At 42.3% G+C, this 50,346-nt stretch carries 36 protein-coding genes; 18 read left to right on the top strand and 18 right to left on the bottom strand.

Annotation, left to right across the window (positions count from 1 at the left end):
- Window positions 1–119 precede the first annotated feature (119 nt).
- The 3 genes from eboC to RRG12_RS15160 all read right to left on the bottom strand — a co-directional run bounded on the left by eboC (window position 120) and on the right by RRG12_RS15160 (window position 3,082).
- Window positions 120–1,052, bottom strand: coding sequence for a UbiA-like protein EboC (gene eboC / locus RRG12_RS15170; RefSeq protein ID WP_420759867.1), 933 nt, complete (start codon window positions 1,050–1,052; stop codon window positions 120–122).
- 111 nt (window positions 1,053–1,163) lie between these two features.
- Complete coding sequence (locus RRG12_RS15165; protein WP_420759866.1) at window positions 1,164–2,072, bottom strand: TatD family hydrolase; 909 nt, start codon at window positions 2,070–2,072, stop codon at window positions 1,164–1,166.
- Window positions 2,073–2,200: 128 nt separating this feature from the next.
- Window positions 2,201–3,082, bottom strand: coding sequence for an EboA family metabolite traffic protein (locus RRG12_RS15160; protein WP_420759865.1), 882 nt, complete (start codon window positions 3,080–3,082; stop codon window positions 2,201–2,203).
- Window positions 3,083–3,618: 536 nt separating this feature from the next.
- On the opposite strand from RRG12_RS15160, the gene RRG12_RS15155 reads away from it, so the two are divergent.
- Window positions 3,619–4,821, top strand: coding sequence for a 3-dehydroquinate synthase (locus RRG12_RS15155; RefSeq protein ID WP_420759864.1), 1,203 nt, complete (start codon window positions 3,619–3,621; stop codon window positions 4,819–4,821).
- A gap of 194 nt (window positions 4,822–5,015) precedes the next feature.
- Here the strand turns inward: RRG12_RS15155 and RRG12_RS15150 are convergent, their stop codons facing one another.
- The 4 genes from RRG12_RS15150 to RRG12_RS15135 all read right to left on the bottom strand — a co-directional run bounded on the left by RRG12_RS15150 (window position 5,016) and on the right by RRG12_RS15135 (window position 7,287).
- A complete protein-coding gene (locus RRG12_RS15150; RefSeq protein WP_420759863.1) occupies window positions 5,016–5,639 on the bottom strand; it encodes a hypothetical protein in 624 nt (207 codons plus the stop codon).
- A gap of 258 nt (window positions 5,640–5,897) precedes the next feature.
- Window positions 5,898–6,203, bottom strand: a complete 306-nt coding sequence (locus RRG12_RS15145; protein ID WP_420759862.1) for a HigA family addiction module antitoxin — start codon at window positions 6,201–6,203, stop codon at window positions 5,898–5,900.
- 13 nt (window positions 6,204–6,216) lie between these two features.
- Window positions 6,217–6,510 (bottom strand): type II toxin-antitoxin system RelE/ParE family toxin, encoded by a 294-nt coding sequence (locus RRG12_RS15140; protein WP_335002878.1) that lies wholly within the window; start codon window positions 6,508–6,510, stop codon window positions 6,217–6,219.
- A 78-nt stretch (window positions 6,511–6,588) separates the two neighbouring features.
- On the bottom strand, window positions 6,589–7,287 hold the full coding sequence (locus RRG12_RS15135) for a YdcF family protein (RefSeq protein ID WP_420759861.1): 699 nt from the start codon (window positions 7,285–7,287) through the stop codon (window positions 6,589–6,591).
- Window positions 7,288–7,598: 311 nt separating this feature from the next.
- Between RRG12_RS15135 and ctpB the strand changes: the two genes are divergently transcribed.
- Both ctpB and RRG12_RS15125 read left to right on the top strand, forming a co-directional pair.
- The gene (gene ctpB / locus RRG12_RS15130; protein ID WP_069070680.1) at window positions 7,599–8,939 is read left to right on the top strand and encodes a carboxyl-terminal processing protease CtpB; all 1,341 of its coding nucleotides are present in this window, start codon (window positions 7,599–7,601) and stop codon (window positions 8,937–8,939) included.
- 254 nt (window positions 8,940–9,193) lie between these two features.
- The gene (locus tag RRG12_RS15125) at window positions 9,194–10,183 is read left to right on the top strand and encodes a glycosyltransferase (protein ID WP_420759860.1); all 990 of its coding nucleotides are present in this window, start codon (window positions 9,194–9,196) and stop codon (window positions 10,181–10,183) included.
- A 163-nt stretch (window positions 10,184–10,346) separates the two neighbouring features.
- Here RRG12_RS15125 and RRG12_RS15120 read toward each other — a convergent pair whose 3' ends face one another.
- On the bottom strand, window positions 10,347–16,289 hold the full coding sequence (locus RRG12_RS15120) for a calcium-binding protein (RefSeq protein ID WP_420759859.1): 5,943 nt from the start codon (window positions 16,287–16,289) through the stop codon (window positions 10,347–10,349).
- Between the two features lie 695 nt (window positions 16,290–16,984).
- Here RRG12_RS15120 and RRG12_RS15115 point away from each other — a divergent pair.
- Entirely contained in the window at window positions 16,985–20,641 is a 3,657-nt protein-coding gene (locus RRG12_RS15115) for an NB-ARC domain-containing protein (protein WP_420759858.1), read from the top strand.
- On the opposite strand, the gene RRG12_RS15110 is transcribed toward RRG12_RS15115, so the two are convergent.
- Window positions 20,624–21,199, bottom strand: coding sequence for a Uma2 family endonuclease (locus RRG12_RS15110; RefSeq protein WP_420759857.1), 576 nt, complete (start codon window positions 21,197–21,199; stop codon window positions 20,624–20,626). The genes RRG12_RS15115 and RRG12_RS15110 overlap by 18 nt on opposite strands.
- A gap of 285 nt (window positions 21,200–21,484) precedes the next feature.
- On the opposite strand from RRG12_RS15110, the gene RRG12_RS15105 reads away from it, so the two are divergent.
- Window positions 21,485–22,180: a response regulator gene (locus RRG12_RS15105; protein WP_420759856.1), complete on the top strand. Its 696-nt coding sequence runs from the start codon at window positions 21,485–21,487 to the stop codon at window positions 22,178–22,180.
- A 583-nt stretch (window positions 22,181–22,763) separates the two neighbouring features.
- Here RRG12_RS15105 and RRG12_RS15100 read toward each other — a convergent pair.
- Complete coding sequence (locus RRG12_RS15100; RefSeq protein ID WP_069070488.1) at window positions 22,764–23,048, bottom strand: Npun_R1517 family heterocyst differentiation transcriptional regulator; 285 nt, start codon at window positions 23,046–23,048, stop codon at window positions 22,764–22,766.
- Window positions 23,049–23,915: 867 nt separating this feature from the next.
- On the opposite strand from RRG12_RS15100, the gene RRG12_RS15095 reads away from it, so the two are divergent.
- The 4 genes from RRG12_RS15095 (at window position 23,916) to RRG12_RS15080 (ending at window position 30,546) form a co-directional block, all read left to right on the top strand.
- Complete coding sequence (locus RRG12_RS15095) at window positions 23,916–24,275, top strand: NAD(P)H-quinone oxidoreductase subunit M (protein WP_069070487.1); 360 nt, start codon at window positions 23,916–23,918, stop codon at window positions 24,273–24,275.
- Between the two features lie 743 nt (window positions 24,276–25,018).
- Entirely contained in the window at window positions 25,019–27,295 is a 2,277-nt protein-coding gene (locus tag RRG12_RS15090; protein WP_420759855.1) for a protein phosphatase 2C domain-containing protein, read from the top strand.
- Between the two features lie 427 nt (window positions 27,296–27,722).
- Complete coding sequence (locus tag RRG12_RS15085) at window positions 27,723–29,300, top strand: CHAT domain-containing protein (protein ID WP_069070485.1); 1,578 nt, start codon at window positions 27,723–27,725, stop codon at window positions 29,298–29,300.
- A gap of 598 nt (window positions 29,301–29,898) precedes the next feature.
- Window positions 29,899–30,546 (top strand): hypothetical protein, encoded by a 648-nt coding sequence (locus tag RRG12_RS15080; RefSeq protein WP_420759854.1) that lies wholly within the window; start codon window positions 29,899–29,901, stop codon window positions 30,544–30,546.
- Between the two features lie 342 nt (window positions 30,547–30,888).
- Here the strand turns inward: RRG12_RS15080 and RRG12_RS15075 are convergent, their stop codons facing one another.
- Window positions 30,889–32,271, bottom strand: coding sequence for a PrsW family glutamic-type intramembrane protease (locus RRG12_RS15075; RefSeq protein ID WP_069070482.1), 1,383 nt, complete (start codon window positions 32,269–32,271; stop codon window positions 30,889–30,891).
- A 578-nt stretch (window positions 32,272–32,849) separates the two neighbouring features.
- On the bottom strand, window positions 32,850–33,452 hold the full coding sequence (locus tag RRG12_RS15070; RefSeq protein WP_069070481.1) for a DJ-1/PfpI family protein: 603 nt from the start codon (window positions 33,450–33,452) through the stop codon (window positions 32,850–32,852).
- Between the two features lie 436 nt (window positions 33,453–33,888).
- Here RRG12_RS15070 and RRG12_RS15065 point away from each other — a divergent pair, with 436 nt between their 5' ends.
- The 5 genes from RRG12_RS15065 (at window position 33,889) to RRG12_RS15045 (ending at window position 37,717) form a co-directional block, all read left to right on the top strand.
- Window positions 33,889–35,238, top strand: a complete 1,350-nt coding sequence (locus RRG12_RS15065) for a PAS domain-containing sensor histidine kinase (protein WP_069070480.1) — start codon at window positions 33,889–33,891, stop codon at window positions 35,236–35,238.
- Window positions 35,239–35,486: 248 nt separating this feature from the next.
- Entirely contained in the window at window positions 35,487–35,924 is a 438-nt protein-coding gene (locus tag RRG12_RS15060; protein ID WP_420759853.1) for an RrF2 family transcriptional regulator, read from the top strand.
- A 94-nt stretch (window positions 35,925–36,018) separates the two neighbouring features.
- A complete protein-coding gene (locus RRG12_RS15055; RefSeq protein WP_420759852.1) occupies window positions 36,019–36,408 on the top strand; it encodes a pentapeptide repeat-containing protein in 390 nt (129 codons plus the stop codon).
- A gap of 96 nt (window positions 36,409–36,504) precedes the next feature.
- Window positions 36,505–36,990, top strand: coding sequence for a DUF2243 domain-containing protein (locus RRG12_RS15050; protein WP_420759851.1), 486 nt, complete (start codon window positions 36,505–36,507; stop codon window positions 36,988–36,990).
- A 118-nt stretch (window positions 36,991–37,108) separates the two neighbouring features.
- Window positions 37,109–37,717, top strand: coding sequence for a DUF4129 domain-containing protein (locus RRG12_RS15045; RefSeq protein WP_420759850.1), 609 nt, complete (start codon window positions 37,109–37,111; stop codon window positions 37,715–37,717).
- 129 nt (window positions 37,718–37,846) lie between these two features.
- On the opposite strand, the gene RRG12_RS15040 is transcribed toward RRG12_RS15045, so the two are convergent.
- Entirely contained in the window at window positions 37,847–39,127 is a 1,281-nt protein-coding gene (locus RRG12_RS15040) for an aspartate aminotransferase family protein (protein WP_420759849.1), read from the bottom strand.
- Between the two features lie 221 nt (window positions 39,128–39,348).
- Window positions 39,349–41,136, bottom strand: a complete 1,788-nt coding sequence (locus tag RRG12_RS15035) for an ABC transporter substrate-binding protein (RefSeq protein ID WP_420759848.1) — start codon at window positions 41,134–41,136, stop codon at window positions 39,349–39,351.
- A 458-nt stretch (window positions 41,137–41,594) separates the two neighbouring features.
- Between RRG12_RS15035 and RRG12_RS15030 the strand changes: the two genes are divergently transcribed.
- Window positions 41,595–42,611: a potassium channel family protein gene (locus RRG12_RS15030; RefSeq protein ID WP_420759847.1), complete on the top strand. Its 1,017-nt coding sequence runs from the start codon at window positions 41,595–41,597 to the stop codon at window positions 42,609–42,611.
- Window positions 42,612–42,668: 57 nt separating this feature from the next.
- Here the strand turns inward: RRG12_RS15030 and RRG12_RS15025 are convergent, their stop codons facing one another.
- From RRG12_RS15025 to rsmH, 4 genes are all read right to left on the bottom strand, one after another.
- Window positions 42,669–43,616 carry a heme-dependent oxidative N-demethylase family protein gene (locus RRG12_RS15025; protein ID WP_420759871.1) on the bottom strand — a complete coding sequence of 316 codons (948 nt, stop codon included), beginning with the start codon at window positions 43,614–43,616 and terminating at the stop codon, window positions 42,669–42,671.
- 173 nt (window positions 43,617–43,789) lie between these two features.
- Window positions 43,790–44,344 carry a methylmalonic aciduria and homocystinuria type D protein gene (locus RRG12_RS15020; protein WP_420759846.1) on the bottom strand — a complete coding sequence of 185 codons (555 nt, stop codon included), beginning with the start codon at window positions 44,342–44,344 and terminating at the stop codon, window positions 43,790–43,792.
- Between the two features lie 455 nt (window positions 44,345–44,799).
- Window positions 44,800–45,006, bottom strand: a complete 207-nt coding sequence (locus tag RRG12_RS15015; RefSeq protein WP_069071067.1) for a glycogen debranching protein — start codon at window positions 45,004–45,006, stop codon at window positions 44,800–44,802.
- 517 nt (window positions 45,007–45,523) lie between these two features.
- Window positions 45,524–46,420: a 16S rRNA (cytosine(1402)-N(4))-methyltransferase RsmH gene (gene rsmH, locus RRG12_RS15010; RefSeq protein ID WP_420759845.1), complete on the bottom strand. Its 897-nt coding sequence runs from the start codon at window positions 46,418–46,420 to the stop codon at window positions 45,524–45,526.
- Between the two features lie 621 nt (window positions 46,421–47,041).
- On the opposite strand from rsmH, the gene RRG12_RS15005 reads away from it, so the two are divergent.
- The 3 genes from RRG12_RS15005 (at window position 47,042) to RRG12_RS14995 (ending at window position 50,257) form a co-directional block, all read left to right on the top strand.
- A complete protein-coding gene (locus RRG12_RS15005; RefSeq protein WP_069071062.1) occupies window positions 47,042–48,226 on the top strand; it encodes an NAD(P)H-quinone oxidoreductase subunit H in 1,185 nt (394 codons plus the stop codon).
- Window positions 48,227–48,838: 612 nt separating this feature from the next.
- On the top strand, window positions 48,839–48,970 hold the full coding sequence (locus tag RRG12_RS15000) for a hypothetical protein (protein ID WP_420759844.1): 132 nt from the start codon (window positions 48,839–48,841) through the stop codon (window positions 48,968–48,970).
- Between the two features lie 750 nt (window positions 48,971–49,720).
- Window positions 49,721–50,257, top strand: coding sequence for a GAF domain-containing protein (locus tag RRG12_RS14995; RefSeq protein ID WP_420759843.1), 537 nt, complete (start codon window positions 49,721–49,723; stop codon window positions 50,255–50,257).
- Window positions 50,258–50,346 lie beyond the last annotated feature (89 nt).

Below are 50,346 nucleotides of genomic sequence, written 5' to 3'. Positions count from 1 at the left end.
AGACAGGGATTTACAATCCCTGGCGGACGTGAGGTTTCGCGTTAAGTTGACACCAACCAATGCACATTTATACGCCCCTACAGCCGATTAATGGTATTACTGGGTGTGTACATTCAACTTCAAGTAACAGCAAATACTTTTGCTAACTTCATCGAAATTGGTAGCAAGATTAGAACTAATAAACCGTAATACAACCCAGCAAAACCAGATGCAACGGTTGCATCTAATACTATTAGAGATAAAACGCCTATTTTCACGGCATTGCGGATGTTTTCGGCTATCGGTTCCCGCGCAGCTTTGATAAAGTTAGGTAAGATTCTGATAGCTAATAAAATAGCAAATGGTAGTGCTGCGATCGCAGTGTACCCTTCTAATAATCCTAAAGCTAAAACTGCCGTCAAAACTATTGCAATTAGCAGTAATGCGAGTACTCCTGTAATCTTCTTACCTCCATGAACTTCACCCTGACTAATTGCGGTGATCGCAGCAATGTAAAGAACAGGAATTAGCGCTAAATACCAACGTTCCCAAACTATTGCGGGTACTGCACTTACACCTAATAATAAGTTACTGCCACGACACAAACCCATATTTAAAGGGCCAAAAAAAGGATGATGTTTGGCAAGTGAATCATATAAAAGGGATGAAAGAGTGATAAATATAGCGATCGCAGCACTCAACCAGGATACTTGAAAAGCAGCTATAATCCCGATCGCAAAAAGTATACTCCCCAATAAAGTAGCATTTTGACGAGATACGCGTCCACTAGGAATTGCTCTATTCGGTCGCTCTTTTGCATCTAAGTCTGCATCGAAAACATCATTAAAAACTATACCACCGCCATATAAGCCAGTGGTAGCCAATAACAACCAAGCTAATGGAATTAGTATGGAAAAACTTGCTTCTCCATTCATTAATTGAACAAAAATAATCCCAGAACCAGAAGCAGCAAAACCTAGAAGAATATCCGCCCAAGCAGTAACAATATTAGCAGGACGCATCAATTCAAGATAACCCCGCCAGCTTTGAAAGTTTAAGCTTGCAACATTCACTTATCTGCCTCCGTACCTAATTATTTCTCAAAATAAACCGCATACTATACAGATGAATCAAATATTTATGCAATTCCTCATCCCCACTCCCCACTCCCTACTCCCAATTTATTACTCAATCAACACAAAATCTGAAACTGATTTGATTCCTGGTTCTTGTCCCCGCAGCACAGAATTACCACTGAACAACTGACGCTGATCAACAGATTGGGGATTGAGCCAGTCTGAAGCTTTCATCTGCCCAGTTTGACTGTAAGCCGCTAGGGCATTTTCATAACAAACTGCTTGCACATGTTCTTCAGGAATACCCCTATCTAACATCAACTGAGCCGTTTTCGGGACTGCCAAAGGATCGCTGATACCCCAATCAGCACTACTATCTACAATGATGCGATCGCGCCCATACTTGCGGACAACCTCTACCATCCTGGCATTACCCATCTTCGTCTGTGGGTAAATCGTAAAAGCTGCCCAAAAACCCCGTCCTAATACTTCTTCAACAGTTTCTTCGTTGTTGTGATCGATAACTACTTGTGAGGGATCTAAGCCATATTCAATACAGCGATCCATACTCTTACTAGCACCTTCCTTTTTATTGCGGTGAGGAGTATGAATTAGTACTAACATATCGAGTTCTTTAGCTAATGCCAACTGTTGACAAAAGTACTTATCTTCTGCTTCTGTCATATCGTCATAACCAATTTCACCAATGGCAACAACACCTTCTTTACAGGCGTAAAGTGGTAGCAGATCCATAACTTCTGTTGCTAATGCTTCATTGTTAGCTTCTTTCGGATTTAGTCCAATTGTGCAGTAGTGTTGGATGCCAAACTGACTAGCACGAAACCTTTCCCAGCCCACAAGACTACTGAAGTAGTCTTTAAATGAGCCAGAATTGGTTCGAGGTTGTCCTAACCAAAAAGCTGGTTCAATAACGGCGACAATACCATATTCCCGCATTACTAAGTAATCGTAAGTAGTACGGGAACACATGTGAATGTGAGGATCGATAAACATCATGGTTTTAATTATTGGGAATTGGGATTAGGGGAGAGGAGACAGGTGAGAGGTTATAGGGAATAATCTGTACCCTGTAACCTGTAACCTATTCCCTTCTTCACTCCCTTCTATTTGTAAACAAAAAGGCGTTAGCGTGGCTCGCCGCAGGTATCGCGGCTAAAACTGCTCCAAGTCAGATTGCCTTGTTGAATGGATGACTGTAAATCTGGGTAACGAGAAAGTAATGCTTGTGCTTCGGGTACAGGAGACTCAGCACAAGCTAAGGCTGCTGCTTCTTGCTCGTGTACATCCCCATTAGCTAGTACTTTTTCCAAATCTGTGATGATGGTGCTATCGGCAAACCGTCCTACAGGTCGCCAAAGTTCTGGCGTAACTGAGCGTTTGGCTGCCCAACGTTCATGGGCATAGGCTGCCAACATCTTCGCCAATTCTGGGTTAGCACGCCGATCCAGACCCCAAATTAGATGCAACGGACTGCCAACAAACACAGCCTTCAGCACCATCTGATTCCAAGCAGCATTGTCTAAATAATCTGCTGGATAAGGGTTACGTAATGCGATCGCTTGGAACACATTACTCATGTTACTGCGAATTCCCTCAGCAGTACGGTGGCGATGTAACTCTGGATGTGGTATGAGCGGCAAACTTTGATAAAGGGCAACTAACTCTCCCATATCGGCAGTGGAGAAGACTTGATCAAGCGATCGCACATAGCCCTCAACATCATCGTGGGGCAAAGCTAAAAGCAAGAGTGTGCGACCTGCTTGATCTACACTCCAATGACCAGGATGCCAACCGGGAATGACATCCTGTGCTGCTTCCAAGTCCTGGAATGTTAGCTGCAAATCCTCTTTACCTAGATAACGCGGCACAGCACTAAAAGCTGTAAAAAACACTCGTTCAGCAGCGCCGCTAGCAATCTGTGCCTGTTTCTGTTCCAGCCAAGCCAAACCTTTCTCCGAAACAGACTTTAACAGCCAGTTATGCAGTAACTTGTTTACTTTACTCATGATAAATTCAGGACAAGTTGCCCAACTTTTTTTGTGACAACCAAGTATAAAATCTACCACTAAACTTGATATTTTGGGATGAAGCAGTTAGAGAATATACTGATGAGATCATAACTTCACTGAATCTATAAAAATCTCCGAATTTTAAAGAAGCTACTGTAAAGATACCATTTTGATTAGATAAATTCTCAGATTATCTAACGGAAAAAACGTAGAATTCTATGTAATAATGATCTCCAGTGCCAACCTCATATATCAAGTCTAGGCATCAAAAAAATTGTAACCTAATATTATTTTGAACTTTATCTACTAAGTAAATATGCTTCAAATGCATGTTTTATTTATTAGTTAAAATTTTCTATTGGATAGTTTTATCTGGAAATATTCAATAAATTATTTGTATTTATTTACTGTTAGCTTCCATTAAATCAGCCACCATCTCAAACGTGTGAAACCCTTGCAAACAATTAATTACGAATTACGCGCAGCGGTACTAGTGCATCATTTACAGTTACTTAAAAAGCAATAATATTCAAATGGCTATTCAACAAAAGACTGCTCTTAATCTGCAACCAATTAACCAATCTGTCCGTGTGACCTTCAATTATGATGTTCACTTTACTAGAGGTCTATTTCAGCTAGATAATCCTTTACTCGCACAAGTGATCGCCGCAGATGGGGAGGCAACACCAAAGCGAGTCCTAGCAGTGGTAGATGGAGGATTTTTACAGTACCAGGATGGATTGCTCAAAAAATTATCAGCCTATGCCCAGCATTATGAAGATGTACTAACACTGAGCGGTAAACCAATAGTAGTTACCGGTGGAGAAGCAGTTAAGAATGATTCTAGATTTATAGAGCAAATTCATCAACAGATCAATGAATCTGGATTGTGCCGTCACTCCTACGTCTTAGCAATTGGAGGTGGAGCCGTCCTAGACATGGCAGGATACGCAGCAACAACGGCTCATCGAGGAATCCGACTGCTACGAGTACCGACAACAGTATTAGGTCAAAACGATTCGGGTGTCGGGGTAAAAAATGGAATCAATGCCTTCGGCAAGAAAAACTTTTTGGGTACATTCATGCCACCTTATGCTGTCTTGAATGACTTTGATTTTCTCACTAGCCTTGATGATCGAGATTGGCGATCGGGTATTGCAGAAGCAGTGAAAGTAGCGCTGATTAAAGATGCAGACTTCTTCGACTTCATTATGACTAATGCCGATAAATTGGCTAATCGGGACATGAACATAATGGAAAGGCTGATCTATCGTTGTTCACAGTTGCACTTAGAGCATATTGCTGGTGGCGGCGATCCCTTTGAAATGGGTTCATCGCGTCCTTTAGATTTTGGACACTGGGCGGCTCACAAACTAGAGCATTTAACTAATTACAGCTTACGTCACGGTGAAGCTGTAGCGATCGGCATTGCTTTAGATACGACCTATTCATATTTAACAGGTCAATTATTGCAATCTGAGTGGCAAAGGGTTTTAAATACGCTCAAAAAACTAGGCTTTACTTTGTACGTATCAGCACTGACAGAGCAGCTAGATCAACAAGACCATCCGCATTGTATATTTAGGGGGCTTACCGAGTTCCGTGAACACTTGGGAGGAAAATTGACAATCACTCTTCTACAAGGAATCGGAGAGGGAATAGAAGTTAACCAGGTGGATTTGTCTTTGTATAAAGATGCTATTTTGATGCTGCAAGATTGGGAAATATTGCATTAATTATCCCTTGGATGCAATCAGGAGAATACCTGGCAATCATCGAAGCTAGTCGCCCCGTACCTACATGAAAAAATTAGTCCGGTGCTTGTAAAGTTAAAGCCGATAAATGTTACGGATATTATGGCGATCGCGTCATTTACAAGCATCAAACTTTTTACACAATGCCTTTTAACAAGAATAAGGAAGCTTAATAACTAGTTATTGAAAGAATTTTTGACTAGTAAAAAATCTTTAGCATTTTCTATATTTGGATCTATTTCATTATAAAGATTATGATCTTCAAAATAACTATATCCATTTATGGCTCTATATTCATCAATACCCAGTAATAGCGCTAGTTCATAAGCAGCTTCTTGTCCAAGAAACTCAATATCTCTATTTTTATTAGATATTAAGATATGAGAGATTGATTGTAAGGTAGTACTTGGTAGACAGTATTTTAATAATTTATCTGGATCACCTTTAAATCTTTCTATTACAGCATCATTTACATAATCAAAACCAAATTCAGATGCTTCAGGATCGTCATAAAACTCATCTACTAATTTTCCTGTATCGTATACTAAATATATAAAATGTAAGCCAGAAAAGACTATAAAAGCGAATGCTACAGTTAAAAGACTTGCAGATAAATTTTGAGAAAAGTTACTAATCTCAGTATATTTAAATTCATAATCAGACATCTGATCGTAAACCGTAATCCAACCATTTTTTGGAGGAGATACGTAAGCTTTTGTTCTAGTTAGATTTTTAACAATATTTATGACATTCTCCATTGAACTAGAACGGATTTGATAGTTGACAAACTTCTCACCCATATTTTTATCCTTGCTTTTTATAAAGTAAATATAGGACTCATATTTGATTTCTGAAAAAACTCAGTACAACTAAGAAGCCTTCTCTTCTTTCCTGTTGCCTATTGCCTATTGCCTGCTTACGCAAATTCGTTCAGCAATCAAAGCGGATTCCTATATGACAAATTTTTTGGAGGATAGGGTTTGTAGTAAGCACTTTATGGCTTAGAAAAGAAGGACTAAAGTCCTAACTACGAACTTGCTTAATTTGCTAGGCGATCGCTACTTCGTGATTCGGAATTGCAAAATACTTTTTAGTTCCTCTTCTTCTTCCTTGAGAACGTAGTAAAGTTCCCAGTTTTGTTGGAAATTTAACCAAAACTCTGAGCTATTTCCAAAAAATTTTGATAACCTGATTGCCGTACTAGGTGTAATACCTCGCTTTTGATTTACAAGCTCATTTATTCGCTGATAAGGAACGTGAAGTGCATCTGCAAGTTCTCTTTGAGTTATTCCCATTGGCTCTAGAAAATCTTTAAGTAATATTTCACCTGGATGTGATGGGGGTCTATACTTTGGAACTCTCATTTGTTGTTATCTCCTAATGGTAATCGACTATTTCAACTTCTGATGCACCCTGGAGTGTCCATATAAAGCAAATTCGATATTGGTCATTAATCCGAATACTATGCTGACCTTTACGCTCACCTTTTAGTACTTCTAACCTGTTACCCGGTGGAACTTTAATGTCATCTAGAGATAACGCTGCATTAAGTTGATCTAATTTTCTACGTGCGACTTCCCAACAGTATATAGGACATTGCTTTCGAGCTTCCTTTGAGTCATTACCATCAAAAATATCTTCGGTTCCTTGATCCTTAAATGATACTATCATAATTAGCATGATGACACGGTTATCATGCTATCAAAAAACGGAGTAGCATTATAGTCCTCTGGTAGATCCCCATCTCCCTTATCTCCCCAACCCACCTTGGTGTTCACAATGAAAACCTCGATTCTCCCAAGCTGGCATATCTACTTGGGTAAGTCTTGTCACATTTGAGCATTGCGGTTGAATAATTTGACTTAAAATCGCCCAAAATAAGCTGCGTGTTACATCTAATCCAGTTTTGGCCCAAGATTCATTATTGCCAGGGACACCCACCTCTTGAACAATTTCTGGCTCTACCCAAATACCATGAGCGCCTAAGAGAATCTGTGCTATCCATTTAGCTCTGGGTAAGTGACTTTGCGAGGTAATCAACATGACTTTATGCACTCCCCAACGCCGCAGAATTGGAATACCATAATAAAAATTTTCAAAAGTAGAATTCGCGCACTTTTCTAACCAAACGTTTTGTAAACTTGCTAATTCCGCCTGAAAAATTAACAATATACAAGGATCTGGGGAACCATGAGAAATTAAAATTGGGATTTGCGGGTATTGTTTTGCTTGTTGGGCAACATAAGCTTCTCGGCGAATACTGCCACCAAGCACAAAGTAGGCATCTACTGGCTGCGAAGAAGCAAAAACTAAGGTTATAGTAGTAAAAATCAGCCAAGCACCCAGGACAACATACAATACACCAGTTAGTTTTTGTAACAATTGCCACAAATTAACCGATTTTTTTTTAATAGAAATTAATGATTTGATGGTAAATTTGCGTTTCATGACTTAAGTAAGAAAAGCTGATTTAATGACTGTCTAACAGTGCTGCAATTCAGTGAACAAAGTGCTATCTTATAAAAGTAATCTAGAATGCAAACATGACGCTAACCAAAGTGTCACATAGTAAGTTTTGCCTTCCGGAGAAGGCAAACAAACTGAGAAATGATTGTTAATAACTAATGCAGTATTTCGGCATCATTCAACGATAAAAATGATGAAGGAACATAGTTGATTTTGGGGTATAAAAACTTAAAATTTTCTGGAAAGCCTGATTGCTAAACTGTCAACAACACAATTATTCCAGCTAATTATACATGAACCAATCTGCGAAAAGTTACTCACCGCTCCAAGTAGCCTTGATTGGTGGAGCGATCGCCACTACTGCTACGATGTCAGTGTTCGGCCCCGCTTGGACTCGTGCTGTCCGTGCCTCTCTAACCCTACAAGACAGCCCAAAAGCGATAGTTGACCAAGTTTGGCAACTGGTAAATCATGAATATGTTGATGGTAAATTTAATCAACAAAATTGGCAAGCAACCAGACAAAGCCTGTTGAGCAAAGAATACTCTTCTCGTGAAGAAGCTTATGCTGCCATCCGTGTAGCTTTGCAAACCTTGGGAGATCCTTACACTCGGTTCATGGACCCCCAACAGTTTGAAGCCCTCACTAGCCAAACATCTGGGGAAGTCTCTGGGATTGGCATTCGGATGGAATTGAACGAAAAAACTCAGCGGCTAACTGTTGTCGAAGCTATAGAAAATTCTCCCGCGCTGAAATCTGGGATCAAAGCGGGCGATGAAATTTTAGCCATTGATGGCAAACCCACTCTTAAAATGAAAGTGGATGACGCTTCCAAGCTGATTCGCGGCAAAGCCGGTACTCCCATCAATCTCCGGTTGGGACGAAAAGGGCAAAATGCCTTTAATTTAAAACTGACCAGAGCAAATATTGAAGTGCCAACGGTACGTTATACCCTCAAACAAGAAGGGAATCGTCGCGTTGGCTATATCCGTTTGCGGGAATTTAGCGCCCACGCCGCAGAACAAATGCAACGAGCCATCCGCGATTTGAACGGTAAGAAAGCTGATTCTTATGTCTTGGATTTGCGGGGAAATCCTGGCGGTTTGTTGCAGGCGAGCATTGAAATTGCTCGGATGTGGTACGATGACGGCGGAATTGTCAAGACAGTAGACCGTGTGGGAGGTAGTGAGGAAACTAAAGCCAATCGCACTGCTCTCACAAATCGTCCTTTGGCGGTCTTGGTAGATGGTAATTCAGCGAGTGCTAGTGAAATTCTCACAGGGGCACTCAAGGATAATAAACGCGCGGTAGTCGTTGGTGGTCAAACCTTTGGCAAGGCCTTAGTGCAGTCAGTTCATGAACTCGCAGATGGTTCAGGCTTGGCTGTCACCATTGCCCATTACTACACCCCTGCGGGAACGGATATTAACCATAAAGGGATTACACCAGATATCAAGCTAGACTTGACAGAGGCTCAAGAGCGGCAGTTGGCTTCTAATCCAGATTTAATTGGAACTAAGAGTGATCCACAATATGCCCGTGCGATCGCAATTTTATCAAATAACAACTTCGCCCAGCCGCCGGCAAATCAACCCACTCGACCCATGAGCCGCGCTGGTGACTTGAAATTTTAGTATTCCCAAATCAAGATTTTTGGAGTTAGAAAAGCAAAATTCAGGAGTCAGAAATCAGAACTCAGACTGAATTTGAGTCCAAGCGATAGGTGAATAAATACGTTTAAACACACAGCTAAATCTCAGATTTAATGGTCGAGACGAAAGTGGTAAGTTCCAATCCCTCACTAATTAATTCTGACTCCTTCTCATTGTTCCAGGATTTTTTGTTTGGGAATACTAGGTAGTAATCCCATCTCCAAAATCTCAGATTTATGAATCATCAGCCAGTTGATGCAACCACCGCCACCAGCTTTTTACCAATGGTGTCGGTGGTTGTTCCTATTTATAACGGTGAGGCGGATTTACCAGAGTTAATCAATTGTCTGTTGTCTCAAACCTACCCAAAAGATCGGGTAGAGTACTTGTTGGTGGACAATAATAGTAGCGATCGCACTCTCACCAACCTCAAAACATCTGCCGAAAATTGCCCAATTACAATTCGCCCCTTGAGCGAAAACCAAATTCAAAGCTCCTACGCTGCTCGTAATACTGGGATTCGCGCCGCTACGGGTGAAATTATAGTTTTTACCGATGCAGATTGTCGTCCCCAACCGCAATGGTTGAATGCATTAATTCAGCCTTTTGTCAACAAAGAAGTGGTGATTGTCGCTGGTGAAATCTTGGCACTACCAGGCACAACTCTGCTAGAACAACACGCAGAGCGTCAAGAAACTTTGTCGCAAAAGCATACCCTTAAGCATTCCTTTCGTCCCTATGGTCAAACGGCTAACTTGGCGATTCGACGCATTGCCTTAGAAAAAGCGGGATTATTTCGTCCCTATCTTACCACTGGTGGCGATGCCGATATTTGCTGGCGGATTTTGGGGGAAAATATTGGGCGTTTGGAATTTGCTCCAAATGCGATCGTTCAGCACCGCCACCGCGCTACACTTCAAGAACTGCAAAGTCAATGGCGGCGCTATGGACGCTCAAATCGCTATCTGCACGAACTGCATGGTGTAGATTTAATGCGAGATATGACACCCAAAGAATACGGCTATCGTTTGGCACGTTGGTTACTCAAAGAAATACCAAGAGATATTAAAAAGGCGTTGGCGCAGCCCGCCGCAGGCATTGCGGGTCAAGCCACCCTAGTGGATTTATTAAATACTCCCATTGGTTTGTTCACAGCTAGGGCGCGTACTGCTGGGCAAAGAGACGCCAAGCTGCCAGATAATGCCAAGATAATTGATCGACTATGAATCAATACGCTTGGGTTGCACTTTACTGAACCCAAGCGTATTGGAACAGACACTAATTATAGCCGTAGCCACATAGGTTAAGACATTTTGAAAACCCCAAGGCTAGGAATAGTAATACTTTTACCTCCTGCCTCCTGCCTCCTGCCTTCTGCCTCCTGCTATATCATCCTAGATTTGTGAAATCCCACAGACTAAGGGTATTGGCTTCTACTCCAATGAGTGTGGCTAGAACTTCACCATCCTGTTTACTGATTAGAGTATCGCTGGTATTAGTACCAATGCCTTGAGTAATGGTGATCTGTTCAAAGGTCAGACCATTCAATAATCCCAGATAATCGCTACCCACTGTAAAGTTGAAAATGGTGTCAATTCCACTCTCGCTAGCCAGCACGAACATATCACGACCGCTGCCGCCGTACAATGTATCTTCACCCGTTCCACCATTCAGGATGTTGTCGCCGCCTGTAAGATAGTCGTTGCCACCTCTGTTGTAGATCGGCTCCAAGAGATAATTATCTCCGTCCGGCTGCGGGATATCGGCATAGAGCAGATCGTTGCCAGCACCACCCTCTAGTGAGTTGTTACCAGCACCACCGTAGAGTCGGTCATCACCGTCATTACCAAAGAGATAATCATCTCCATCCTCCCCTTGTAGGATATCGGCATCGTCGCCACCCTGAAGATTGTCATTACCACTGCCTCCAGCAAGAGTGTCGTTACCTTCTTGACCAAAGAGTTGGTCGTCACCATCGCCGCCGATGAGTTGGTCATCGCCCAATCCACCTTCTAGATAATCATTATCAGCACCACCATCAAGAATGTCGTTGCCGCCACCACCGTAGAGTTGGTCATTGCCTAATCCAGTTAAGAGTTGGTCATTACCTAACCCACCATCTAGGTAGTCATCGCCAGTACCTCCATCAAGAATGTCGTTCCCTTCTTGACCAGAGAGCAGATCGTTGCCATCGCCTCCTAAGAGATTGTCATCTCCGATTCCACCATATAAGTTGTCATTATCAGCACCGCCGTTGAGGGTGTCGCTACCATCTTGACCGTAGAGGAAATCATTACCGTTACCCCCAGTCAGTTGGTCATTGCCATTTCCACCTTCAAGGTAATCATTGCCAACACTGCCATCAAGGGTGTCATCGCCATCCCGACCATATAGTTGGTCATTGCCGTCGCCACCATCTAATTGATCAGCGCCAGAACCGCCATCTAAGTAGTCATTGCCAGTTTGCCCTAGGAGCTTATCAGCATCATCGCCCCCATAGAGGAAGTCTTCGCCGATGCCGCCATCGAGGTAGTCACGCCCTTGCTGCCCGAAGAGTTGGTCATCACCCGTACCCCCTTCAAGGCGGTCATCATCATTGCCGCCATCAAGATAGTCCTGACCTGCTTGACCGTAAAGGCGATCGCTACCATCTCTGCCATAGAGATAGTCATCTTCTAAGCCACCATCCAGGAAGTCAGCGCCAGCACCACCATCCAGGATATCGTAGCCTTGCTGACCGTAGAGGCGATCGTTGCCTTCATTACCATTGAGTTCGTCATTGTCTAACCCACCATCAAGGTAGTCATCGCCAGTGTTGCCGTTAAGTAAATCATCACCTTGTTGACCGTAAAGGCGATCGCTACCTTCGTTGCCATTGAGTAGGTCATCGTCCGCCCCACCATCGAGGTAGTCATCACCTGCTTGCCCTAAAAGGGTATCTATACCAGTACCTCCGTAGAGAGCGTCATTTCCCGCTCCACCATCGAGGTTGTCATCACCAGCTTGACCGTAAAGTTGATCGTTACCGTCGTCGCCATCAAGTAGGTCGTTATTGTCACCCCCATCCAGCAGGTCATTACCTAACCAGCCACTTAAGTTGTCTTCACCGACTTGACCGTAGAGGCGATCGTTACCGTTATCGCCAGAAAGTTGATCATCTCCGTCCCCTCCATCCAGCAGGTCATTACCTAACCCGCCATCTAGGGTGTCTTTATCGGATTGACCATAAAGTTGATCGTCCCCGTCTCCTCCAGTGAGGAAGTCTTCGCCGATGCCACCATCGAGGAGGTCATCGCCTGTGCCACCTTCGAGATAGTCATCGCCTTCCTGACCATAAAGTTGGTCATTGCCATTGCCACCATCGAGGTAGTCATTGCCTGTACCACCTTCGAGATAATCATTGCCAGCATCGCCATTTAAGGTGTCGCTGCCATCTTGACCGTAGAGTTGATCGTTGCTGTCTCCTCCATTGAGGTTGTCATTACCAGCTTCACCTTTGAGGAGGTCTTCATCGGCTTGACCATATAGTTTGTCGTTGCCATCTCCACCGTAAAGGCGATCGCTTCCTGTGCCGCCATCGAGCCAGTCGTCGCCAGCTTCACCGTAAATTAGGTCATTGCCACCCAACCCGCTGATGATATTGTTTCCAGCATCACCGGTCAGCAAATCTTCAAATTCTGAACCTTCTAGGTTTTCGATGGCTTGGAGGCGATCGCCTTTAGCATCTCCAGCCCAACCAGTACCCGTTGTGAGACTAACAGATACACGCGTCGCAGAGGTGAAATAGGAAGCCGTATCATTACCTTCGCCACCATTGAGGCGATCGGCATCAGTACCCCCAACTAGGAAATCGTCACCGTTTTCGCCAGAGAGAGTGTCTTTACCACCTTTGCCAAAAATGATGTCGTTGCCATTTCTGGCGTTAACAACGTCATTACCATCTCCAGCGTGGATAATATTGGCTTTGGCATCGCCGATGACTTCATCATTGAAAACAGAACCGATGACATTTTCAACATTAAAGATTTGGTCAGTACCGCCAAAGCCATCTTTAGCGTAGTTTTGCTCTAAGTTAACTATGACTTGGCTAGGATCACGGCGATAGCTGACGGTATCAATGCGATCGCCTCCGTCAAGGGAGTCATTGCCAGCATTGCCAACTAACAGGTCATTCCCGACTAAGCCGGAGATGCGGTTATTTAGGCTGTTGCCAATTAGAACATCATCAAATCCAGAGCCGATGATATTTTCTAGATTTCGTAGGGTATCTATAGTGCCAAAGCCATCTTTAGCTGTGCCTGCTGCGATCGTAAAGCTTGGTTCTGTGTCGGTAGGTATGAGGCTGGTAGTAACTATGGTTGTGTGGAAAGTTCCGCCGGAATTTCCGTAGTTCTGTGCTTCATCAATATTTACAACTACACTACTGGGGGAGTTGTCGTAGCTGACGGTATCGACTTCAGTGCCACCGTCAAGGTAGTCATTGCCTGCTTCTCCCAGCAGTAGGTCATTGCCAGCATCACCAGACAGATAATCATAGTCAGCACCGCCATATAGAGTGTCAGCTTCAGTACCACCGTATATAGTATCAACACCAGCACCGCCTTTGAGAATATCGTTCCCGTCTTCACCTAAGAGTTGGTCATTGCCCTCACCGCCACTGAGAGTGTCATTGCCAATACCCCCGTAGAGTTGGTCAATGCCAACACCACCTGCTAATTCATCATTGCCAGTACCGCCTTTGAGGATGTCATTCCCGTCTTCACCGAAGAGTTGGTCATTCCCTGTGCCGCCTTCGAGAGTATCAGTACCTGCACCACCGTAAAGTTGGTCGATGCCATCACCACCCGTTAGTTCGTCATCGCCAGCATCACCATAGAGGAAGTCATTGCCTTTTTCACCGGAGAGTATGTCATTCCCCGCACCGCCACTGAGAGTGTCATTGTCTATACCCCCATAAAGTTTGTCGCTGCCAGCACCACCTTCTAGTTTGTCATTGCCAGCATCACCTTTGAGAAGGTCATTCCCGTCTTCACCGAAGAGTTTGTCATTCTGCAAGCCGCCGTCAAGGGTGTCATTGCCTGCACCACCATTTAGTAAATCATTGTCAGCGTCTCCAAAAAGTTGATCGGCTCCTTCTCCACCATTCAAGGTATCATTTTGATCGCCACCCCTTAACTCATCGTTTCCATTTCCACCATCTAGAGTATCGTTACCGATATTACCAAAAAGTCGATCTTCTCCAATTCCACCTATTAAAGTGTCATTTCCAGCATATCCATCTAGTTGATCATTTCCTTCATCACCATAGATAAGATCATCATCTTCTAAACCAAGAAGATTGTCATTATCAGATCCACCTCTCAAAGTATCTTTACCTAAACCACCTACTAAAAGGTCATTGCCTCCCATACCTTTTAACTCGTCATTACCATCATCACCGTAAAGCTTGTCGTCATTAGCTCCACCATCTAGATAATCATTACCTTTAGCACCAACGAGCAGATCCTCACCTTTACTGCCCACAAGAGTATCATTACCTTCATCGCCGTATAATCGGTCTTTACCATCTCCACCATCTAGATAATCATTACCATTTCTACCTGTAAGTTGATCGTTATCTTCATCTCCGTAGAGCTTATCGCTCTGATTATTTCCATAAAGAACATCATTTCCTATGCCACCGTGAAGTTCGGCAATAATATCTACTTGAATATTGATAGAATCATTGTTTGTTCCAGCATTAGCAATAATTTTTTTGATGCCAGAACGAGACTCTTCTGCACCAAAAGCTTTGACTTTTCCTGATTCAACTACAAAAAACTCATCAGTCTTATCTTTTTCGATGTTTCGGAACTTAGCATCATTACCCACATTAAGTATGAGATTTTGTCCCTCAACTCTTGATAAATTAGGTGGTTCAGTTTGAGAACTAGAACTATTATTGCCAAAATCGAAAATATTGACTGTAGCTATAGTCTTTTCTTTTCTCTCATATACCTCGTCAATATCTCCACTAAATAGTCCTGATACAACTTTAACTGGATTTGGACTAATATACTCTACATACAAACCAGCACCAGCATATATCTTACCTTTAATAGAGCTTGAGACATTTTCCAAATCTTCTAATCTAACTTTTTTAGGATTTTTTCCATTAGAAGAAATATTGAAGTCAATATTGCCTTCAATAAATAATTTACCACCTGCTTCCGCAGCTTTTATTTGACCAAAACCAACAGCAACACCAGCTTGTCCAAAAATGTTAGTGGTAGCTGTGAAGAGAGCTTTACTACCGTCTATATAAAGACCTTTAAGGGGATCACTTGTTTTAATTCCCTCAGTATCAAATCCAAATGTAAGTCCTGGACTACTAAAACTGGCTTTAGCTCCAAACTTTATATTGGCACTGATCGGAGGAGTTGGTATTATAGGTATAGAAGGAAGAGGCACATCATAAGAAATACCAGCCGTAAGCTTGGGCAGTGTAAGTCGCAGAATATCTACATTATTATCCTTACCTAGAAGTAAGTTAAATACTTCATTGGAATTGTCAAAAAGCGGGAAAGCAAAACCAGTATTCTTTGCATTGCTAATAAAATCTTTTAGGCCATTATTGCTAAGATAATCAAGTGTAGTCTCAGAATTAGGGCTTAAATTTAGTGTATTTCCACTACCATTAATACCAAAACTACCTATTGGAATTAAACCAATTTTGGAAGCAATTTTTTCTGCATTCTCAATTTTATTGAAAAGATTGCTAAAGTCACTAACCTTCGTTAGCAGACCAAAGTCCTTACTATTACCAAAATTATTAATCAAAGCCTTTAAAGTTATAGGTACTCCAGCAGGCTCAAGAATTTTAAGAGGTTCTATTTCCTTATTTAAAGCTTCATTAATTATCTTGAAAGGCTTAAGTACACTATCAATTTTACTCAAAATAGGCTTAGTAAAATCCTGTACAAAAGAATTTGCATCTAGTGCGACTTTAAAATTAAGACTAGGATCAGTATTATTGGTATTCTCAAGGGAAAAATCTGAAGTAGTAACTGTAAATTGTGGTAAACCTTTACCAAAATTTGTTTTTAGAGAGAACTCATCCAAATTTAGTTGTCCGTTTACAATCCAAGTCTTTTCGCCTAGTTGATCATCAAAGAAGGTGTCTAACTTCTGATAAATTTCTTCTTGTGGGGCAGCATCTACTATTGTTTTTGATTCATTGATAGTTTTTTGTAGTTTTTTAAAGTCAGTATTGAAAATACTAGGAGTTTTAAACTGCTCTAAAATCTTGCTGAGTTGCGCTAAATTAGCTTGAACTTGTTCGACTGTTACCATGTCAATGCAATCCTGTTGAAACTAAAGTTTTTTGAAGAAAACAGAAATATACTTGTCAGATATAGAGAAAGACTTTCTTGCTCGACGATCGCACCCCTCTCAAACCCCGATAACTTAAGTGCGTAGGCGCAGCCCGCCGTAGGCATCGCATCGCATCCCGATTTCAAACTATTAGTCAGAAAAAACAGCGAACGAATAAGCATCGCCGCTCACAACTGCTATGGCTCAACTAGATGAAAAATTTATCGCACTCGAAAATTTTCAGGATTTGGATAAACACTTTACCTGTGTTTAATCATTGGGCAGATTCCTGTACTACAACTGAATCACATCAATACTCTACAACCTTGTATAAAATTTGATGGTGAGAAAAAGTCGGGAAAATGTCGGACTTTTTGGTAAATTTACGTAAAGTCTTTGAAAAAAATCAACTTTATGGTGCAAATATCGTATCTAAGTTGGTATTACTATGTAAATAAACTGATAGTTGAAAAAGCGATACCTTCTGGTGCATCCGCTATGTGTAGCTTGCTTCTCCATCGAAATATGGTGTACCAACACACTGAAGAACTAGCCAAACGTGAAAAGTCAGGTAGAAATGTCAAGTCTTTTTGATAGATTGGCGTAAACTTTATGAAAACCATCAGGTTTATAGTGGGAAAATCGTAGTTAACTTAGTATTGCTACGGAAATAAATGACCATTGAAGAAGCGATCGCACTAGTTGAGCAATTATTGGAGCGAGGATGCTTAACGAAAGTACAAAAGATGGTATTTCGCTACGCCTGGGAAGGGAAAACTTACCTAGAAATGGCGCGAGAAGTCAGATATGATCATGGACACATCAAAGACGTTGGTTCGCAACTATGGCGATCGCTCTCTCAAGCTTTAGATGAAAAAGTTACCAAGAATAATCTGCACGCAGTTTTGAAACGAGCTGCACAACAGCAGAGTGATGCAGATATCTCCCCAAGATTAAGCCTCCAACCGCTCAGAAATCGCATCAATTGGGGAGAAGCGATAGACGTTTCCCGCTTCTATGGACGTACCACTGAATTAGAAACCTTAAGCCAATGGATTGTCGGCGATGCCTGCGGCGGGCGAAGCCATCGCGCTCGTCTGATAACTTTACTAGGGATGGGTGGTATTGGTAAAACTACCCTTGCGGTTAAGGTTGCAGAAAATAACCAAGATGCCTTTGAATATGTTTTTTGGCGTTCTCTACGCAATGCACCGCCGATACAAAATATCTTGTTAGACCTAATTAAATTTTTATCTAATCAGCAGGAAGTAAATTTACCCGACACCGACGAAGCACAACTAGCGTTGCTAATAAAATATTTATCTTCATCACGGTGTTTGCTGATATTAGATAACGTTGAAACAATTCTCGTTAGTGGTGTAAATGCCGGCAATTATCGAGAAGGATATGAAAGTTACGGACAGCTATTTCGGTATATCGCCCAAGTATCTCATCAAAGCTGCTTATTATTAACTAGCCGCGAAAAGCTGAAAGGTTTGACATTGCAAGAAGGGGAAAATTTACCCATTCGTTCTCTACAAGTTACAGGGTTAACTCAATTAGAGATCCATGAAATTTTTACAGATAAAGGTTTCTCTGCTTCGCCAGAACATGAGCAGTTATTAACAGCAATTTATAGCGGCAATCCCTTAGCTTTAAAGATAGTTGCAAATACAACCCAAGAATTATTTGCTGGAAATGTCTTGCAATTCTTAGACTGTAACACCTCTGTTTTTGGTGACATTTGGGAACTTTTAGACCAACAATGTCAACGTTTATCTCCTTTAGAAAGGCAGGTTATGTGCTGGTTAGCAATTAATCGAGAAGCAGTTTCTTTAGCTGAATTACAAAACGATATTATACCACAAATATCGACACGAGAACTTATTGAATCACTAGAGTCTTTAAAAGGAAGGTCACTAATTGAAACAAGTCATCCTATTGCTAATCATAGTGTAACTTTTACTCAACAACCTATTGTTATGGAATACACAACAGAAAAATTAGTCGCGGCTGTATTTCATGAAATTACCACAAGTAGTATTTCGATTTTTAATTCTTATGCCCTGATTAAAGCAACTGCTAAAGACTATATCCGAGACTCACAGATATGTTTGTTATTAAAACCATTAGCTAATAAACTATTTGCACATTTTGAAAATAAAACTAGGCTAGAAAAATATCTTTATCAATTTATTAGTAAATTACAAAATCATCCTCCAATTCAAACTGGGTATGCTGGAGGAAATCTTTTAAATATACTCTGCCATATCTCAGCAAATTTACAAAATGCCGATTTTTCAAACCTCACCCTTTGGCAAGCATATCTGAAAGATATTAATTTAAATTGCATTAACTTCCAAAATTCTGATTTATCAAAGTCGGTTTTTAGCGAAACTTTTGACAGTATTTTGGCAGTAGCATTTAGTCCCGATGGAAGAATTTTAGCGGCTGGTGGTGTTGCGGGTGAGGTGCAATTATGGCAAGTAGCTGACGGAAAACCACTTTCGAGATGGAAAGCACATTCCTCTTGGATTATTTCACTGGCTTTTAGTCCCAATGGTCAAATACTAGCTACTGGTAGCGATGATCAAAGTGTAAAGCTATGGAGTGCTAACACAGGAATTTGCTTAGAAACCTTTCAAGGACATACAAGTTGGGTATTTGATGTAGCTTTTGCTCCGCAACGCTGCGCGAACAGTTCAGAAAGCCAAACACTTGCCAGCATTGGTGATGAACACACTATTAAATTATGGGATGTCGCGAAAGGTAAACTATTAAGAACTTTTACAGGACACAGCACCCAACCTCACTCCATCGCCTTTAGTCCTGATGGACAAATGCTAGTTAGTAGTGCGAATGACAGCACTATCAGGTTATGGAGTGTACCTACAGGTGAGTTACTCAAAACTTTCCCAGGACAAAGCAATTTTGTACAGGCTGTTGCTTTTAGTCCTGATGGAACAACTATTGCCAGTGTAGGCAATGACTATATTATCCAGTTATGGGATGCGAGAACGGGCGAACTACTCAATACTTTCATACAGGGACATGTTTCTTTTGTACAATCAATCGCCTTTAGCCCTGATGGGAAAACCCTGGCCAGTGCTAGTCATGACAAAACCATCAAGTTGTGGGATGTGGCTGCGGGTATCTGCAAGAAAATTTTGCAAGGACACACTAGCCAAGTTTGGTCAATTGCTTTTAATCCTGATGGGAAAATAATTGCTAGCAGCAGTCAAGACCACACTGTTAAGCTATGGAATACTGCGACTGGGCAATGTGTAAGAACTTTCAAAGGATACACTAATGCATTTCGATTAATTGCCTTTAGTCCCGACGGGAAAACTTTGCTAAGTGGTAGCGGTGACTGTCAAGTGCGATTGTGGGATATTCAGGCAGGTGCGTGTATGAGGACTTTGGCAGGACATACAAGTTTAGTTGTATCGGTTGCCTTTAGTCCCAATGGTAAAACCTTAGCAAGCGGCAGTACCATAGTTAAGTTATGGAACTCAAGCACAGGTGAATGTCTCTTGACTTTGCACGGACATAGTAATTGGGTTTGGTCGGTAAATTTTAGTCCTGACGGCAAAACTTTATTGACTGGTAGCGCTGACCGAACTTTAAAATTGTGGGATGTGCAAACGGGTGAGTGTTTAAAAACATTACAAGGTCATACTAATTGGGTTTGGTGTGCTGTTTTTAGTCCTGATGGTCAAACTTTGGCAAGCGCCAGCGGAGACTGTAGCGCGAAAGTCTGGGATGTCAAGACAGGTGTATGCTTAATAATTCTCAAAGGACATCGCAATGGTGTATCGTCGATCGCTGTTAGTCCTGATGGTAAAATTGCAGCTACCGCCAGCGATGACCACACTACAAAATTGTGGGATTTAACGATAGACAATAGCGATCGCTTACCATCTGGTGTATGTATCAAAACCTTAGAAGGGCATACCAGTGGTGTTTATTTTGTAGCATTCAGCCCCGATGGTTCACAACTTGCTACAGCCAGTGATGACCATACAGTGAGGATATGGGACGTAAATACTGGAGAATGTCTCAAAATTTTAACAGGACATAGAAATCGGGTGTGGTCAGTGAAATTTAGCCCCGATGGTGAAATGCTTGCAAGTGCGAGTCACGACGAAACGATTAAACTATGGAATGTCAAAACTGGCGCTTGCGACAAAACGCTTCAAGCTCCACGACCTTATGAAGGAATGAATATTGCCGGAGTCAGAGGTTTAACTGAGGCACAGAAAGCTTCGTTAAGAATGCTAGGTGCAATTGAAGTTGAGTCCGAGATTAAGTTATTAGAGAATTCCTTGTAAATTCAAAGTAAAACCTGGTAACACATCTTCTCCCGATAACTGATTTGGCGACAGTAGCACTTCCTTCTCTTTTCCCTGGCGATAAATTTCCACCTGCTTACCTTTGGGGTCAATTAGCCAGCCTAACCGCGCACCATTCTTCATATACTCCTGCATTTTGTCTTGGAGGGACTTGAGGGTGTCGGAATCAGACCGCAGTTCTACTACGAAGTCTGGACAAATGGGAGGAAAAGTCTTTCTTTCTTCAGAAGCCAGTGCTTCCCATCGCGCTAAAGGAATCCAAGCTGCATCAGGTGAACGTAAAGCTCCATTGGGAAGTTGAAACATCGTTGAAGAGTCAAAAGCTTCTCCAGTCCCGTCTTCATCTGTCCAAGTTCCCAAGCGTTGAGTTAATCTGCGATTTCGACTACCAGTTTCTCCACCAGTCGGCGCCATAACTACTAATTCTCCTGATGCGGTGCGCTCTAGTTTAGCATCAGGGTTGACTTGACATAGCTGGTAAAACTGCTCAGAAGTGAGATTGATTAATGGTTCTAGGTTCAGGGTAATAGCAGTCACGTCGCTTCGCTCCGAATTCAAAATTCAAAATTCAAAATTCAAAATTAATGATTCCCATAAATAAATTTAGTTGCTCTGTATGCTTTTCGTTTTTGGTCATCTTGCAGTTTCTTCTGTCTTGATTATGACTATTATGGTTAACCTGTTACCAGATTGGAAGCCAACCTTCCCTAAGTGCGGCTGCAAAGTATCTGTGAGCATGGGTTTCACTTTTAAAACCATACTTTGCACAATGGTTGTCAACTTTCGCTAAATTGGAAAAAGGAAAACTCAAGGAAATCTTAAATGTCAGCACAATTGTTACTGGTGGATGATGAACCAGGGATACGGGAAGCCGTGAAGGATTATTTGCAAGAGAGCGGTTTCAGCGTTCAAGTCGCCAGTAACGCCCTTGAAGGTTGGGAATGGATGCAGATGAATACACCTGACTTAGTGATTTCCGATGTGATGATGCCCCAGGTGGATGGCTATCAGTTCTTGAAGCAACTGCGAGAAGACCCCCGCTTCCAAGCACTCCCAGTAGTATTTTTAACTGCTAAAGGTATGACAGGCGATCGCATTCAAGGATATCACGCTGGTGTTGATGCCTATCTTCCCAAACCCTTTGATCCAGATGAGTTAGTTGCCATAGTCGAAAATTTGCTAGCCCGCCGCGCTGCTAAAACTGCAAGTACAGGAGATGACTCTGAAACCCCCGATCTTGCTGAACTAGCCAATCAGATTGCCCAAATTAAGGCATTATTAACCCAAAGAAATGCCATTTCCCAATCGCCAGCCCCTTTCAAAATTGATTTGACTCCCAGAGAACAAAGTGTTTTGAACTTGGTCGCCGAAGGGTTGATGAACAAAGAAATCGCCCGTCGCTTAGAAACCAGCGTCCGCAATGTGGAAAAATACGTCAGCCGTTTGTTTAGTAAAACCGGCACCAATAGCCGTACAGAGTTAGTTCGTTTTGCTCTAGAACACGGCTTGGCTAAATAGGTATTGGGGATTGGTCAATTCAATTTTGGATTTTGGATTTTAGATTTTGGATTATTCAATCTAAAATCCAAAATCTAAAATCTAAAATTATTGCTACCTCATCTCACCCACTCCTGGGTAATTGGTAATAGGTAACTGGCTGCTAAACCATAACCTATTACCAGTAAGATATAAAACATAAGTATTTCAGCAAACTAGGCACTTAGCTCAAGCAAAAAGCTAAAAGAAAGGTTATTTATTTTTACTTTGGTCTTTTAGGTTTTCATGTGATTCGCGCCTGTTGTCCAATTCCCCATCTGTAAAGACACAGGGTTTTATTCTTCCTGCAATGTTTTTATAAAAACTCGGTAAAATGCACCCGGCTGAATTTGCTCTCAGATTCTACCAGTACCCTTTGCTACAAAGTTTTTAATAGCGGAAACTGTTCCTGGGACTTTGTGCTGCTAAATAAGACCTTCAAAAAGTAGAAACCACAATATTTAATGAATCCTACTTGCTGTTTAGTTTTTATGGCAACGGGGGTATGGGATCAACATTTGATTTGATACCCAATTCACGTTTTTTCATTACTTAAATTACACCTTTAAGTTTGGGGATTTTCAGCAGCATTACGCAAGCGCATAAGCTGGCGTCGCATTTGAGGAGAGGCTTTAAACTCAGACACTTCCTGGGCTTTAACGGACGCTTGCAGCGTCTCCAGAAAGTCATCAGAACCTTCGGTTAAAGCATCAAGTAGCACCTGTAATAGTTGCTCACGATCGCTCAATAAACTCTTTTCCTCAATCAACCTGAATTTGAGATGGATTTCGCACTCATAAACACCTACTTCGAGATTATTTATCTGGCGTGGTAATGCTTTGGAGTTCATAGCTATTGAGATTCCTTTACTTGGTTGTCATGAGGGTAAGGAGGTAGATGTCCAGCAAAATTCTTTATATCTCTTTTGAATCCAAAGTGCTTGAATTAAGAATTTTTCTTCATCAATCATCTTTGTATTCCATTTCACTCTCCTGTGTTGTATTTTCAAGCTAAATTTTCAGTGTCTAGATTTTGACGTTTCTGTGCCAGATGTAGCTTATGGTAAGCCATAACTATTATTCAGTTTTTAAGATTCTACACAATAAAGTTTCTGTAAGAAGTTGTTGAACCTTTTTAAAGGTTTTTACATCAACTTTATGTTAACGTCAACAACAGTTTGACTTGTTACTCTAATTTTGGTGTTTATACGTAAGTAAAACCGCTGAAGTTTTGGGAGTTTATTAAAGCCAGCAGTCGATGTAGCCCTATTCAGTGAAATTACTTGATGTACGTTTTTTGCGATAGAAAATTCAGGATAAATTGATGAGCATAATTATTGATTTCAAAACTTTTGTTCTCCATAAAAAAATGTACACAAGTCAAATTATTACTGCCAAGTGCTTTCCCCTACTGTCTTTTGGGCTTGATTAGTAAAAAAAAATTTAGCAGTAGGTAAGATTAGTACACCAAATAAAAATACTCAGCCAGGGAATTTTTACATAAAAAAATTTGACTACTGTCAGTACTAGCAGTTAACTTTGTCTTCAAGTCATAACAGAAGTAGCACGCTAATCAGTACAGGTGATATTTTTACTTATGCCTATTCAATATACTCTTTTGAAATTGTGTTCAAAGCTTGTAAATTGAGAGCATTCAAGCGCTGAATATAGCGTCTACAATAATTTCAGTGTAATTCACCCAAATCTTACACCCTTTTATGGATAACCCGATGCTGCTCAAGTCCACAACCCGGCATGTCCGCATTTTTGCAGGCGAGATTGACCGGGATGGCGAACTAGTTCCTAGTCAACAAGTCTTAACGTTAGATATTGACCCAGATAACGAATTTAACTGGAATGAAGATGCGCTGCAAAAAGTTTATCGAAAATTTGATGAACTAGTAGAAGCATCTAGTGGCGCAGACCTCACAGACTATAACTTGCGCCGTGTAGGGTCAGACTTAGAGCATTATCTGCGATCGCTCCTGCAAATCGGCGAGATCAGCTACAATCTTTCTGCCCGTGTCACCAACTACAGCATGGGAGTCCCCCAAGTTGCCATTGACGACAAACAATAAGCGAATGAGTTGGTAGCGGGCTGGCTGAACCTTTATAACAATTCAGTTCATCTGCAAAAGTCCACCAAAAACCTAACCCCCTAAACCTCTTCCCGACGTGGAAAGGGGGAAAATCCCAAGTCTCTCTCCTACAAGGCTACGGTGTACACACAAGTCCTTCTCACCCCCTCTAACTCCCCCTTGCAAAGGGGGAGAACCGGATATTTCCCCCCTTTGCAAGGGGGGACTAAGGGGGGTAAATCCTGGGTTTGGGCTTCATTACCAAGATGTGTGTACACCGTAGCCTACCAGGGGAGAGATTTAGAGAATTTAGAGAAAGATTTTCTTGATTCGTCAGCTACTTTTGCCCAAATTATATTTGCTATTCTTAATTCTTAATTAAAGTTAATTGTTGCTATCCTACTTATAAACTAAATAAATACCAACATTATCTGCTTTTTGATGATGGGGTAATTCAGTAAAAGCAAATAGCACAGTTATGCTTGGGTTATGCTTTGGGAACAGGGTTGGAGTTAGTTGCTTTGGCGATGAAGAGTCACAGGGCAATAAAAGCTATGATGAGGCTGTAGGGTTGAGTTGGGAGCGTATTCTTTGGATAAGTAAGTATTAGCACCTGCTGATATCCGCCAGCTAAAATCATCATCTAAAGTCTGGGTATGTCAAGTTTAAGAAAGATGAGCGGTCTAGATTGTCCCTACTAATGTTATTAAAGAAATTGCCAATCGCTGATCGGTGCGAAAACTATGGAAAATGACGCGGCAACGCTCTACTGTCCAAACGAAAATTGTCAGGCTGCCAACCCCCTGACTCATAAGTTTTGCCAGCGATGTTCCACGCCCCTACCCAAAAATTACCTCTGGGCTGTGGTAGATGGCCCAAGTGTGGGTAGCCCTGGAGAAATATTAGCCGATCGCTATTTAGTCGTTGATAAATTTCTTCTTTTAGATACAAAGCCTGGTTTATTATCGCTAACGCCTGAGTTAGATAATTTACAGCCCCTAAGAGCTTACCTGAGACTCATCCCCTACCGTTTACACGTACCACAGGTATACGGTGTGCTTTTTCTAGCTGACGGGCCGTCCCATCGAGAAATATTACTCCTAGACAAACCGCCACTATTAGTAGATGACACTCTCCAACAAGTGCATTTGGGCAGCGAGTTAACCACCGCTTGGCGTGATGCTACATCAATGCGCCAACTAAATTGGTTATGGCAAATAGCTCATCTGTGGCAACCTCTTGCGAGTGAAGGTGTCACCTCTAGCTTACTAGACTCATCTGTATTACGGGTAGAAGGATCATTAGTACGTTTGTTGGATTTGCGTTTCGATACCGAAGTATCACCAGAATTGCCCCAATTAGGTGAATTTTGGCAGCAGTTAGTCAAGAATGCTAAACCAGCAATAACTGAATTTGTTGAACGCATTAGCCTTTCCTTAATTCAGGGAGAGATCAACTCAACCGATCAATTAATCGGAGTTTTAGATCAGGGATTGGCACAATTAGGGCGATCGCAAACACCCACGATCAAAATTATCACCAAAACCGACACTGGCCCAAGTCGCCAACGCAACGAAGATGCCTGTAGCCCTCTTAGTGGGACTCTGGTAAGCAAACCACCCCAGCCAACAGCTTTAGCAATTGTCTGTGATGGCATCGGTGGCCACGAGGGTGGCAATGTCGCCTCAAATTTAGCCATTGAAACGATCCAGCAGCAGGTACAGCAACTCACAAAAGTTCCCTACGATCACATAGACCCCTCACTGCTGCTGAATGACCTAGACAAGGCAGTGGCAATAGCCAATGACAAAATTAGTCAGCGCAATGACGTTGAAAATCGCCAAGGGCGTCAACGCATGGGCACGACTTTAGTCATGGCATTACCTGTTGCTCACGAAATGTACATCACCCACGTTGGTGATAGTCGTGCTTACTGGATTACACGTCACGGCTGTTATCAAGTTACCCTTGACGATGATGTTGCCTCCCGCGAAGTGCGGCTAGGTTATGCCATCTACCGCGAAGCCATACAACAAAATTCTGCTGGCTCTCTTGTCCAGGCTTTGGGCATGGGGCCGAGTACTGCATTGCATCCCACATCGGCACGGTTTATGCTCGATGAAGATGCTGTTTTTCTGCTCACATCCGATGGTTTGAGTGATTTTGATCGGGTGGAGGAGTACTGGGAAACAGAAATCTTGCCGATTCTAGTTGGGGAAGCAAATATAGTAAATGTTGCGGATAGATTAGTCGAAATCGCTAATACAAAAAATGGACACGATAATGTCACCATCGCTTTAGTCCACTATCAAGTTCAATACTGGGAACCAGAAATCACCATCCAAGCAGTGATTCCAGAGAGTTATTCTGCCAAAACTGTTGATTTTGCTTCCAGAAAGCCTGACGCAACACTTTTAGGTGGCCCAAACCACAAAACTCAGGTCATTCCCGATACTGAGCCTGCCAAAACGCGCAGTTTACCGCTACAGTGGATAGTTCCGTTAATATTTGTGTTAGCAGCAGGTGCTCTAGGATTGTTCGTCAAGCAATTGCGATCGCCATCAGGAGCCTCTCCAGTTTTTTCCAATCCATTACAAACTCAAAACCCTCTCATCGAAGCAACACCCGAAACGCGATCGCTTGCTTATCTTTCTCCTGGTTGGGTAATTAGAACTAACAATGACATCTCCTTGGGAAACAACCAATCACTTCCTCGTGGGACTTTTTTAGAAGTTATTGAGAGAAAATCAAATCCCCAAAGTACTCCTGGGAATTTTTCAGTGTCTATGCGAGTCTGTGCAAATAAAAGCACACAAGCTCCAGCTAATACTAATAACCCAGCACCAACTTCCTCTGTTCCAGCAAATTCAAAACCTTTACCATCAACAGTATTACTAGACTCCTCCCAACTGAACCGTTTTGGCGTCTCTGTTTTACAATCAGACGCACCAAGTCCATGTAAAACCGTCACACAACCACCAGATCCAGCAACTCAATCACCTAACAACAGTCCAACTTAATCAAATACTCGATAAACTGGTAAAAACCTGAAATAATAACAGGTAACAATCAGAGTAAAAACTTACAAGGTCAAAAAAGTAGAAAATTTTCACCTTGGAGAATTGTTATCAAAACAGAATTCAGGAGTCAGAATTCAGAATGAATTATGTACAACTGGTGGATAGCGCAGCGTTAGCGAGTCTTCTCCCAAGGGGAGACGCCAAGGGCGAACGAGCGTCACGAGCATCTGAAATAACCGAGTTTAAGACCCCACCATATTTCTAATTTGGTGCAAAACAATTAATGCCGGGTTTAAATCTCCCACTCTTAAATCTCCCACTCATTTATTCTGAATTCTGTTAGCGGATAGCTAAGGTTTAGCCCATTCTGGCTTCTGAATTCTTCTTCTATTGAAATTATTTTTGTAGCTTTTAGTTTAATGAATCCATGCCATCCCTGAATTTGGCGATCGCCCGTCTCCGAAATACTGGCACTGACAACTTCGCCATTTGGGTGGTCAAAGCTCCCTATCCCAGTGGCTACGTTTTACGTGACTGTGTATGGCCTGTTGAACTCACCCAAGTTTGGCAAGAATGGCAGCAGATGTTTGCTGGTCACGATCGCCTAGATATCTCCCCAAACCCAACATCTCAAAAGGCCAACCCATTCCCCATAGATTGGATTTCCCCCCCTTCAGGTCAGACTACTGGCCCCTACAGCAGTCGTCTGATGCAATACTTGGGAATGAATTTATGGCGCTGGGTATTCGACGGGCAAATTCTTGGGAGTCTAGAACGCAGCCGTGGTATTGCTATGGGTCAGCATACACGTTTGCGCTTTCGACTAGAAATTCGCGACCCGGATCTCATTGCTTTCCCTTGGGAAATTATGCAACGTGAGCCGGGTCAATCGGCTATGTCTCTTTCCCAAGATTTGCTATTTAGTCGCACCAGCAGTGAAGTTGACGCTTTACCGTATTTGCGAACTGACCAAGCTTTAAGTATCCTGCTGGTTTTAGGTCATGATGACAAGAAGCTGCAACTGGAACAAGAAGCTGCTATATTACAGCAAACTCTTGTAGATACGCCTGGTAATTCCCAAAGATATGCACCTTGTGTAGTGAATCAACTCATCCAACCAACTCCACAACAGTTGATTGATCAATTAGAAACCAAAGCATACAATGTTTTCTTTTACGCTGGACATGGTTTGCCAGACCCAGATGGTGGGTTACTGTTTTTGCGACAAGACATGCCCCTCAATGGAATAGAATTGGCGCAAGCATTGACCCGTACAGGTGTCAAACTAGCTGTTTTCAACGCCTGTTGGGGCGCACAACCAGCTGCTAACAATCATCAAGCTATTCCTGCCAGCAGTTTAGCAGAAGTACTGATTCGTCATGGAGTGCCTGCGGTTTTGGGGATGCGCGATGAAATCGCTGACCACGAAAGCCACAGTTTTATTCAAGCCTTTACCGAAGCTTTGCGATCGCACAAGCCAATTGATGAAGCCGTAGCACAGGCTAGACAAGAGTTGTTAACACTGTATAAATTTAATCAACCTGCTTGGACTTTGCCTGTTCTCTACCTGCATCCAGATTTTAATGGCGAACTAATTAAGAATCTAGATGAAGGTATTACTGAACTACCAGATACAGCCATTCCTGATATAGGTTCCCCGCTTCCGACTGCTTCGTTGCGATCGCTCACCCCAAAAGGTAAAACCTGGTTACTACGTAATGGAGTCACCCGCATCGGCCGCACGAAAGACAATGATATTGTCATCCCTGAACCATCTGTATCCAAACGCCACGCCGAAATCTTTTGCCGCAATACTCTTACTGATGCTACATTGGTGCGAACTTATTACTTGCAAGATTTTTCCACTTACGGAACAACCTGGTTTTTAGGGCCTAATGGCTGGCAACAAATCCTCCGAGAGGAAGTCCCATTGAAATCGGGAATGCAGGTAAAGTTTGGAAGTGCTAGAGGTGAAACCTGGGAGTTTGTAATTCAAGACTCCTAGCAGAGCTATTGCTTGACACTCTCCGGGCTAAAGCCACGGAGATTCTTGGTTCAACGAGTCCACTTAGATGAGACCCCTTGCGGTATCTCACCCAGAGGTGGTTCTCTCCTCAAGCGTTAACTTTCGGTATGCCCTACCGTAGTTGGATGACTCCAAAATTTGTTTGCTAGGGGCGTATTGCAATACGCCTGTACAATGCTGGTCGTCTAGTCCCCATGAAAATTTTACCTATTCCTGGAAAGGAGCTAGAACTATGGAATAGAACCCCATATTTTCAATTGTCAAGGTTCAGCGTAGAGCCGTTAGGCAACATCGGGTTTTTATACAGGTTGATTACCCTCCCTGTTCAAATTAGTTTAACATTAAAGCACCCTCAAGGGTGCGACTAGCTTTCATCACCTGCCTAAAGTACGAAAAACGCAACGATGTTGCTGTTTCTCAGGTGTTTTCAGCGTCTTTCTTATAAATGGATTTTAATGTTAATCATCAGCTTTTAAAATCTGCTTTTTTTTAGAGAAAAAATCAACAGTTTTTGCGGAAATCTCCTCTGAGAAATTGTAGCTGTCAATACCACCAAATAATTGTGAGATAAGAAAAAATGACTAATAAAATTAACGGCTCAGACACTTTCTCTTCTTTGCCATCTCAAGTAGATTTAGAGTTATTAGAAGCGTTACTCGAACCAGAAGATGCTAACTATCCTTGGAATCCAGGTGATGAAGAATCAGAAGCTTATTTTCAGGAACTAGAACAACAGTTCGGAATGGAAGATTTGCAGGGCGTTGAACTGACGAAGCGATCGCAAGATTTTTACAACCATCTAGATACACTTTGGTCTGGTATTACTTCTACGCCAGACGACAATGACAACCGACAACAGGCAGTAGTACTGAATCTTCAAGAAACATTACGTACTACATTTTCCGTCTGTGTCCCCCAAGCATTGCTAAATACCATCGCCACCAAAGCTGCTGAAATATTTGCTGCTCGCCAATTAATGAGTGAGCAACTAGTTGAGTGCGTTCAGACAGTACTACCAACTTGGGGAACAGAGGATCTTTTAGTTTTGGCTCGTCCTTTTGCTTACGCTATGCGAAGTAGTGAATCACACAATACTGCATCTGTACTCAGTAATCTTAACAATAGCGAATGGGCAGCTTTATCAGAAGTAGAGAAAGCCAAGGTTAGTTTAGCGATCGCTTCTTACGCTTTTACTCAACTCAATAATTCTCAGTCTGAACTATGAATGGGGAATGGGGAATCGGGAATGGGGAATCGGGAATGGGGAATCGGGAAAAGAAAAAACTTTTTATCATACGTTGTGTTCGGACAACCCAGGCTTTGCGTTCACTCTGTTTAGACGCGTCTCTTGCAAAGATGTTGGTTTGCACGATGGAGAGGGGGAAAGAAAGAGTCGCAAGTCAAGACTTTTGCAGCAGTTCTAATGATTTTTATTTTCGTAGGTATAATTACTCCATTATAAAGTTAACAGTACGCTAATTTTCAAAATAGGCCATCTATCCCAAGAGGTAAATATTTAAGCATTGGGCATTGGTTATTCCCCTCATCTCCCCCATCTTCCCCTCTCCTATTTTGGGCCTAGAAATCGGGTAGCAAAATTTTGCGATCGCGTCGGTGACAGCGCCCGTGCCTTGAGAATTGCTGCCATCAAAAAGGCATAAGATAACACCCCAACAACTACCAACAGCAAAGCATTGATTGATCCTGTCGCATTCCAGAGAGCGTGGAGCGCAGAGGCACTAAGATAACCAATAGAAAGTATTTGCCAACTTCTACTGGGTTTCAGAACAGCCAACCCGATAAAATAACCCAGGTAGCCACTATAAGCCATGTGTCCAGCTACAGAGCCTAAAATTCGCGGAATTAGCAGTTGTAAACCCGCGAGTTGACCAGCAGCACCTATACCCACCTGTGCAGTGACATTTTGAGTGATATCTGGCACATACTGTCCAAGGGTTTCCAAGAGAGTAAAGCCTACAGCAGAAGCCGTTCCCAAGAGAATACCATCTAGAGGTTCCAAGACCCCAATCCGTTCCCGCCAAGGTGAAGGTAATCCACTACCGATAAAATATGCACCAATTACAGGTAATGCCTTAAGTAATTCCTCCATCAACCCAGCACCAAAAAACATCCGTACCAACAACTCTGTGAAGGTAATAGATTCTTGGGGTGAGGGCAAGTTTCCAGGAAGAATGCCGCGAAACACGAAGATAAATAGATCCAATACCGGACTGATTAAAATCAGTGCCGTACTTAATGCCGCAGCCATTAGCACCCACCAAGGCTTCTGTTTGCCGCAAAGTTGGTAAACAAAATAGTAGGCAGCGAAGGCGATGTAAGTTGCGACGATCACTTGATTATCTTGGGGCCGACCGACTGTAGCAAACATTAGCACCACAAAGATTACGGTCAGGATTCCCGGTACTAGATAAGCTTTACTAGTTAAATCTTTACCAGTGGAAATAATCGGAAAAAGTTGGGTGAAGCTAACAGAATCCGGCTGCTTTAATTGTGTGTGACCGTGGTAGTTCGTCGCCGAAGGCAGTGGTGTAACTTGGTTAACTGTCGTCGCTGGGGTGAGTAAGGTATATTCGTACTCAAAAACGTATTGCGGCCCATCAGCACCTAGAGAAATGCGATCGCCTGGGTGCAATTCTTGACATTCATACAAGCGCTGTCCATTTAAATAAGTGCCATTAGCACTATTCAAATCACAAAGCACCCAGCTAAATTTGCTATCTGGGGATAGAGAGAGGGGACGAACCACTGCATGACGACGAGATACCATTCGGTATTTCATGGCATCCAAGACAACTTGGCAGCTGGGGTCGCGTCCAATTACCATTTCTTTACTGGGGGGCAGGGAGTAGCGAGATTCTGATCCAGAAGCTGCCCCATTACCAGACACTAGCCGCAGAAATGCATTATGTCTTGCGTTTTTGCCTGTCATCGATAAGAAGTGCGTTTCTAAACTAATTCTTCACATAATTTGGCAGCAGGACTAACCTTAGCCACATTAACAGCAGCATTGCTAAATCCACTATAGCTTCACTTACTGCTAAGAAATTTAAAATTCTAGAAGCAAAATTTCAAATTGTTTCACCTAATGTAAATAAGTATTCCATCTACTGAGAGTTTGTCCTAAAGGTGCCTTGTCAGGTGGATAAATCAGATTGTATCGGTGCTTTACTTTTGACATCCTAGCTGCAAATTCAACCCACGGCAATTTATTAAAAAATAGTAGTTTTTACTGCATTTAGTTCCATTCCAAAAATATATAATTTTCAGTCGTCTGTTGTGAATATAGCAATCCGATAGCGAAGACGGGGATTTTTGAATCTAAGACATGACTTGCTCATGCAGGATTACTCGCAACAAGAGTAGAGGACTCATCTCCCCAAGCGTTGCTTGCATCAAGTGCAGAAGTTCCGGTATGCCCTACCGTACCCAATCCTCGACTCTGAGTTGGTTGATACCCGCAAGAGTGTGGGCGGTATTTTAACTCTTAGCCGAGGAACTCAGCACTCTTCATACAACTGTAGTCAGTTCTGGGTGTTCAATCTTAGTTCCAAGTACTTTGAGGAATTCTGCCAGCCAACGGGGATGAGCAGGCCAAGCTGGTGCTGTTACCAAGTTACCGTCAACTATTGCCTCATCAACAGGAATATCGACATAAATTCCTCCAGCACTCTTAACATCTGGGCTACAAGCAGGATAACCAGTACATTTCTTACCTTGCAATACATTAGCAGCTGCCAATAACTGCAAGCCGTGGCAGATTGCAGCAATCGGTTTATTTTTTTGGGCAAAGTGACGGGTGATTTCTAGCACCTGCTGATTTAGGCGAATATATTCTGGTGCTCGTCCTCCGGGAATGATTAAGGCATCATAGGTTGCGGCTTCGACTTCTGCAAAGGTAGCATTCAAAGTAAAATTGTGACCAGGTTTTTCGCTGTAAGTCTGGTCTCCTTCAAAGTCGTGAATTGCTGTCCGCACCTTGTCGCCAGCTTTTTTGTCTGGGCAAACTGTATGGACAGTGTGTCCCACCATTTGCAATGCCTGAAAAGGAACCATCACTTCATAGTCTTCTACATAGTCGCCAATCAGCATCAAAAGTTTTTTTGCAGCCATATTTTTGTTACCCTCACCTATTAGTCAATAGTCAATAGTCTAAAGTCAATAGTTAATAGTTGTTTCTCACCGTTATACAGAATGAGAGTGCTATTGCTCAGGCTCATTCATGTTTTGGATGGAGAGCTTTTGTTAGCAATGCTTCAAAGAACATCTTATTCTATCGGGCAAGGTAAGAGACGTGATAAATCACCGTCTCTACAAAGGACTGATTATTGTAAAGACGGCGATTTATCGCGTCTTTGCGAACTAGGGGGTGTCATCAAAAAACTTTATCCGAAACCGATTGTATCCTCTCCTTACGTCTTTGCATCAGCCTTAACTATAAGTGTTCATAAGAACTTGACATAACTGCTAAACTCCAAAAGCTAAGATCCTCTAAGTAGGGAATCTAAAAGAAAACCCGACTTTAGATATCCAAATTAGGAGCAAGAGCGTGAATTTGGACGATTTAGCCTTGCAAATACAGAATATGCGGCAACGCGTTGCCCTTTTGCAACGCCAGAGTGAACAGCAAAAAGCACAGGAAGATATTGAACTCGTCACCGCAGTATTCAGAGAAGTTCACCTAGCTTTGGAAGAACTGCAATTAGTTAATGAAGACCTAAAGCAGCAGAATGAAGAATTATCCAATGCTCAACAGGCTTTGGTAGCACAGCGTCAACGCTACCAAGAACTATTTGAGGAAGTACCAGACGCTTATTTTGTCACTGATATAAAAGGGGTAATTCAGGAAGCTAACTCCGCTGCTACCACTCTGCTCAACATTTCCAAAAGTTTTCTGTTGGGAAAACTCTTAGAGATTTTTGTGCTTGAGAAAGAAATAATTACTTTTCATTTAAAACTGAATCATCTGCGCGATCGCACCGAAACCCCAGAGTGGAAAATACAAGAGTGGGAAGTAAACCTGCGACCGCGTGACAAAACACCCATTATTGCTGCGGTTAAGGTGGTTGCTATCCGTAATCAACAAGCTAAGTTAGTTGGTCTGCGCTGGCTAGTGCGGGACATTAGCGAAAGCAAGCGAACCCAAGCCAAGCTGCAATGGGCAGAAGATGCGATGCGACAAGCACTTGCCCAAGAAAGGCAGTTTAGTGAACTTAAATCCCGCTTGCTCACCACTACATCCCATGAGTTTCGCAACCCTTTGGCTACCATCCACTCTTCTGCGGAATTACTAGAACATTATCGCCATCTCTGGAGCGACGAGCGACAAAATACCCACCTGCGTCGTATTCAAACATCGGTTATGCATATAACCCAGTTGTTGGATGATGTATTGGTGCTGAATCAGGATGAAACAGGCAAGTTAGAGTTTAATCCAACACCTCTGAATTTGGTGGAATTTTGTCGTGATCTCTTAGAAGAATTACAACAGAGCGATCGCTCACAACACGCGATCGCTTTTAGCAGTGAGTGCCAATGCACACTAGCTAACTTAGACGCTAAATTACTGCGGCAAATCTTGAGTAATTTATTATCGAATTGTCTAAAATACTCTCCCATTGGTAGCGCAGTTAAGTTTTCTGTCACCACTACCAACGATCAAGCTATATTCCAGACTCAAGACTCTGGTATTGGTATTCCCGCTACTGACATTGAACATATCTTTGAACCCTTCCATCGCGCTAGTAATGTAGGCAATATCCCAGGAATGGGATTAGGGATGTCTATCGTCAAGCAAGCTGTAGATTTGCATGGCGGCGAAATTATTGTCGAAAGTGCGATCGGCGTGGGAACTGCCTTTACAGTCATTCTGCCATTTTCGATAAATTTGCATCTATAGCGGCATTGGGTTGAAGGCTAGACACACTAGGCGTTAAAGTCACTTTTCATTTAGAAGATTGTACAATAATCAATCACTTTTATTTATGGAGTTAAAAAATAAAAGTAATTGCTGCTATGCTGAAAGGTCTTTAAAGTAGAGTTAGCCGGTCAATAATAAGTTGATTGTAAAGTTTTCTTTAGCAGTAGCTTAAAGAAACAGACTCAAAGACTTTGTATCTTTAAGTGTGAGTTAAAAATATTACGCCTGTGGTGATATCTAATAAATCAGAATACGCGCTTCTCGCCCTGTTAGAGTTGGCAACCTGCTACCCTAAAGGTGAAGCCCTTCAAATTCGAGAAATAGCGGCATTGCAAGACATCCCGAACCGCTATTTGGAACAACTCCTGGCAACATTAAGACGTGGAGGTTTAATTAAGAGTATACGCGGAGCCAAAGGTGGCTATGTTCTGGCGCGAGATCCCCAGAAGATTACAGTATTCGATGCTTTTAGCTGCATGGAAGGGTCAGATATTGTTGTCTCTGATTGTGAGCCGACTCCCAACACGGTAGAAGGTGAGCTAATTCAGGAAGTCTGGCAGGAAGCACGTCAGGCCGCTAACTCCGTTTTAGAAAAATATACACTCCAAGACCTTTGCGATCGCAGAGCAATCCGAGAACAGAAGGAACTAATGTATTACATTTAGGAAGGATGATCAAGTAATTACTAATTCGTAATTCGTAATTCGTAATTAAAAGGGTATGTGAAAATAATAACTAGATAACCTGTGAGGCTGTTATATGCCTGAAGTCAATTCTCAACAGCTAAATAGTACCGCTATTCTTGTGGAAAGTTATGCGGCAGGAAAACGGGACTTTAGTAAAGCAGAACTAGGTAATGCTGATTTGCAAGGCATTAACTTGAAAGGATCTGACCTCAGTTATGCTGACTTAAGTGAAGCTAACCTGAGTGGCGCTAATCTCAGAGGAACTGACTTGAGCTTTGCTGATCTTAGTCAAGCTAATCTGAAGGATGCCGATCTGAGGGGAGCATTGTTGATGTCAGCAAATCTCCGCCAAGCTGATCTCAAAGGAGCCAACCTGGAAAAAGCAGACTACGATCGCAGCACCCATTTTCCCCAAGATTTCGACCCAGTGAAAGCGGGTATGCAGATTAAATCTGAAAATTGATTAAATAAAGTTCACTGCTCTACTTGCCTCAAGATAGAAGATATTTCTCCCAAAAGAGTTGTATTTTGGGAATAAAGCCTATCTATGAGGTTGACAATGGAGGCGAAAAGTGAAGCCCTCAACCGACGCGCACCACTAATTACTGCTGGAATTTTTCTTGGTGTAGGTATTGGAGGGTTTATTGACGGAATTTTACTGCATCAGATCCTCCAGTGGCATCACATGCTTAGTAATATTCGACCTCTGACAAACATGGCGAATATAGATTTGAACATGGTATGGGATGGGTTCTTTCATACCTTTAACTGGGTATTCACCGTGATAGGAGTTGTCTTACTATGGCGGGCTGGAGGGCGTGAAGATGTTCCTTGGTCATCACAAACCTTTATTGGGTCAATACTTATTGGTACTGGGTTGTTCGATTTGGTTGAAGGTTTAATTGACCACCAAATCCTCGGTATCCATCATGTAAAATCAGGGCCAAATGAGTTAGCTTGGGATTTAGGATTTCTGGCATTCGGTGCGCTACTTGTTGTTATCGGCTGGATCATGATAAAAAAGTCAAGAGTCATTAGTCATTAGTCATTGGGCATTGGGCATGGGGCATGGGGCATGGGGCATGAGCAATAATTAATAGTTCTTCTTCCCCTGCTTCCCCTGCTTCCCCTGCTTCCCCACTTCCTACTCCCCACTCCCCACTATGCCTACAGATACTTTTGAAAAAACTAGCTGGAGTTGGCAGTTGTCTCAATTCCAACAACAAGCGGGAGAATGGTGGGAATACCAGTTTTACCGCTTTGAACGAGCTTTGCCAGAATTGCCTACTGGATGGTCGATTAGCCCTTGGCTTGCTGAGTTGCTGAAATTTCTGTTTTGGTTGCTACTAGGCTTATTTGTAGCTTGGGTGGGCTGGCGATTGTGGCGAGAATTCAGTCCTTATGTATATTCTTGGCTGAATAGAACTGGCAATATCACTGATTTTCGGGTAAAAACTCGCTCTAATGAGTCATCCATAGCCCTGTTGTTGGAGCGATCGCAACAATTTTACCGTCAAGGTAACTACCGTGAGGCTTGCCGTTGTGTCTATTTAGCGATGTTACAGCAGTTAGATCAAAATGCGATCGCACCACACAAACTCAGCCGTACAGATGGAGAATATCTGCAATTGCTGCGATCGTCTGTGACTCCTATACAGCCTTATGAAACTTTAATTACCACTCACGAGCAGTTATGTTTTGGTAATGCTGAGATTTTGCCAGATAATTATGAGCAATGTCGGCAAGCTTATCGGGAAATTTCCCCAGAATGAAGAGAATATGGGGATAGGGATCTTAGATACATAGATATCTTAAAAAATCAATAGTTTTAGGGAAAATTAATATAAAAGTAAGGAAAAGCGAGAGATAAGCACAAAGACTTATCCTCGCTTTTTGATTACCTAAGCTGTGAGAGTTGCGATCGCCTTTTCCACAGCTTCCAAGGCAGTGTTTACTTCCGCTTCTGTGACAATTAGCGGTGGTACAAACCGGACAACTTTTGGGCCAGCTGGTACCAGCAATACACCCTCTTTGATAGCAGCATTGACGACATCGGCTGCGGTTATCTCGATGTCGGCTCGTAACTCCAAACCGTTGATTAAACCCCAACCCCGAACTTCGCTAATGTGCTGAGGATATTTAGCTGCGATCGCTCTCAATCCAGATCGCAACTGTTCGCCCCTATCTTCCACATTCTGCAAAATATTTTCCCGTTCCAATGTCTGGCAAACACTGAGTGCTACACCACACACAAAAGGATTGCCGCCAAAGGTGCTGGCGTGTTCCCCTGGTTGAAAAACATCACAGAATTTCTTGCTCATCATTGCGCCGATGGGGATACCGCCACCTAAGCCTTTAGCACTGGTGAAAATATCCGGTTCAACGCCGAGATGTTCGTAAGCCCATAATTTGCCACTGCGCCCCATACCAACTTGCACTTCATCGAAAATCAATAAAATGCCAGTTTCATCGCAAATCTGCCGGAGCTTTTTGAAATAGGCAACATCTCCTGGACGCACACCGCCTTCTCCCTGCAATGGCTCGATCAGAATCGCTGCTACTCGATAATCGCCTTCATCTAACTCGCTAATCGCCACTTCCACAGCGTTAATATCGTTGTAATTGACGTAGTGGAACCCAGGAACCAAAGGATCAAAATATTTTTGATATTTCGGTTGTCCCGTAGCGGTAATGGTTGCCAAAGTCCGCCCGTGGAAACTGGCATTGGCGGTTAAAATAATTGGTTTTTCAATGTCTAATACTGTGTGGGCATATTTCCGCGCCAGTTTAATTGCGGCTTCGTTAGCTTCAGCTCCAGAGTTGCAGAAAAATACGCGATCGGCACAGGAATGATCAACGAGCCATTTTGCCAATTCACCTTGTTCAGGAATATAGTACAAATTAGATACATGATGCAGCTTTTGGATTTGGCGTGTCACCGCTTCTACCATCACTGGGTGGGCATGTCCTAAAGTACAAGTGGCAATTCCCGCTACAAAGTCCAGATATTCTTGTCCCTCTGTATCCCAAACCCGGCATCCAGCACCGCGTTCTAGAGCTAAGGGAAACCGGCCGTAGGTAGACATGACAGCTTGATTAAAGCTATCTGCATCAAAGGGACTAGATGCTGACCCTGAATCTGGGGGGATGGTGGCTTGGTCAACGAGAGTTTGTAGGCTCACTACCGCTCCTCCTGAAAGTTTTTCATTATATAGTTATTTACTAGTTTCCTAGAAATCCCTAAAAAATACTTTTTATTTAGCACAACTTGTACTTCTTCTTAGGCTAACGCTTATATAACCTCAAAGGCATGGCGGTGGTGAAAAAATTTTGTACTCAACGCTTGAGCAAGAGTATGAGCTACAGGTAATTTGCATAGGCGCAGCCCGTCCTCGTTATTTAGTTATTTTTCTGTGATTTTCAGTTCATCAATATTCCAAAAAGTTGGCCCCAAGGCAGAAAACTTGATGGGATTGACACGTTCACGCACCGCCTGAAAGGAGATTGGATTCACAAGACAGAATATCGGTAACTGTTCAGCAACGATTTGCTGAAATCTGTTATAAATCGCCTTGCGCTTGTTCTGGTCTAGTTCTTTGACACCTGCGCTAAAAAGACTGTCAATTTCTCTCTCCCATTCAGAAACTACCCATCCTTGGAGTGGGGGTTTTCCTGGTGCGGCACCTTGGTTGAACTGATGAAATGAGCCTTGACTAGTCCAAAATAAAGATAGAAGGTTAGGTTCAACATCTGCACCGGGAACACCAAACGCACCGACATAACAATCCCAATCTCGACGAGAGAGTAGTTTTTGCAAGACTACATTAAAACTGACCACCTGCATATTTGCTTTGATCCCAATTTGACTGAGGTCTTGTTGGATTTGAACTGCGGCATCGATTCTTGATTGATCTTCCGATTTCACCAAGAGATTGAATTGCACGCGATTTCCATCTTGGTCTAAGAGTTCTTTTTGGGAGGTGTACCTAAAACCAGCCTCTAACAACATCTGCCTGGTTTTCTGGGGATTATAATCATAAACTTTTAACCCTGCTGCTGGGGACAAGTAGTAGGGACTTTGAACAGCAATTGGCGAATGTTGGATTTCACCTAAACCGCGATAGATATTAGTTTTCATGCGGTTGCGGTCAATGGCATAAGCGACTGCTTGCCTAAAAACTAAGTTATTAAACCATCGAGATTTAATCGGATCTATAAAAGGCTTACCTTTGCGATCGCGAGCTTGGTTGAGATTGAAACCCACAAAGCTAAAACCCGCAGTAGTTCCACCATTGTAAATAATGTATTTGCCTCGCTTTTCCTCTTTCTTGAGTAAGCCAAATACTGCTGGTGTCACATTTAAATTATCCAGTTCCCCTGAGCGAAATCTGAGTAACTGATTTTCGGTAGAAGCAATAATTTGCCAGACAATACGTTCAATATAAGGCTGAGGATTTTTTTGAATATCTTTGCGCCAGTAATAGGGGTTGCGTCGTAAAATCACCCGTTCAGAAGGAGTATAGCTTTCTATTTTGTAAGGCCCATTGGAGATGATTTTTTGCGGATCAGTATTGGTTCCCCACATTGAAAGAAACTGAGGATTACCATTAGCATCATTGGATAATACAGAAGAACGCAAGGCATGAGCGGGCAAAATTGCTAGTCTTTCGGCGTATCTCAAAAAAGGGGCGAAAGGTTCCACAAAAGTAAACTCAACTCGCAAATCATCTAGTTTCTGCACTGATGGGAAAGTTTCTGTGTTGCCAATACGTAAAAAATCTCTATATAAAGTGGGAATTTTTTTATTAAGATAAATGTCTCGATATGTAAAGACTACATCATCTGCCGTCAAAGGTTCGCCATCTGACCATTTCAACCCTGTTTTTAATGTAAAAATAATTCGCTTTTTATCGGTAGATATTGACCAAGATTCTGCTAGTCCTGGCTCCAATTTGGTAGTGATAACATTCTCATCGATTAATCCCTTGTAAATTAAAGGAAAAACACTGTAGGGAGAGTCATTAATGGCATAGTTAAAAGTAGTCGGGTCACTTAGTGAAACTAAAACTAATTGAGCTACCTGAGATGCTTTGCTTTTCATCTGTGTCGGGTGACAGCTTGTGAGCAAGAAACAACAAGATAGCAGCAAACCAACTACCAAATTCAGAGGTCGAACAACAGCAGCGATCATCTCTAGTTATCTACCTTACAGCTACTATCTACACAGTACAGTATGGTATTGAACAGTTAATAGCTGGGGCGATGCCTGCGGCGGGCAAGGTCTACGCACTGGGCAGTGTTTTCAGCTGGTTTTACAAAGGCTGTTTTGGGGCAGCCATAAGGTAGTTTTAGTCTCAATCCTGTTCGGTTAAGGCAAGAGACGCGATAAATCGCCGTCTCTACAATAATCAATCTTTCGTCTTGACGGCGATTTATCGCGTCTTTGTGATGATTTAACGTAACTATTTCATTAATTTTACGTTGCGTAACTTAGTTTGATTTCTTCTTGCCCAGTTACTTAGTTTCAATATACTAAAAAGGACGAATGCTAAAAAGTTAGCAGAAAACTAGAAAAATTAGGCTAGAAGAACTATTGTTACCTCATTCTCAACACTTGAACAAAAATATCGACGTATCCAAAAGGAGTTAATGACAGGGGCGATCGCTCTTGGCGGTGTTTTCTTCATTGGCACTTTGTGGTACTGCTTAGTGGAGGGTTGGTCATGGGAAGATGCGGCTTACATGACAGTCATCACTCTCGCGACCGTGGGATATAGCGAGACACACCCACTCGGTAGTAGAGGACGGTTGTTTACAATTGCCCTGATTTTGTTGGGTGTAGTGAATATCGGTTACATTGTCAACAGATTTACAGAAGCGATTATTCAAGGCTACTTTCAAGAAGGAATTCGGCTACAACAACAGAGGCGGTTAATGGAATCCCTATCAGAACACTACATCATTTGTGGATTTAGCCGCACTGGTCGTCAAATTGCCAAGGAATTTCGGGCAGAAGACGCACCTTTTGTAGTGATTGATGCTGACATGGAATCTGTACAAAGGGCACAGGCAGAAGGTTATACGGCATATCAAGGTGACGCTACCCTAGATGACACACTTCTGAAAGTTGGTATCGAACGGGCGATTTGTATTGTTGCAGCACTCCCTTCCGATGCTGAGAATTTATATATTGTTTTATCAGCAAAAACTCTGAATACAGGAATTCGGGTGATTGCCCGCGCAAGTACAGAAGAAGCTTTGCAGAAGTTACGACGCGGTGGCGCAGATGAAGTGATATCCCCCTATATTACAGGTGGGAAGCGCATGGCTGCTGCGGCACTCAGACCCCAAGTGTTGGATTTTGTAGACGGGATTTTGACAGGTGCAGACCGTCAGTTGTATATGGAAGAATTTTTACTCGACCCGGCTTTTTGTCCCTTTGTGGGTCAGAGTTTGCAAAAAGCGAGATTGCGATCGCAATCTGGGGCATTAGTTCTGGCAATTCGCCGTCTTGATGGGACTCTAATCGGTGGCCCCACTGGCGATACGGTGTTAATGTCGGGAGATCGGCTAATTGGTATGGGTACAGCTGAACAGTTGCGTAGCCTTAACCAAATTCTCGGCCCAATTGGTTCTCAGAAATTGCGACGACCGAAAAATAGCTAATTTTATGGAAGTCGGCGGGAAACTCCATCTTGGAAGTGGCGTGGGGTTTTTTATACCTTAATTTTCCTGTAACCACTCTAAAATACTAGCTTTGCTCTCCACTAAGCCTTTATAAACCAGTGATTCCGGTGTCATGGACTGAATTGCAGCATATAGCTTAGACCGTAACACGGAGTCTTTTTTCACTACACTACAATCTCTAAAATAAGTACGAATACTAAACAACGCCGTTTCATACTCTGGTAGTCCCCAAATAACTTGGCGCTCAATTCGCAGATAAAGTTTGGGATGCTGTGAATCAAAGCTTCTACCTTGCCATTGGCTAACTGATATACCAGGCGGTGGTTCGGGATGATGGTTAAGGCGAGTGTCGGTACTCAAACCCCAGGCAAAGCGCACCATTGGTTTATGGGTAATCATTGTATTAGCGATCGCACCTGCACGCCGATTTATTTTTTCCATCCCAGCCACAGGTGCATGGATTGCGGCGAAATCTTTGCCAATTTTCTCCTCAGCTGACCAGTGATTGGGATAGCAGAGATGAATTGCACTCAGCCAGTTGTTACCATCAGCAGAACGGCAAATAATTGTCAGGTCTTCCTGTACCTGCGTTGCTAAAGCATCAAGGGTAGAGGCGTAAGCTGGAAAAACTGGACTACCCTCGACTTTCTGTAACTGCAACTCTGCATCTAAATAGATGGTTTCTTTGGTGAGTTGGCTGTGAAATACCACAGTGTTATCTATTGACTTTTGGCAGTGAAAATGCTGTGGGTGTTCTTGGGTAAGGCGATTAATTATCAAACGAGCGATCGCACCTGCTACAGTCTGAGAATAATTGCAGGTTTGATAGTATTTGTTCAACTGTTCCGCACGGGCTAAAAGTTTAATCTGACGGTAGTGGGTAAAATCATCATCAATTTGAAATACCTGCTGATCAGCCGGAGTGTTACCAAAACAGGAACCAAAAGCCATCATCCCCGGCTTGACTTCGTAGCGTCCACTCATGAGGGGGAAATAGCAAGCCGCACTACTAGAGGCTTCGACTGTCCTAGCTTCCTGGAAGAAGTTGTTTGGAGACACAGGTGATGCTATGCGTCTTTACATACCCATTTCTAACATACATAAAGGTATGAGGGAGAAATAGCCCATGCAAATGACCAATGACTAATGACTAATGACTAATCAATTTCTTTCCACCCATGCATAGATGCTATGCCTTTTGTAACCCATTCGATCACAATTGGGGGAGCTTCTGATATCAAAATGCTAGGATAAACTGCTGCACCCCAATCGGGATGAATTAATACACGGCATTGATTTTTAATCACTGGATAATTGAGCAAAGCTTTGACAACTGCTGTGTCATCGTGGGGAATTGCTCCGGGATGGGACAGTAAAGGATAGCCTGTACGAGGGTCGATTAAGTCTGTTAAATAGCCGCGATCGCGCAGATGAAATGCTAAATCACAGCCAAATCGCATAAACTTTTCTCGCAGGCGTTCTTTCTCTGATTCTACTTCTGCTGTTTTTTCGACTAATTGATAACGCGATTGCTGTAAGACAATCACTACTCTTAAAAATGGCTGCCGTTTCCAATCTGGTAATATCCGTTCGCAGTTGGCACAGATATATTGACTGGGAGCATGAATTGAAATTTGAACCGCTTGTCCTGTTTCGCCAACTAAATTAATGGGACAGGCTTGCTCCGAAGTGTAAACTTTGGGATAGTTCACTAAATTGATTCGGCTTATACAAGTTTTTTAATTTAATCTACGGTATAGATGATACCTCTTAAAAGTTCAGAAAAATCATCTAGTTTATATAATAAGTTACTTTTTTTAGAAGTAGTTGCTAATAATTTGAGAATTTTAATCCGAATTTTATCCTTTATTAACCTATTTTAATGGGATTTGCTGCGATCGCTGTAGGCATTGGCATAGATACAGCCTATGCTAGACAAGCAATCGCTCCTGAAATATGTTCGTCAAAATCTCAAAAAATGATCTGCGTCTCAGAGAATTGGCAGTCAAAACCAAAATAGTCTAACTCTCAGCAACATAAGTCTAAACAAACCTCTGATGAAGCAAAGCGCGTCGAAGTTTCATTCAAAGATGAGCAGAAAAGACAAAGGTAATCTTATCTGCTGGGAAAAAGTTAGAGCTATTAGCCTAGTTTCGATAGCACTCAATTAATTGAGTTTTAAAGAATTAACAGGCACTTCATCCCAAGAATCGACAGTCCGCAATCGCGCTACCCAACCTGCTGCCTTTTGCATTTCAGTCAAATTATTCTGAAAGGAATCATGACAATCTTTAGCTTGAGATTCATTACAAGTGGCAATACAGGCATGAATCATCCCAGACGGATCAATTTGCTCATTTACCCAAATAGTCATGGAATATTCCCTCGAAAAGTGTAGCAAAAAAAGTTATTCGTTATTTTAGAATACTATAGGAATCCGCTTTGATTTCTGAACGAATTTGCGTAGACAGGCAATAGGCAACAGGCAATAGGCAACAGGCAACAGGCAACAGGAAAGAAGGCTTCTTAGTTGTACTGAGTTTTTTCAGAAATCAAATATGAGTCCTATATTAGAGTCAAAAGTTATAGAGTAAAATCGGTAACAAGTAGTGAACTAATCCCAATTACCCATTACTAATTTCCATTTATTTTTTAACTCACTTCCCGCGACGAGTTGGGGGTAGGCGGTTAGGTCTATTTGCATACCTGTACCTCACCACATATTTGGGTCTGAATCCTTACGGCTTCACGCAATGCTTTAAAGTAATGAGTTTCATAGTGGATGAAAAATGGGTATTGTACTCATTACTTATTACTTATTACTCATTACTCCTTCTTAAGAGCGCCTTTAGGTCGGTGAGGATGTCAACGGATTGAAAATGGCTACATAGCTACAGCAACTTTTCTGCTATCCTCAATTTGGCCGATCGCGATCGCGGATTCTGACTAATTTCCTCTTCTTGTGCAATAATCGGTTTTTTTGTCAAGACTTTTAATAAAGGTGAATTTCTTAAACCATGCTTTACCGGACGGTCTTCCAAACTGTGAAAACTGATAATCGCAATTCTGCCACCAGGGACAAGGGCATTTGGTGCTTTATCCAAAAAGGTTTCTAGGGATTTTAACTCATCGTTAACGACAATTCGCAGAGCTTGAAAAACGCGAGTTGCGGGGTGAATTCTCCCATAACGGTATTTGGGGGGAACTGAAGAAGCGATCGCATCAGCTAATTCTGTAGTCGTGTGCAACGGTCGCCGTTCTACAATCCGTCTGGCAATGCGCCGCGATAATCTCTCTTCACCGTACTTAAAGAAAATATCAGCTAATTCTGCTTCATCCCAATTATTGATCACATCAGCAGCAGTTAGCGATCGCCCCCGATCCATTCGCATATCCAAATTTGCAGCTTGGCGAAAGCTGAAACCCCTTTCTGCTTGGTCTAAATGGTAAGAACTTACCCCCAAATCGGCTAAAATACCATCGAAAGTGTTGGGGGGAAATTCGTAGTCAGCAAAATTGCTATAAATAAATTGTATGCGATCGCCAAACTCTGCTAATTCTTTCTTTGCAGCAGCTAAAGCATCTTCATCTTGGTCAACTGCCGTTACCCGCACATCTTCAGCAGCTTCTAAAATTAGGCGACTGTGACCACCACCGCCTACTGTTACATCTAAATAATGTCCGCCTGGACGCACCGCCAAACCCTCAACTACCTCCCGTCCCAACACGGAAATATGAGAAAAAGCCAGTTCTTCTAAATCTAGCGGTGTTTGTAAATCTGATTTCATCTTTAATTTTTAATTTTATTTTTGTTTCTATTTGGTAAGACTTACACCAAAAACCTTTTAGAGGATGTTTGAAAAGTAATTGTCTGTGATTTTAGGCACTTGTTGATCCCCCCTAACCCCCCTTAAAAAGGGGGGAACCGGAATTAAAGTCCCCCTTGTTAAGGGGAGCCAGTGCGGTCTTGGGGGTTTCCCCCATGAGCAACTGGCGTGGATTTAGGGGGATCTAAAACTTTTGATACCGAGAAGAGGACTTTTCAAACATACTCTTAAACTCCTATTCCTCCGTGTCCTCCGTGTCCTCTGTAGTTCGATTTAAGTCCTATTTAACACTCAATCCCAATCCTTAACATCAAGATTTTAAATGCAAAAAGAGATTACATGAAAAAAAACCTGTGCCTCAATCCCTTGCATATCAAGCTTCCCTATAATAATTGAAGAGGTGCAACGAAATGAAACAATTACAACTCCTGCGCTGCTATCCTCTCTCCAACATAACCCTGTAGAGTCAAAATTATATAGATTGCCCCTACAAACCTCATTTTGGCAGACTAGATAAATCGGCTGTGGTTGGCATCTAGGCGGTTCAATTCAAAATTTTCACGAACGGAGAACACGAAATCTATGACCAGACTAGAAACCCGCACTGAACCAATGGTGCTAAACATGGGGCCACACCACCCCTCAATGCACGGGGTTCTGCGGCTAATCATGACTCTGGATGGCGAGGATGTCGTTGACTGTGAACCAGTTATCGGCTACTTGCACCGGGGAATGGAAAAAATCGCTGAGAACCGTACTAATGTAATGTACGTCCCTTACGTTAGTCGCTGGGACTACGCGGCGGGAATGTTCAACGAAGCCGTCACTGTCAACGCCCCAGAAAAACTTGCAGGTGTCGCTGTCCCCAAACGCGCTAGCTACATCCGCGTCATCATGCTGGAGTTGAACCGCATCGCTAACCACTTGCTATGGTTTGGCCCCTTCTTAGCTGACGTAGGCGCACAAACTCCCTTCTTCTACCAGTTCCGGGAACGGGAGATGATTTATGATTTGTGGGAAGCTGCCACAGGTTATCGGATGGTGAATAATAACTACTTCCGCGTTGGTGGAGTAGCAGCCGATTTACCTTATGGTTGGGTAGATAAGTGTCTGGAATTCTGCGACTATTTATTACCCAAAATTGATGAGTACGAACGTTTAGTAACAGATAACCCCATCTTCCGGCGGCGTGTTGAGGGTATTGGTACTATCACGCGAGAAGAAGCAATTAACTGGGGACTTTCTGGCCCAATGTTACGCGCTTCTGGCGTGCAATGGGATTTGCGGAAAGTTGACCATTACGAATGTTACGACGATTTCGACTGGGATGTACAGTGGGAAACCGCCGGTGATTGCTTTGCCCGTTATGTAGTGCGGATGCGGGAAATGCGCGAATCTGTGAAAATTATTCGCCAAGCAATTAAAGGACTTCCTGGCGGCCCTTACGAAAATCTGGAAGCTAAACGTTTAGCCGCAGGTAAAAAATCCGAGTGGGACGCATTTGATTACCAATTCATCGGTAAAAAAGTTTCTCCCACTTTCAAGATGCCCAAGGGTGAAATTTATGCGCGTGTAGAAAGTGGCAAAGGTGAATTGGGAATTTATTTAGTTGGCGATGATAACGTCTTCCCTGCACGTTGGAAGATTCGCGCCGCAGATTTCAACAACCTCCAAATTGTTCCACATTTACTGCGCGGGATGAAGGTTGCAGATATTGTGGTGATTCTCGGTAGTGTTGATGTGATTATGGGGTCTGTGGATAGGTAGAAAATATCTATCTAAACATTTTTTAGAGCAGTTGCATAATACAACTGCTCTTTTTTTTATAATTTTTGAAGATGCGATAAATCGCTGTCTTTAGGAAGAAGACGCGATAAATCGCTGTCTGTACAATAATCAATCCTTTGTAGAGACGGCGATTTATCGCGTCTTTGTCTTTGTTATATTGCGGAAAATACCGAAATGAGTAAGCAAATAGGGGTTTGAGAAAGCAATATCTCCTTTTGCTTGCTAAATCTACTGAAATGAGAAAGCATTTAAGCTTTTTGAGTAAGCAATATCTCTTTTTGCTTGCTAAATTTACTGAAATGAGAAAGCATTTAAGCTTTTTGAGTAAGCAATTAGGCATTTTGAGTAAGCATTTCAGTATTTTGAGAAAGTAAACGGGTATTTTTATAAAGCAATTAGGCATTTTGATAAAGTAATCAGCAAATATACCTGACAATTAAAAATGACATTTGTACAAATAAAGCCGCCGCTTAGATAAATCAATAACGTTTCAGTGATATCTCTCAAGCGCAAGAAGTCGGTTTAGGTTCCCATCAACAAGGCGTTACCGACGAAACAGAACGCGCCAAACTCCGCGCCGAACTCGATGGAATGGTAGCACATCTTTACGGCTTAACCGAAGATGAATTTAGCTACATCCTCACTACCTTTCCGATTGTGAATACAACTGTTAAAGAAGCAGCATTAGAAGCTTTCCGTAACTGTTTAATTCGTAATTCGTAATGACGCTCGCGGACTCGCTACCGCTGCGCTAACGTAATTCGTAGTTATGTTTTGTGACGTTAAACTTGAACACAAAACAAGCCGTTTATAGAAACTGGGGTGTTAATTCCTATTTTATTAGGAATGATGACGAAGTTTTAAACTATATTGGTTGAAAATTTTCTGTAACTATGAATACAAACTAACTTGTCATTTAGTGAAAATTCCCGGTGTCCAGATTCCCGACTTCTTTGAGAAGTCGGGAATCTAAATTTTAAGACCTAACGCCCAACCCCTTCCCTACTAGCGTTGGGGAGTAAGATTCAAAGCTTTTCTCCTTTTAGGAGAGAGGTTTGGAAGTGAGGTTAAAGTCTGCGATCGCAATAAATAATTTATGCTATGAAAAACTCAAGATACATATAGGAATCTGGTTTGATTCCTGAATTTACTTACGTGGGTAGGGAATAGGGAATAGGAAAGAAAGCATAGATCCGTACTGAGTCTTGTTCAGAAATTAAATAGGAGTCCTATATTATCTGTAAAATTCTAATATTTTTAACACTAAATTTATAATTTGGAATCATCTATAGTACAGATTAATTAAAAATTGCAACTTCTTAAGAATTTATTTAAAATTCCCCGTAGAGGTTGACTAGTATTAACTTCCGTTAAAATTGAATTGCTGCTATCAATACAAAAATGTATTTAAATAAAGTGTAATAAATTACTATATAAATCCGGCAGCATTTACTTAGTCGTAATTTTAGAACCGTGCAAATTCATTCTCACTCCGAATTTAACCATAGCCGCGATCGCCGTGAACAGGGTTTGCAAAATTTGCTCGATCGCCTTGTTAGATCAATGCAGCGCGATGAGTTAGTGCGGCAAACGACCAATCAACTCAGAGAGTCGCTTCAGGTTGATCGGGTGGTGTTGTATTATTTTTACGGGCAGTGGCAAGGACAAGTGACTTTTGAATCTTTAAGTTCTAAAGAATTTTCAATACTTGGTTCCACTGGCCCAGATGATTGTTTTAACAGCGAGTATGCTGCTTTATACTTAGCAGGACGGGTAAAGGCGATCGCTGATATTGAATTAGAGCCAATTCAGCCTTGTCACCGAGATTTTCTCCGCAATATGCAGGTTCGCGCCAACTTGGTTGCACCAATTGTCATCCCTAGAAAATTATGGGGATTACTAGTAGCACATCACTGTCAAGGGCCTCATTATTGGTCGGCATCAGATATAGAAATGATGCAAGCAGGGGCACAAACTCTAGCAACGGATCGTAATATTTTGGAGAGCTAAAATAATTCGTAATTCGTAATGGGCTAACGCCCCGCTCCGCCATTGGTGTCAACTTAACGCGAAACCGCACGTCCGCCAGGGATTGTAAC

The sequence above is a fragment of the Nostoc sp. CALU 546 genome (genome assembly GCF_048836525.1).
The sequence above is the reverse complement of the archived record's forward strand: the minus strand, read 5'-3'. Positions and strand labels throughout refer to the sequence as shown.

Coding starts and splice junctions, on each gene's coding strand:
- RRG12_RS15165 (WP_420759866.1), bottom strand. CDS start 2,072: ATGATGTTTATCGATCCTCACATTCACATGTGTTCCCGTACTACTTAC.
- RRG12_RS15085 (WP_069070485.1), top strand. CDS start 27,723: ATGCCATCCCTGAATTTGGCGATCGCCCGTCTCCGAAATACTGGCACT.
- RRG12_RS15050 (WP_420759851.1), top strand. CDS start 36,505: ATGGAGGCGAAAAGTGAAGCCCTCAACCGACGCGCACCACTAATTACT.
- rsmH (WP_420759845.1), bottom strand. CDS start 46,420: ATGAAATCAGATTTACAAACACCGCTAGATTTAGAAGAACTGGCTTTT.
- RRG12_RS15005 (WP_069071062.1), top strand. CDS start 47,042: ATGACCAGACTAGAAACCCGCACTGAACCAATGGTGCTAAACATGGGG.
- RRG12_RS15150 (WP_420759863.1), bottom strand. CDS start 5,639: ATGGGTGAGAAGTTTGTCAACTATCAAATCCGTTCTAGTTCAATGGAG.
- RRG12_RS15030 (WP_420759847.1), top strand. CDS start 41,595: ATGACAGGGGCGATCGCTCTTGGCGGTGTTTTCTTCATTGGCACTTTG.
- RRG12_RS15095 (WP_069070487.1), top strand. CDS start 23,916: ATGGATAACCCGATGCTGCTCAAGTCCACAACCCGGCATGTCCGCATT.
- RRG12_RS15015 (WP_069071067.1), bottom strand. CDS start 45,006: ATGACTATTTGGGTAAATGAGCAAATTGATCCGTCTGGGATGATTCAT.
- RRG12_RS15145 (WP_420759862.1), bottom strand. CDS start 6,203: ATGAGAGTTCCAAAGTATAGACCCCCATCACATCCAGGTGAAATATTA.
- RRG12_RS15055 (WP_420759852.1), top strand. CDS start 36,019: ATGCCTGAAGTCAATTCTCAACAGCTAAATAGTACCGCTATTCTTGTG.
- RRG12_RS15160 (WP_420759865.1), bottom strand. CDS start 3,082: ATGAGTAAAGTAAACAAGTTACTGCATAACTGGCTGTTAAAGTCTGTT.
- RRG12_RS15080 (WP_420759854.1), top strand. CDS start 29,899: ATGACTAATAAAATTAACGGCTCAGACACTTTCTCTTCTTTGCCATCT.
- RRG12_RS15140 (WP_335002878.1), bottom strand. CDS start 6,510: ATGATAGTATCATTTAAGGATCAAGGAACCGAAGATATTTTTGATGGT.
- RRG12_RS15070 (WP_069070481.1), bottom strand. CDS start 33,452: ATGGCTGCAAAAAAACTTTTGATGCTGATTGGCGACTATGTAGAAGAC.
- RRG12_RS15000 (WP_420759844.1), top strand. CDS start 48,839: ATGGTAGCACATCTTTACGGCTTAACCGAAGATGAATTTAGCTACATC.
- RRG12_RS15100 (WP_069070488.1), bottom strand. CDS start 23,048: ATGAACTCCAAAGCATTACCACGCCAGATAAATAATCTCGAAGTAGGT.
- RRG12_RS15025 (WP_420759871.1), bottom strand. CDS start 43,616: ATGAGTGGACGCTACGAAGTCAAGCCGGGGATGATGGCTTTTGGTTCC.
- RRG12_RS15035 (WP_420759848.1), bottom strand. CDS start 41,136: ATGATCGCTGCTGTTGTTCGACCTCTGAATTTGGTAGTTGGTTTGCTG.
- ctpB (WP_069070680.1), top strand. CDS start 7,599: ATGAACCAATCTGCGAAAAGTTACTCACCGCTCCAAGTAGCCTTGATT.
- RRG12_RS15105 (WP_420759856.1), top strand. CDS start 21,485: ATGTCAGCACAATTGTTACTGGTGGATGATGAACCAGGGATACGGGAA.
- RRG12_RS15075 (WP_069070482.1), bottom strand. CDS start 32,271: ATGACAGGCAAAAACGCAAGACATAATGCATTTCTGCGGCTAGTGTCT.
- RRG12_RS15120 (WP_420759859.1), bottom strand. CDS start 16,289: ATGGTAACAGTCGAACAAGTTCAAGCTAATTTAGCGCAACTCAGCAAG.
- RRG12_RS15115 (WP_420759858.1), top strand. CDS start 16,985: ATGACCATTGAAGAAGCGATCGCACTAGTTGAGCAATTATTGGAGCGA.
- RRG12_RS15135 (WP_420759861.1), bottom strand. CDS start 7,287: ATGAAACGCAAATTTACCATCAAATCATTAATTTCTATTAAAAAAAAA.
- RRG12_RS15125 (WP_420759860.1), top strand. CDS start 9,194: ATGAATCATCAGCCAGTTGATGCAACCACCGCCACCAGCTTTTTACCA.
- RRG12_RS15090 (WP_420759855.1), top strand. CDS start 25,019: ATGGAAAATGACGCGGCAACGCTCTACTGTCCAAACGAAAATTGTCAG.
- RRG12_RS15155 (WP_420759864.1), top strand. CDS start 3,619: ATGGCTATTCAACAAAAGACTGCTCTTAATCTGCAACCAATTAACCAA.
- RRG12_RS15045 (WP_420759850.1), top strand. CDS start 37,109: ATGCCTACAGATACTTTTGAAAAAACTAGCTGGAGTTGGCAGTTGTCT.